General features: G+C 67.3%; 56 protein-coding genes and 1 tRNA gene (1 of these 57 cut by a window edge). 33 read left to right on the forward strand and 24 right to left on the reverse strand.

Features of this window, described 5'->3' with window-relative positions:
• The 7 genes from MKI84_RS13525 to glpK all read left to right on the forward strand — a co-directional run.
• Positions 1-560, forward strand: the end of a protein-coding gene (locus MKI84_RS13525; protein ID WP_241620271.1) for an ABC transporter ATP-binding protein. The gene continues 574 nt to the left of window position 1, outside the view; 560 of the gene's 1,134 nt are visible here — the last part of the coding sequence; the start codon falls outside the window, past its left edge; its stop codon occupies positions 558-560.
• Positions 561-571: 11 nt separating this feature from the next.
• The gene (locus MKI84_RS13530; protein ID WP_241620272.1) at positions 572-1,675 is read left to right on the forward strand and encodes an ABC transporter ATP-binding protein; all 1,104 of its coding nucleotides are present in this window, start codon (positions 572-574) and stop codon (positions 1,673-1,675) included.
• Complete coding sequence (locus tag MKI84_RS13535; RefSeq protein ID WP_241620274.1) at positions 1,675-2,577, forward strand: carbohydrate ABC transporter permease; 903 nt, start codon at positions 1,675-1,677, stop codon at positions 2,575-2,577. The genes MKI84_RS13530 and MKI84_RS13535 overlap by 1 nt, the downstream gene beginning before the upstream one ends.
• On the forward strand, positions 2,574-3,383 hold the full coding sequence (locus MKI84_RS13540) for a carbohydrate ABC transporter permease (protein WP_241620276.1): 810 nt from the start codon (positions 2,574-2,576) through the stop codon (positions 3,381-3,383). The genes MKI84_RS13535 and MKI84_RS13540 overlap by 4 nt, the downstream gene beginning before the upstream one ends.
• 14 nt (positions 3,384-3,397) lie before the next feature.
• Complete coding sequence (locus MKI84_RS13545) at positions 3,398-3,691, forward strand: DUF2160 domain-containing protein (RefSeq protein WP_241620278.1); 294 nt, start codon at positions 3,398-3,400, stop codon at positions 3,689-3,691.
• A 61-nt stretch (positions 3,692-3,752) separates the two neighbouring features.
• Positions 3,753-5,510 carry an ABC transporter substrate-binding protein gene (locus MKI84_RS13550; RefSeq protein ID WP_241620280.1) on the forward strand — a complete coding sequence of 586 codons (1,758 nt, stop codon included), beginning with the start codon at positions 3,753-3,755 and terminating at the stop codon, positions 5,508-5,510.
• Between the two features lie 194 nt (positions 5,511-5,704).
• Positions 5,705-7,264, forward strand: a complete 1,560-nt coding sequence (glpK, locus tag MKI84_RS13555) for a glycerol kinase GlpK (protein ID WP_241620282.1) — start codon at positions 5,705-5,707, stop codon at positions 7,262-7,264.
• A 53-nt stretch (positions 7,265-7,317) separates the two neighbouring features.
• Here the strand turns inward: glpK and hydA are convergent, their stop codons facing one another.
• The 3 genes from hydA to MKI84_RS13570 are packed head-to-tail and all read right to left on the reverse strand — an operon-like array spanning position 7,318 to position 10,232.
• Complete coding sequence (gene hydA / locus MKI84_RS13560; RefSeq protein WP_241620284.1) at positions 7,318-8,721, reverse strand: dihydropyrimidinase; 1,404 nt, start codon at positions 8,719-8,721, stop codon at positions 7,318-7,320.
• 11 nt (positions 8,722-8,732) lie between these two features.
• On the reverse strand, positions 8,733-9,500 hold the full coding sequence (locus MKI84_RS13565; protein ID WP_241620286.1) for a GntR family transcriptional regulator: 768 nt from the start codon (positions 9,498-9,500) through the stop codon (positions 8,733-8,735).
• 30 nt (positions 9,501-9,530) lie between these two features.
• Positions 9,531-10,232: a maleate cis-trans isomerase family protein gene (locus MKI84_RS13570; RefSeq protein WP_241620288.1), complete on the reverse strand. Its 702-nt coding sequence runs from the start codon at positions 10,230-10,232 to the stop codon at positions 9,531-9,533.
• A gap of 342 nt (positions 10,233-10,574) precedes the next feature.
• On the opposite strand from MKI84_RS13570, the gene MKI84_RS13575 reads away from it, so the two are divergent.
• The 13 genes from MKI84_RS13575 (at position 10,575) to MKI84_RS13635 (ending at position 23,329) form a co-directional block, all read left to right on the forward strand.
• Positions 10,575-11,618: a TRAP transporter substrate-binding protein gene (locus MKI84_RS13575; protein WP_241620290.1), complete on the forward strand. Its 1,044-nt coding sequence runs from the start codon at positions 10,575-10,577 to the stop codon at positions 11,616-11,618.
• Positions 11,619-11,681: 63 nt separating this feature from the next.
• A complete protein-coding gene (locus MKI84_RS13580) occupies positions 11,682-12,281 on the forward strand; it encodes a TRAP transporter small permease subunit (protein ID WP_241620292.1) in 600 nt (199 codons plus the stop codon).
• Positions 12,278-13,579, forward strand: a complete 1,302-nt coding sequence (locus MKI84_RS13585; RefSeq protein WP_241620294.1) for a TRAP transporter large permease — start codon at positions 12,278-12,280, stop codon at positions 13,577-13,579. The genes MKI84_RS13580 and MKI84_RS13585 overlap by 4 nt, the downstream gene beginning before the upstream one ends.
• Before the next feature lie 2 nt (positions 13,580-13,581).
• Positions 13,582-15,036, forward strand: a complete 1,455-nt coding sequence (locus MKI84_RS13590) for an amidohydrolase family protein (protein WP_241620296.1) — start codon at positions 13,582-13,584, stop codon at positions 15,034-15,036.
• The gene (locus tag MKI84_RS13595) at positions 15,033-16,016 is read left to right on the forward strand and encodes an NAD-dependent epimerase/dehydratase family protein (RefSeq protein WP_241620298.1); all 984 of its coding nucleotides are present in this window, start codon (positions 15,033-15,035) and stop codon (positions 16,014-16,016) included. The genes MKI84_RS13590 and MKI84_RS13595 overlap by 4 nt, the downstream gene beginning before the upstream one ends.
• A 2-nt stretch (positions 16,017-16,018) precedes the next feature.
• Positions 16,019-16,795 carry an SDR family NAD(P)-dependent oxidoreductase gene (locus tag MKI84_RS13600; RefSeq protein WP_241620300.1) on the forward strand — a complete coding sequence of 259 codons (777 nt, stop codon included), beginning with the start codon at positions 16,019-16,021 and terminating at the stop codon, positions 16,793-16,795.
• A gap of 168 nt (positions 16,796-16,963) precedes the next feature.
• Positions 16,964-17,269 (forward strand): 50S ribosomal protein L21, encoded by a 306-nt coding sequence (gene rplU / locus MKI84_RS13605; protein ID WP_241620302.1) that lies wholly within the window; start codon positions 16,964-16,966, stop codon positions 17,267-17,269.
• A 28-nt stretch (positions 17,270-17,297) separates the two neighbouring features.
• The gene (rpmA, locus tag MKI84_RS13610) at positions 17,298-17,567 is read left to right on the forward strand and encodes a 50S ribosomal protein L27 (RefSeq protein ID WP_241620303.1); all 270 of its coding nucleotides are present in this window, start codon (positions 17,298-17,300) and stop codon (positions 17,565-17,567) included.
• Between the two features lie 161 nt (positions 17,568-17,728).
• Positions 17,729-18,391: a GNAT family N-acetyltransferase gene (locus MKI84_RS13615; RefSeq protein ID WP_241620304.1), complete on the forward strand. Its 663-nt coding sequence runs from the start codon at positions 17,729-17,731 to the stop codon at positions 18,389-18,391.
• 109 nt (positions 18,392-18,500) lie between these two features.
• Positions 18,501-19,535, forward strand: a complete 1,035-nt coding sequence (obgE, locus tag MKI84_RS13620) for a GTPase ObgE (RefSeq protein WP_241620305.1) — start codon at positions 18,501-18,503, stop codon at positions 19,533-19,535.
• 226 nt (positions 19,536-19,761) lie between these two features.
• Positions 19,762-20,934: a glutamate 5-kinase gene (proB, locus tag MKI84_RS13625; protein WP_241620306.1), complete on the forward strand. Its 1,173-nt coding sequence runs from the start codon at positions 19,762-19,764 to the stop codon at positions 20,932-20,934.
• Between the two features lie 76 nt (positions 20,935-21,010).
• Positions 21,011-22,237, forward strand: coding sequence for a TIR domain-containing protein (locus MKI84_RS13630; protein ID WP_241620307.1), 1,227 nt, complete (start codon positions 21,011-21,013; stop codon positions 22,235-22,237).
• A gap of 69 nt (positions 22,238-22,306) precedes the next feature.
• The gene (locus tag MKI84_RS13635) at positions 22,307-23,329 is read left to right on the forward strand and encodes a serine hydrolase domain-containing protein (RefSeq protein WP_241620308.1); all 1,023 of its coding nucleotides are present in this window, start codon (positions 22,307-22,309) and stop codon (positions 23,327-23,329) included.
• Positions 23,330-23,347: 18 nt separating this feature from the next.
• Here MKI84_RS13635 and MKI84_RS13640 read toward each other — a convergent pair whose 3' ends face one another.
• Both MKI84_RS13640 and MKI84_RS13645 read right to left on the reverse strand, forming a co-directional pair.
• Complete coding sequence (locus tag MKI84_RS13640) at positions 23,348-23,806, reverse strand: hypothetical protein (RefSeq protein ID WP_241620310.1); 459 nt, start codon at positions 23,804-23,806, stop codon at positions 23,348-23,350.
• Between the two features lie 59 nt (positions 23,807-23,865).
• Complete coding sequence (locus tag MKI84_RS13645; RefSeq protein WP_241620312.1) at positions 23,866-24,159, reverse strand: hypothetical protein; 294 nt, start codon at positions 24,157-24,159, stop codon at positions 23,866-23,868.
• A 321-nt stretch (positions 24,160-24,480) separates the two neighbouring features.
• Here MKI84_RS13645 and MKI84_RS13650 point away from each other — a divergent pair, with 321 nt between their 5' ends.
• A complete protein-coding gene (locus MKI84_RS13650; RefSeq protein ID WP_241620314.1) occupies positions 24,481-24,819 on the forward strand; it encodes a hypothetical protein in 339 nt (112 codons plus the stop codon).
• A 346-nt stretch (positions 24,820-25,165) separates the two neighbouring features.
• Here the strand turns inward: MKI84_RS13650 and MKI84_RS13655 are convergent, their stop codons facing one another.
• The 3 genes from MKI84_RS13655 to htpX form a co-directional block, all read right to left on the reverse strand.
• On the reverse strand, positions 25,166-25,564 hold the full coding sequence (locus tag MKI84_RS13655) for a DUF6481 family protein (protein WP_241620316.1): 399 nt from the start codon (positions 25,562-25,564) through the stop codon (positions 25,166-25,168).
• A gap of 145 nt (positions 25,565-25,709) precedes the next feature.
• A tRNA-Thr gene (locus MKI84_RS13660) sits at positions 25,710-25,785 on the reverse strand.
• 65 nt (positions 25,786-25,850) lie between these two features.
• Entirely contained in the window at positions 25,851-26,834 is a 984-nt protein-coding gene (gene htpX / locus MKI84_RS13665) for a zinc metalloprotease HtpX (RefSeq protein ID WP_281063233.1), read from the reverse strand.
• A gap of 182 nt (positions 26,835-27,016) precedes the next feature.
• On the opposite strand from htpX, the gene MKI84_RS13670 reads away from it, so the two are divergent.
• Complete coding sequence (locus MKI84_RS13670; protein WP_241620566.1) at positions 27,017-27,250, forward strand: DUF1674 domain-containing protein; 234 nt, start codon at positions 27,017-27,019, stop codon at positions 27,248-27,250.
• 15 nt (positions 27,251-27,265) lie between these two features.
• Here the strand turns inward: MKI84_RS13670 and MKI84_RS13675 are convergent, their stop codons facing one another.
• The 5 genes from MKI84_RS13675 to MKI84_RS13695 all read right to left on the reverse strand — a co-directional run bounded on the left by MKI84_RS13675 (position 27,266) and on the right by MKI84_RS13695 (position 32,221).
• Positions 27,266-29,032, reverse strand: coding sequence for a sensor domain-containing diguanylate cyclase (locus MKI84_RS13675; RefSeq protein ID WP_241620318.1), 1,767 nt, complete (start codon positions 29,030-29,032; stop codon positions 27,266-27,268).
• 155 nt (positions 29,033-29,187) lie between these two features.
• On the reverse strand, positions 29,188-30,630 hold the full coding sequence (locus MKI84_RS13680) for an NAD-dependent succinate-semialdehyde dehydrogenase (RefSeq protein WP_241620319.1): 1,443 nt from the start codon (positions 30,628-30,630) through the stop codon (positions 29,188-29,190).
• Positions 30,631-30,731: 101 nt separating this feature from the next.
• Positions 30,732-31,205: a VOC family protein gene (locus MKI84_RS13685; protein ID WP_241620321.1), complete on the reverse strand. Its 474-nt coding sequence runs from the start codon at positions 31,203-31,205 to the stop codon at positions 30,732-30,734.
• A gap of 61 nt (positions 31,206-31,266) precedes the next feature.
• On the reverse strand, positions 31,267-31,623 hold the full coding sequence (locus tag MKI84_RS13690; RefSeq protein WP_241620322.1) for a DUF1428 domain-containing protein: 357 nt from the start codon (positions 31,621-31,623) through the stop codon (positions 31,267-31,269).
• Between the two features lie 175 nt (positions 31,624-31,798).
• Positions 31,799-32,221 (reverse strand): VOC family protein, encoded by a 423-nt coding sequence (locus tag MKI84_RS13695; protein WP_241620324.1) that lies wholly within the window; start codon positions 32,219-32,221, stop codon positions 31,799-31,801.
• Positions 32,222-32,282: 61 nt separating this feature from the next.
• On the opposite strand from MKI84_RS13695, the gene MKI84_RS13700 reads away from it, so the two are divergent.
• Positions 32,283-32,984 (forward strand): winged helix-turn-helix transcriptional regulator, encoded by a 702-nt coding sequence (locus MKI84_RS13700; RefSeq protein WP_241620325.1) that lies wholly within the window; start codon positions 32,283-32,285, stop codon positions 32,982-32,984.
• 30 nt (positions 32,985-33,014) lie between these two features.
• Here the strand turns inward: MKI84_RS13700 and MKI84_RS13705 are convergent, their stop codons facing one another.
• On the reverse strand, positions 33,015-34,838 hold the full coding sequence (locus tag MKI84_RS13705) for a diguanylate cyclase domain-containing protein (protein ID WP_241620327.1): 1,824 nt from the start codon (positions 34,836-34,838) through the stop codon (positions 33,015-33,017).
• Between the two features lie 411 nt (positions 34,839-35,249).
• On the opposite strand from MKI84_RS13705, the gene MKI84_RS13710 reads away from it, so the two are divergent.
• Entirely contained in the window at positions 35,250-35,516 is a 267-nt protein-coding gene (locus MKI84_RS13710) for a hypothetical protein (protein ID WP_241620329.1), read from the forward strand.
• 90 nt (positions 35,517-35,606) lie between these two features.
• On the opposite strand, the gene MKI84_RS13715 is transcribed toward MKI84_RS13710, so the two are convergent.
• The 3 genes from MKI84_RS13715 to MKI84_RS13725 form a co-directional block, all read right to left on the reverse strand.
• Entirely contained in the window at positions 35,607-36,389 is a 783-nt protein-coding gene (locus tag MKI84_RS13715) for a Bax inhibitor-1/YccA family protein (protein WP_241620331.1), read from the reverse strand.
• Between the two features lie 156 nt (positions 36,390-36,545).
• Entirely contained in the window at positions 36,546-39,140 is a 2,595-nt protein-coding gene (locus MKI84_RS13720; RefSeq protein ID WP_241620333.1) for an ABC transporter permease, read from the reverse strand.
• A complete protein-coding gene (locus MKI84_RS13725) occupies positions 39,137-39,859 on the reverse strand; it encodes an ABC transporter ATP-binding protein (RefSeq protein ID WP_241620334.1) in 723 nt (240 codons plus the stop codon). The genes MKI84_RS13720 and MKI84_RS13725 overlap by 4 nt, the downstream gene beginning before the upstream one ends.
• 157 nt (positions 39,860-40,016) lie before the next feature.
• On the opposite strand from MKI84_RS13725, the gene MKI84_RS13730 reads away from it, so the two are divergent.
• The gene (locus MKI84_RS13730) at positions 40,017-40,613 is read left to right on the forward strand and encodes an arylesterase (RefSeq protein ID WP_241620568.1); all 597 of its coding nucleotides are present in this window, start codon (positions 40,017-40,019) and stop codon (positions 40,611-40,613) included.
• A 97-nt stretch (positions 40,614-40,710) separates the two neighbouring features.
• Positions 40,711-41,754, forward strand: a complete 1,044-nt coding sequence (locus MKI84_RS13735) for an aldo/keto reductase (RefSeq protein ID WP_241620336.1) — start codon at positions 40,711-40,713, stop codon at positions 41,752-41,754.
• A gap of 54 nt (positions 41,755-41,808) precedes the next feature.
• Here the strand turns inward: MKI84_RS13735 and MKI84_RS13740 are convergent, their stop codons facing one another.
• From MKI84_RS13740 to dapF, 4 genes are all read right to left on the reverse strand, one after another.
• Positions 41,809-42,396, reverse strand: a complete 588-nt coding sequence (locus MKI84_RS13740) for a septation protein A (protein ID WP_241620338.1) — start codon at positions 42,394-42,396, stop codon at positions 41,809-41,811.
• Between the two features lie 64 nt (positions 42,397-42,460).
• A complete protein-coding gene (gene ftsY / locus MKI84_RS13745) occupies positions 42,461-43,399 on the reverse strand; it encodes a signal recognition particle-docking protein FtsY (RefSeq protein WP_241620340.1) in 939 nt (312 codons plus the stop codon).
• A gap of 5 nt (positions 43,400-43,404) precedes the next feature.
• A complete protein-coding gene (gene mtaB, locus MKI84_RS13750) occupies positions 43,405-44,682 on the reverse strand; it encodes a tRNA (N(6)-L-threonylcarbamoyladenosine(37)-C(2))-methylthiotransferase MtaB (protein ID WP_241620342.1) in 1,278 nt (425 codons plus the stop codon).
• Between the two features lie 5 nt (positions 44,683-44,687).
• Positions 44,688-45,575, reverse strand: coding sequence for a diaminopimelate epimerase (gene dapF, locus MKI84_RS13755; RefSeq protein WP_241620344.1), 888 nt, complete (start codon positions 45,573-45,575; stop codon positions 44,688-44,690).
• 208 nt (positions 45,576-45,783) lie between these two features.
• On the opposite strand from dapF, the gene MKI84_RS13760 reads away from it, so the two are divergent.
• The 5 genes from MKI84_RS13760 (at position 45,784) to MKI84_RS13780 (ending at position 50,196) form a co-directional block, all read left to right on the forward strand.
• Positions 45,784-46,500, forward strand: coding sequence for a GyrI-like domain-containing protein (locus MKI84_RS13760; protein ID WP_241620346.1), 717 nt, complete (start codon positions 45,784-45,786; stop codon positions 46,498-46,500).
• 192 nt (positions 46,501-46,692) lie between these two features.
• Positions 46,693-47,931: a dual-specificity RNA methyltransferase RlmN gene (gene rlmN, locus MKI84_RS13765; protein WP_241620348.1), complete on the forward strand. Its 1,239-nt coding sequence runs from the start codon at positions 46,693-46,695 to the stop codon at positions 47,929-47,931.
• Between the two features lie 18 nt (positions 47,932-47,949).
• Positions 47,950-48,327, forward strand: coding sequence for a VOC family protein (locus MKI84_RS13770; RefSeq protein ID WP_241620350.1), 378 nt, complete (start codon positions 47,950-47,952; stop codon positions 48,325-48,327).
• 9 nt (positions 48,328-48,336) lie between these two features.
• Complete coding sequence (locus MKI84_RS13775) at positions 48,337-48,837, forward strand: hypothetical protein (RefSeq protein WP_241620352.1); 501 nt, start codon at positions 48,337-48,339, stop codon at positions 48,835-48,837.
• Between the two features lie 129 nt (positions 48,838-48,966).
• A complete protein-coding gene (locus tag MKI84_RS13780) occupies positions 48,967-50,196 on the forward strand; it encodes an argininosuccinate synthase (RefSeq protein WP_241620353.1) in 1,230 nt (409 codons plus the stop codon).
• Between the two features lie 91 nt (positions 50,197-50,287).
• Here MKI84_RS13780 and MKI84_RS13785 read toward each other — a convergent pair whose 3' ends face one another.
• The gene (locus tag MKI84_RS13785) at positions 50,288-51,043 is read right to left on the reverse strand and encodes an SDR family oxidoreductase (RefSeq protein ID WP_241620356.1); all 756 of its coding nucleotides are present in this window, start codon (positions 51,041-51,043) and stop codon (positions 50,288-50,290) included.
• A gap of 134 nt (positions 51,044-51,177) precedes the next feature.
• On the opposite strand from MKI84_RS13785, the gene MKI84_RS13790 reads away from it, so the two are divergent.
• Positions 51,178-52,080 (forward strand): AraC family transcriptional regulator, encoded by a 903-nt coding sequence (locus tag MKI84_RS13790; RefSeq protein WP_241620359.1) that lies wholly within the window; start codon positions 51,178-51,180, stop codon positions 52,078-52,080.
• Between the two features lie 12 nt (positions 52,081-52,092).
• Here the strand turns inward: MKI84_RS13790 and MKI84_RS13795 are convergent, their stop codons facing one another.
• Positions 52,093-52,596 carry a pyridoxamine 5'-phosphate oxidase family protein gene (locus MKI84_RS13795; protein ID WP_241620361.1) on the reverse strand — a complete coding sequence of 168 codons (504 nt, stop codon included), beginning with the start codon at positions 52,594-52,596 and terminating at the stop codon, positions 52,093-52,095.
• Positions 52,597-52,751: 155 nt separating this feature from the next.
• Between MKI84_RS13795 and MKI84_RS13800 the strand changes: the two genes are divergently transcribed.
• Positions 52,752-53,912, forward strand: a complete 1,161-nt coding sequence (locus tag MKI84_RS13800) for a site-2 protease family protein (RefSeq protein WP_241620363.1) — start codon at positions 52,752-52,754, stop codon at positions 53,910-53,912.
• A gap of 6 nt (positions 53,913-53,918) precedes the next feature.
• Here MKI84_RS13800 and MKI84_RS13805 read toward each other — a convergent pair whose 3' ends face one another.
• Positions 53,919-54,164, reverse strand: a complete 246-nt coding sequence (locus MKI84_RS13805; RefSeq protein ID WP_241620365.1) for a hypothetical protein — start codon at positions 54,162-54,164, stop codon at positions 53,919-53,921.
• Positions 54,165-54,408 lie beyond the last annotated feature (244 nt).

A 54,408-nucleotide genomic window follows, 5' to 3' on the forward strand; every position in this document is an offset into this window, starting at 1 on the left:
AGCCGACCGAGGCGCTGCTGCTGGGCGGCAACACGGCATCGCTGATGGAGGGCCGGCTCACCCAGTTCGGCCCGACCGCGCAGGTCTATCGCCACCCGGCGGACCTCGCGACCGCGCAGGTGTTCTCCGATCCCCCGCTCAACGCGCTGCGCGTGGTGAAGTCGGGCGGCACCGTGCTGCTGGAGAGCGGCGCGGTGGTGCCGGCGACCGGCGCGCTGGCTACCGTGCCGGACGGCACCTACACCGTCGGCGTGCGCGCGCATCATCTTGAGGTGGAGACGGTCGCCCGGGCCGAGCGCGACCACCGCCCGGGCATCATCCGGCTCGGCGCGCGCGTCGCGGTCACCGAGGTGACGGGCTCGGAGAGCTTCCTGCACATGGACATGGGCACCGCCGACACCGGAAGCGCCGATGCCGGCCACCGGCTCACCGCCCTGTTGCCGGGTGTGCACCGGCTGGAGCCGGGGGCGCCGGTCGAGGTGCTGATCGACCCGCGGCACATCCTTCTGTTCGACGCCGCCGGCAACAATACCGGCACCGCGCTCGGCGCGGCGGCCTGAGGGAGGGCGCGATGGCATCCATCACACTCGACGGTCTCGCCCATGCCTACCGGCCCGATCCGCGCGGCCCGCAGGATTATGCGCTGAAGGAGATCAACCATGTCTGGCGGCAGGGCGGCGCCTATGCGCTGCTCGGGCCTTCCGGCTGCGGCAAGACCACGCTGCTGAACATCATTTCGGGCCTCGTGGTGCCGACGCGCGGAAAAATCCTGTTCGACGACCGCGACGTCACCCACCTGCCGACCGAGGCGCGCAACATCGCGCAGGTGTTCCAGTTCCCCGTGGTCTACGACACCATGACGGTGCGCGAGAACCTCGCCTTCCCGCTGAAGAACCGGCGCATGCCGCGCGAGGAGATCGCCCGCCGCGTCGAGGAGATCGCCAGCCGGCTCGACATGAGCGCGGTGCTCGACCGCAAGGCCGCCAACCTCACCGCCGACGCCAAGCAGAAGATTTCGCTCGGGCGCGGGCTGGTGCGCGAGGATGTGGCGGCGATCCTGTTCGACGAGCCGCTCACCGTCATCGACCCGCATCTGAAATGGCAGCTGCGCTCGACGCTGAAGGAACTGCACCGCACGCTCGACCTGACCATGATCTACGTCACCCACGACCAGACCGAGGCGCTGACCTTCGCCGATACGGTGGTGGTGATGCATGACGGCGGCGTGGTGCAGACCGGCACGCCCGAAGAGCTGTTCGAGCGGCCGGCCCACACTTTCGTCGGCCATTTCATCGGCTCGCCGGGCATGAATGTGCTGCCGGCGCGGGTGGAGGGGCGGCGCGCCCTGATCGGCGACGTGGCGATCGAACTGGCACGGGCCTATCCCGCGCTGCCGGCGGGCGAGACCATCGAACTCGGCGTGCGGCCGGAATTCGCCACGCTCGCCCCGGCGGGCACGGGCGTGCCGGTCGCGGTCAAGCGCATCGACGATATCGGCCGCGCCCGCATCGCCCGCGTGGAGATCGCCGGGCAGCCGGCGGCGGCGATGGTGCCGGAAGGGCTGGCGCTCAACGGCGACGAGGCCGGGCTGCGGCTGGATCCGCGCCAGATCCACATTTACGCCGGCGGCGTGCTGGTGCCCGGTGAAGCCACGAACCGCGAGGGGGCCTCGTGATGGACAAGCCGCTCAATAACCGCGCCTGGTGGCTGGTCGCGCCCGTGTTCCTCATCGTCGCCTTCTCGGCCATCGTGCCGATCATGACGGTGGTGAACTATTCGGTTCAGGACACCTTCGGCAACAACCAGTTCTTCTGGAACGGGCTCGGCTGGTTCCAGGAACTGCTCGACCCCTCGACCGAACTCGGCGGGCGCTTCTTCGATGCGCTGTGGCGCAACCTGATGTTCTCCGCGATCATCCTCGCCATTGAGGTTCCGCTCGGCATCCTCGTCGCGCTCTCAATGCCGCGCGAGGGCTGGAAGGTCGCCGCGACGCTGGTGGTCATGGCGCTGCCGCTGCTGATTCCATGGAACGTGGTCGGCACCATCTGGCAGGTCTTCGCCCGCGCCGATATCGGCCTCGCCGGCTGGGGCCTGAACGCGCTCGGCATTCCCTACAACTTCACCGGCGATCCGCTCGCGGCGTGGATCACCATCGTGGTGATGGATGTGTGGCACTGGACCAGCCTTGTCGCGCTGCTGTGCTATGCTGGCCTGAAGTCGATCCCGGATGCCTATTACCAGGCCGCGCGCATCGACGGCGCCTCCCGCTGGGCGATCTTCACCACGATCCAACTGCCCAAGATGAACCGCGTGCTGCTGATCGCGGTGCTGCTGCGCTTCATGGACAGCTTCATGATCTACACCGAGCCGTTCGTGCTCACCGGCGGCGGGCCCGGCAACGCCACCACCTTCCTGTCCATCGACCTCGTGAAGCTCGCGCTCGGCCAGTTCGACCTCGGCAAGGCGGCCGCCATGAGCCTCGTCTACAACCTCATCGTGCTCGCGGTGTGCTGGGTCTTCTACACGGTGATGACCCACGCCGGCAGCGAGCGCCCGCAGCGGGAGATCGCGGGATGAACCAGAGCTCGCGCACCGGCACCTTGGTGATGGTCGTTTATCTGATCTTCCTCATGCTGCCGATCTACTGGCTCGTGAACATGAGCCTGAAGACCAATTTCGAGATCAATTCGGGCGTCACCTTGTGGCCGAATGACATCACCTTCGAGCACTACATCAAGATTTTCACGGATTCGAGCTGGTATTCGGGCTACATCAACTCGCTGACCTATGTGGTGCTCAACACCATCATTTCGATCAGCCTCGCCTTGCCGGCCGCCTATGCCTTCTCGCGCTACAGCTTCATCGGCGAGAAGCACCTGTTCTTCTGGTTGCTGTCGAACCGCATGGCGCCGCCAGCGGTGTTCGCGCTCCCCTTCTTCAATCTCTATTCCGCCATCGGCCTGTTCGACACGCCCTGGGCGGTGGCGCTGGCGCACTGCCTGTTCAACGTGCCGCTCGCGGTGTGGATTCTCGAAGGCTTCATGTCCGGCGTGCCGCGCGAGATCGACGAGACCGCGGCGATCGACGGCTATTCCTTCCCGCGCTTCTTCGTGAAGATCTTCATGCCGCTGATCGCTTCCGGCATCGGCGTCGCGGCGTTCTTCTGCTTCATGTTCTCGTGGGTCGAACTGCTGCTCGCCCGCACGCTGACCGCCACCAATGCCAAGCCGATCGCCGTCACCATGACCCGCACCGTCTCGGCGGCGGGCATGGACTGGGGCCTGCTCGCCGCCGCCGGCGTGCTGACCATCATCCCCGGCGCCTTGGTCATCTGGTTCGTGCGCAACTACATCGCCAAGGGCTTCGCCCTCGGGCGGGTGTGAGCGGGGAGGGGACGATGGACTCCATTTCCGAGAACCTCGCCTGGATGGCGTGGACCTGGCAGACCGGCCTGTTCTTCGCGGTCATCGCCACGTTGCTCATCCTGTTCACGCTGCTGGGCGTGTGGCGGCCGGAGCGGGCGCGCGTCGGGGTGCTCGGCATCCCCACCACGCGCGGCGACCGGCTGTTCATCACCTTGTTGGGCAGCGCGTTCATCAATCTCGCCTGGCTTGGCCTGGTGGGTCCCGATCTCGGCTGGGCGCTCGCGCTCTGCCTTGTCTACGCACTGGCGGTGTTCCGCCTCGTGTGAATTCGCCTAAGCGGCGTGAAGCCGCGGGTTCCTGGGAAGAAGCAACCGAGAGGAAACGGATATGAGACCGTTAAATCGCCGCACACGCCTCCTGCTCGCCGCCAGCGCGGCGGTGCTGTTCGCCCATGCCGCGCCGGTGCGCGCGGACGAGGCGGCCGCCAAGAAATGGATCGACAGCGAGTTCCAGCCCTCCACGCTCTCCAAGGACGAGCAGATGAAGGAGATGGAATGGTTCATCAAGGCGGCCGAGCCGTTCAAGGGCATGGAGATCAACGTCGTCTCCGAGACCATCACCACCCATGAATACGAGGCCAAGGTCCTCGCCAAGGCGTTCTCCGAGATCACCGGGATCAAGCTGACCCACGACCTCATCCAGGAGGGCGATGTCGTCGAGAAGATCCAGACCCAGATGCAGTCGGGCAAGAACATCTACGATGCGTGGGTGAACGATTCCGACCTGATCGGCACCCATTTCCGCTACAAGCAGGCCGTGCCGCTGACCGACTGGATGGTGGGCGAGGGCAAGGACGTCACCTCGCCGACCCTCGATCTGCCGGACTTCATCGGCATCTCCTTCACCACCGCGCCGGACGGCAAGGTCTACCAGCTCCCGGACCAGCAGTTCGCCAACCTCTACTGGTTCCGCTACGACTGGTTCACCAACCCGGACATCAAGGCCAAGTTCAAGGCCAAGTATGGCTACGATCTCGGCGTGCCGTTGAACTGGTCGGCCTATGAGGACATCGCGGAGTTCTTCACCAACGACGTGAAGGAAGTCGACGGCGTCAAGGTCTATGGCAACATGGACTACGGCAAGAAGGACCCCTCGCTCGGCTGGCGCTTCACCGATGCGTGGCTCTCCATGGCCGGCAACGGCGATCGCGGCCTGCCCAACGGCAAGCCGGTCGATGAATGGGGCATCCGCATGGAAGGCTGCCGCCCCACCGGCTCGACCGTCGAGCGCGGCGGCGACACCAACGGCCCCGCCGCCGTCTACTCGATCACCAAGTATATCGAGTGGCTGAAGAAGTACACGCCGCCGCAGGCGCTCGGCATGACCTTCTCCGAGGCCGGCCCGGTGCCCGCCCAGGGCAACATCGCCCAGCAGATGTTCTGGTACACCGCCTTCACCGCCGACATGGTGAAGGAAGGCCTGCCGGTCATGAACGCCGACGGCACGCCGAAGTGGCGCATGGCTCCCTCGCCCAAGGGCGCGTACTGGAAGGACGGCATGAAGCTCGGCTACCAGGACGTCGGCTCGTGGACGCTGCTGAAGTCGACCCCGGTGGATCGCCGCAAGGCGGCCTGGCTCTATGCCCAGTTCGTCACCTCCAAGACCGTCTCGCTGAAGAAGAGCCATGTCGGCCTCACCTTCATCCGCGAGAGCGACATCTGGGACAAGAGCTTCACCGAGCGCGCGCCCAAGCTCGGCGGCCTGATCGAGTTCTACCGCTCGCCGGCCCGCGTGCAGTGGTCGCCGACCGGCGCCAACGTGCCGGACTACCCCAAGCTCGCCCAGCTGTGGTGGCAGAACATCGGTGACGCCTCCTCCGGCGCGAAGACCCCGCAGGCGGCCATGGATTCCCTCGCCGAGGCGCAGGAATCGGTGATGGCGCGCCTCGAAAAGGCGGGCGTCCAGGGCGAATGCGGCCCGAAGCTGAACGAGAAGCACCCGATGGAATACTGGGTGAATCTCGCCAAGGAGACCGGCACGCTCGCGCCGCAGCCCAAGCTCGCCAATGAGAAGCCCCAGGGCGCGACCATCGACTATGACACGCTGATCAACTCGTGGCCGGCGACCCCCCCGAGCCGCAACTGACCGGTACGGTCCGAGCCTGACGCCGGGGCGGCGGGAGCCTGTGCTCCACTGCCCCGGCACCCCGCCCCGGACGCTGGCCGCCCGGGGCGCGCTTTTCCCGTCATGCCGTCCCCGGCGGTCTTCCCGCTCGACGTGGACGATCGTCCCGGCAAGGTGCACAGCTTCCGGGATGACGCCTTTTCGCGGAGCGCAACGTGACGACCTATCTCCTCGCCATCGACCAGGGCACCACCTCCTCCCGCGCCATCCTGTTCCGCCCCGACACCACCATCGCGGCGCAGGCGCAGCAGGAATTCCCGCAGCATTTCCCGACCTCCGGCTGGGTGGAGCACGAGGCCGAGGACCTCTGGCGCACCACGCTGGACACCTGCCGCACCGCCATGGCCCAGGTCGGGGCGCAGGCGCGCGATATCGCCAGCATCGGCATCACCAACCAGCGCGAGACCACCGTGGTGTGGGACCGCTCCACCGGACAGGCGATCTACCGCGCCATCGTCTGGCAGGACCGCCGCACCGCTGAACTCTGCGCGCGGCTCAAGGCCGAGGGTCATGAGCCGATGGTGACCGCCCGCACCGGGCTGATTCTCGACCCCTATTTTTCCGGCACCAAGATCGGCTGGATCCTCGATCACGTCCCCGGCGCGCGGGCGCGGGCGGAGCGCGGCGAACTGGCGTTCGGCACGGTGGATTCCTGGCTGCTCTGGAAGCTGACCGACGGGCGGGTGCACGCCACCGACGCCACCAATGCCTCGCGCACGCTGCTGTTCAACATCCACACCGGCGAATGGGACGACGATCTGCTGGCGCTGCTGCGCGTGCCGCGCTCGCTGCTGCCGGAGGTGAAGGATTCCTCCGCCGATTTCGGCGCCACCCAGCCGCGCTTCTTCGGCGGGCCGATTTCCATTGGCGGCATCGCCGGCGACCAGCAGGCGGCGACCGTTGGGCAGGCCTGCTTCTCGCCGGGCATGATCAAGTCGACCTACGGCACCGGCTGCTTCGCCTTGCTCAACACCGGCGCTACGGCGGTCACCTCCGGCAACCGCCTGCTCACCACCATCGCCTATCAGATCGACGGCCGGCGCACCTACGCCATCGAGGGCTCGATCTTCGTCGCCGGCGCGGCCGTGCAGTGGCTGCGCGACGGGCTGAAGATCATCGAGAACTCCGCCGACAGCGAGGCGCTGGCGCGCGCCGCCGACCCGGCGCAGGCGGTCTATCTGGTGCCGGCCTTCGTGGGTCTGGGCGCGCCCTATTGGAACCCGGATGTGCGCGGCGCGCTGTTCGGCCTGACGCGGGCGACCTCGCAGGCGGAAATCGCGCTCGCGACGCTGGAAAGCGTCTGCTACCAGACCGTCGACCTGATCAACGCGATGCATGCCGACTGGCAGGGCGCCGCAACCGCCCGAGCCGCACCCGCTGGCGCCGCACCCGCTGGCGCGGCCTCCACCGGAACGACCTCGAATGGCGCGCGCACGGTCCTGCGCGTCGATGGCGGCATGGTCGCCTCCGATTTCACTATGCAGCGCGTCGCCGACCTGCTCGCCGCGCCGGTTGACCGGCCGGTGGTGCGCGAGACCACGGCGCTGGGCGCGGCCTATCTCGCCGGGCTGAACGCCGGCGTGCTGCCGGACCCCGCCCATTTCGCCGATCGCTGGCGGCTCGATCACCGCTTCACGCCGGCCATGTCGGCGGCAACCCGCGCCCGCAAGCTCGACGGCTGGCACGACGCGGTGCGCCGCCTCACCGCGCCCTGAGGCGCGGGGGTCGATCCGCGGCCCTGAGGCGCGGGCGGCCGATCCGCGCGCTTTCAGACCAGCGCGCTGATCTCGCGCGAGAGATAGCTGCCCGAGCCCTTGGCGCCTTCCAGCGCGCCCTCGCGCACCATCACCTTGCCGCGCACCAGCGTGGTCACCGGCCAGCCGGTGATCTCCAGCCCTTCATAGGGCGTGTAGTCGCTGCCGTCCTTCAAGAGGTCATGGGTCAGGGTCTGCCGGCGCTCCGGGTCCCAGATCGCGATATCGGCATCGGCGCCGACGGCAATGGTGCCCTTGCGCGGGTAGAGGCCATAGGCCTTGGCGTGGTTGGTGGCGGTCACCGCGACGAACTGGTTGATGTCGATCCGCCCCTTCATCACCCCTTCCGAGAACAGGATCGGCAGCCGCGCGCCCACGCCCGGAATGCCGTTCGGCACCCAGCGGAACGAGGTGCGGCCCTTGGGGGTGAGCTTGCCCTGCGGGTCGTCATAGCGGAATGGGCAGTGGTCGGAGGAGAACACCGAGAACACCCCCTGCTGCAACCCTTCCCAGCACGCCTGCTGGCTGTCGACATCGCGCGGAGGCGGCGAGCAGACATATTTCGCACCCTCCATGTTCAGCCCGTCGAGGTCGTTCTCGGTCAGCACCAGATATTGCGGGCAGGTCTCGCCGAAAATCTTCAGGCCGCGCTGCCGGGCGCGCCGGATTTCCTCCATCGCCTCGCGATTGGAGACATGGACCACCATCAACGGCACGTCGGAAAGCTCGGCGAGCGAGATGGCGCGCGAGGTCGCTTCGCGCTCGGCGATCACCGGGCGCGAGGTGGCGTGGAAGCGCGGCGCGATCTTGCCCTCGGCTTCGAACTTGTCGGTGAGGAAGCGGATGATGTCGTAATTCTCGGCGTGGATCATGACGAGGGCGCGGGTGTCGCGCGCTACCTCCATCACCTCCAGAATCTGCCGGTCGTTCAGCGCCAGACCCTCATAGGTCATGAACACCTTGAACGAGGTGTAGCCGTCCTTCACCAGCGCCGGCAGCTCCTGCCCCAGAACCTGCGGCGTGGGGTCGGAGAGGATGAGGTGGAACGAGACGTCGGTGTAGCACTGGCCTTCCGCCTTGGCGTGATAGGCCTCGACGGCGGCGCGCAGCGATTTGCCCTTCTCCTGCAGGCAGAAGGGCAGCACGGTGGTGTTGCCGCCGATCACCGCCGAGCGCGTGGCGCTCTCGAAATCGTCGGCCATCACGATGCCGTCGCCGGAAGGCTGCGAGATGTGGACATGGCTGTCGATGCCGCCGGGCAGCACCCATTTGCCGGAGGCGTCGATGATCTCGCGCGCCTCGCCCAGATCGGTGCCGAGCGCGGCGATGCGGCCATCGCGAATCCCGATGTCGCAAAGGAAGGTGTCGGCGGCCGTGGAGACGCGCCCGCCCCGGATGATGGTGTCGAACATGGCCATTATCTGGCTCCTCAGCTTGTGGTCGCCGAACGTGTGGTCGCCCGGCTCTTGCCGTGCGTCTTGGAGGTCTCCGCATCCGCCGCCCGCCGCATCAGCTCGACCATGGCGAGGCCGGTCAGCCGGTTATGGGTCTCCAGCCGCTCGGCAAGGTCAAGCGGGGTGCGTGCGCGCAGCGCGACGATGACGCGCTCATGCTCGGCGAAGGATTCCTGCAGCCGCTGCTCGTGTTCGTTCACGATGAAACGGTAGCGCCAGATCTTCTGCTGTAGCGCCTCGTAGCTCTGGATCAGCACCGGGTTGCGGGTCGCCTGTGCGAGGCCGCGGTGGAAGGCGTAGTTGAGCCGGGTGTAGTCGTCATGCTCGCCCTGCGCGAGCGCGGCCTTCAGCTCGACATGGATCGCGTCCAGCGCCGCGATCTCCTCGGCGCCGGCGCGCTCGGCGGCGGTGAGGCCGATCAGCCGTTCCAGCGCGCCCTTGAACTCGAACAGCGGCGCGATCTCGTCGGGGTCGACCGGCGCGACGATGGCGCCGCGATTCGGGCGCAGGATGACGAAGCCCTCGGCCGCCATCACCTTCAGCGCCTCGCGCAGCGGGGTGCGCGAGACGCGGAAGCGCCGGCACAGTTCCGCCTCGGGAATGCGCGAGCCCGCTGGCAGCTCGCCCTCCATCAATATGGCGCGAAGCTGCGCGACGAGGTTGCCGTGCAGCGTCGCCTCGCCGCCGGACGCCTCGGCCTCCTCCGGCGAGGGGAATTTGTCGAGCGGATCGGCGTCGATCATCGTGGTGGCTGCCTCGGATTCTGTGCGCGGCTAATGGGCGAACATGATGCCGTTCCGCATCAGCCGTGTCATCGAAACTCCGGCTTCCTTCAGGCATCCCCACAGGGTGAAGGCGACCGAATCCAGCACAGGGATGCCGAGTTCGCGCTCCAGCTCGGCCGCGATCAGCGGCCCGCGCATATTGGTGCAGAGAATCGCGATCGCGTCCGGCCCGGACTGTGCCACCTCGCGGCACATCCGCGCGATCTCGTTCTCCGAAACCTCCGAGAACGAGAAATTGTCGGAGCCCCCGCTATGGCGCTCAGCCACGGTCTCGATCCCGATGGTGCGGTAATTGGCGATGATCTTCTCCTGCACGTCGGGCGTGTAGGGCGTGACCAGCCCGAGCCGGCGGGAGCCGAGCCGGTGCAGCAGCTGGTTGAGGCTCAGCACCGCGCTGGTGGCCCGCACGCCGAAGCGCTCGCGCAGTTGCGCGCACAGCTTCTCGTCGGTGTCGAAGCCCAGCCAGCTCGCCGAGGTGCCGTTCCAGGCGATGACGTCCGGCTTGGCGTCCATCAGCAGGTCGGCGGCCTGAAAGATCGGGTCGAGCGTGAACTGCTGGTTGGAATCGGCGTCGAGCGCGATGCGCCGCACGCGGAAGCGGCCGAAATGCACGCTCACCTGCGGAAACAGCGGCCAGGCCAGCACGCTCGTATAGGGCTCGACCACCGTATTGGATGATGGCGTGAGCATGCCGATCATCGTGCGCCGGGACTCTGACGGACCATTTTGCATTCAAAAACTCGCTTTTCCGAAGCGCGCCGATCGGGAGGCCGCGCGCGGCGCCGGTCGGGGTGTCTGCGTCTTTATGAGCGGAATTCGGGGTGATTGGCAAGCGCCCTTCGCCGGGGGAGGCGACCGCAAACTCTTGTTTCGTCGAGATTTTGCTTATCATTTCGGCAGATGTGCATGAATGTTGGGCAAATTGCCATCCTGAGCAGTTTTTCTGCATTGCGGCACGATTAGTGTTTGGCGCGCGCCGATTTATCTGCAACATTCACCTCGGAAATGAATTCAAAATCGACGAGGGTCCCAATGAGGAACATCCTTTCGGCCTCGCTGGTCGCTGCCGGTCTGATCGCGGCGTCCAGTGTGGCGATGGCGCAGACGCCGCTGCGCGTTGCCGGCAACTTCTCCCAGAACAACAAGCAGGTGGACATCGAGCGGGCCTTCTTCGAGGCGCTGCCGCAGACCTCCGGCGTGCCGTTCGCGGTGAACTACAACCCGATGGACGTGGTCGGCGTGAAGGCGCCGGACGCGCTGCGCATGCTGCGCGGCGGTTCGTTCGATGTGATGTCGGTGCAGATCGGCATGGCCTCGCGCGACGATCCGTTCTTCGAGGGCGTCGACCTGATCGGTGTCGCCACCGACATGCCGTCGCTGCGCAAGGTGGTCGATGCCTATCGCCCCGCCTTCGACGAGCGGCTGCAGACCAAGTTCAACGCCAAGGTGCTGACGCTGTGGCCGTTCGGCCCGCAGGTGTTCTACTGCAACAAGGAGATAAAGGGCCTCGACGATCTCAAGGGCCTGAAGGTGCGCTCCTTCACCCCGTCCATGTCGGCCATGCTGGAGAAGCTCGGCGCCACCCCGGTGACGCTGCAGTTCTCCGAAGTCTACCCGGCGCTTCAGCGCGGCGTCGCCTCCTGCGGCGTGACCTCGCCGACCTCCGGCAACACCGGCAACTGGCCGGAAGTCACCTCCTACCTGCTGCCGCTCTCGGTGTCCGGCTCGGTCCAGGGTCACTTCATGAACCTCGACAGCTGGAACAAGCTGACCAAGGAGCAGCAGGACGCGATCATGGTCCAGTTCAAGCAACTCGAAGACAAGCTGTGGGACCTTGCCATCTCGGCCAATGAGGATGCGGTTGCCTGCAACACCGGGCAGGACAGCTGCAAGGGCCACAAGAAGTTCGCCATGAAGCTGGTCGAGATCAGCGATGCCGATCGCGCCACGATCAAGGAAGTGGCCGAAGACACCGTGCTGCCGATCTGGAAGAAGACCTGCGACGCGGTGGACCCGAACTGCTCGGCCACCTGGAACAAGACCGCCGGCGCCGCCGCCGGCCTGACCATCAAGTGACCGGCCGACCCTGATCCCCAAGGCCGCCCCGCAGGGGGCGGCCGTCCGCCGTTCGGAGGCGTCATGAAGGACGACAACCCGGTATCCCGGCTGCTGCTGCCGCCGGCGCGCCTGATGGCGCTGCTCGCCGGCTATCTGCTGCTCAGCCTCTCCTTTCTGGTCGCCGCCGAGGTGGTGCTGCGCAGCGCGTTCAATCTCTCACTTCAGGGCTCGGACGAGTTCGGCGGTTACACGCTGGCGGTGCTCGCCGCCTTCGGCTTTTCCTATGCGCTGCTGGAGCGCGCCCATACCCGTGTCGAGATCCTCATCGAGCGTGTCGGCACCGGCCCGCAGGCGCTGCTCAATCTGGTCTCGTGCTGGTGCATCGCGCTGATGGCGCTGTTCATGGCGTGGCGGTCCTATGCCGCGCTGATGGAGAGCGTCGAATATGGCTCGCTGTCGGGCACGCCGCTCATGACCCCGCTGTGGCAGCCGCAACTGGCCTGGTTCATCGGGCTGCTGTTCTTCGCCGCCGTCGCCTCGATCATCGCGATCCACGCGCTGATCCTGATGGTGAGCGACCGGCGCAGGCTGAACCGCTTCTACGGCATGAAGACGCTGGAGGAGATCATCGACGAGGAGCGTGTCGAGTTGCACGACGATCCGGGGGCGTTTCGCGGATGATCGGGATCGTTGGAGCCGGGCTCGGCTTTCTCATGATGCTGGGGCTGATGCTGATCGGGCTGCCGGTCGCCATCGCCCTGTTCCTCACCGCCTTCATCGGCGCCTGGTCGTTTCTCGGGTCGGCAACCCTGCTCGGCTTCGGCAACCAGATGTGGAGCGGACAGAACGACTTCATTCTCACCGCGATCCCGCTTTTCGTGTTCCTCGGTGAGATCCTGGTGCGCTCGGGCGTCGCCGACGGCCTGTATCGCTGCCTGTCGGACTGGATGCGCCGGCTGCCGGGTGGCCTGCTGCATTCCAATATCGGCGCGAGCGCGATCTTCGCGGCGGTCTCCGGCTCCTCGGTCGCCACCGCCGCCACCATCGGCACCGTGGCGCTGCCGATCCTCAAGGAGCGCCAGTATGACGAGCGCCTGACCACCGGCAGCATTGCGGCCGGGGCGACGCTCGGCATCCTCATCCCGCCCTCGATCAACATGATCATCTACGGCTCGATGACCAACACCTCGATCGGCCAGCTGTTCGCGGCGGGCATCGTGCCGGGGCTGCTGCTCACCGGGGCGTTCATGGCGCTGATCGCGGTCTATTGCATCCTCAAGCCGGAACTCGCCGGCCCGCGCCTGCCCGAGCGCCCCATGGCCGAGAAGCTCGCGAGCCTGCTCGACATCGTGCCGCCCTTCATCATCTTCGCCATCGTGATGGGCTCGATCTATCTCGGCTGGGCGACGCCGACGGAATCGGCGGCGATCGGCGTGGTGGGCTCGCTGCTGGTCGCCATCGCCAAGCGGCGCTTCTCCATGCGCCTGCTGCACGAATCCATGGTCTCGACCGTGCGCATCTCGGCGATGATCCTTCTGATCATGGTCGGCGCGCAGTTCCTGAATTTCGTGATCGGCGTGCTCGGCATCCCGCAGGCCCTCACCGGCTTCGTCTCGCAGCTCGGCGCCGGGCCGCTGGAAATCATCCTGCTGCTGATCGTGTTCTACCTGATCCTCGGCTGCTTCATGGAAACGCTCTCCATGATGATCGCCACCCTCCCGGTGGTGTTCCCGCTCGTCGTGCACCTGGGCATCGATCCGGTGTGGTTCGGCATCTTCCTGGTGCTGATGATGGAAATCGGCCTCATCACCCCGCCCATCGGCATGAACCTCTATGTGGTGCAGGGCGTGCGCGGGCAGGGCTCGATCATGGACGTGATCCGCGGCGCCACGCCCTTCGTGCTGTTGATGCTGGCCTTCACCGGCCTGCTGATCGCCTGGCCCGACATGGCGCTGTGGCTGCCCCGGCAGCTGTTCTGACCATGCGCATTCTGGAGGCGGAGGCGCTGCTGGCCGACGCCGGCGCGTCGGTGATCCCCGAGGGGGCCGTCGCGGTCGGGGAGGGGCGGGTGCTTGCCATCGGCCCCGCCGCCGACCTCGCGCGGCAGTTTCCGCAGGCCCCGCGCGAGCGCTTCGAGCGCGCGCTGCTGCTGCCCGGCTTCGTCAATGCGCACCAGCATGGGCGGGGACTGAGCCAGATCCAGCTCGGCTATCCCGACGATGCGCTGGAGCCGTGGATCGCGCGGCGGCGGGGGCGCGGCGCGCCCGATCCTTACGCGCTCACAAAACTCGCGGCGCTGGAAATGCTGGCGAACGGCGTCACCGCGACGCTCCACGCCAATTACAGCTACGCCTCCGGCGACTATGAGGCCGAGCTGCGCGCCTCGCTGCGCGCCTATGAGGAGACCGGGCTGCACGCCACCGTCTGCGTCGGCTATGCCGATCGCGGCGGGCTGGTCTATCCCGATGCCGACGAGGACGCCTTCCGCGCCGGGCTGAGCGCGCAGGCGCGGGCGCTGCTTGACGCCGCGCGGCCGGCCTACCTTCCGCTCGACGCCACGCTCGATCTGATGGACCGGCTCTGTGCCGACTATGCCGGCCATCCTACCATCACGCTGGCCTATGGCCCGGCCGGCCCGCAATGGGTCAGCGACGCGGCATGGGCCGCGCTGGCGAAGGATGCCGCCGCGCGCGGGCTCGGGCTGCATTTCCATCTGCTCGAATCGCCGGCACAGGCCCGCTGTGCCGGCGCGCTCTATCCCGAAGGCGTGCTCGCCCGGCTGGAAGCGCTCGGCGTGTTCGCGGCAAGGGTCAGCGCCGCGCATTTCACGCGCGGCACCGCCCGCGACATCGCGCAGGCCCTGCGCCTCGGCCTCGTCATCGTCGCCAATCCCGGCTCCAATCTGCGGCTCGGCAATGGCGCTCCAGCCATGGCCCACTGGCGCGAGGCCGGGCTTACCGTGGCGCTCGGTACCGATAATTGCGCGCTGCAGGATGATGAGGACTATCTGAGCGAGTTGCGGCTCGGCGATCTGCTCGCGCGCGCTGCCGGGGCCGATCCCGCCGCGACGCTGGCCATGGGCACCCAAGCGGGAGCGCGCGCGTGTTTCCGCGACGATATCGGCAGCCTGCGCCCGGGCCTGCGGGCCGATCTTGTCGCGCTCGATCTGTCGCGGCTTCGCGGCGCCTACCTCGATACCGATACCGGCCTCGTCGAGGCGGTGATGGCGCGGGCCTGCGGGGCTGATGTCGTGATGACGATGGTGGAGGGCGAGGAGCGCTACCGGCGCGGCCCCGCCGCCGCCGATATCCGCCGCGGCGCCGCCGATCTGGCCGCTTCGGCGGCCTTCGCCGCGCGCGACATCGGCGCGCCCGCCCGCCGCGCCGCCGAAGAGATCGCGCAGGCGCTGCGCCGTCATTACGGGCACGGATCATGAGCGCGGTTCTGGTCACCGGATGCTCCGGCTTCATCGGCGCGGCGGTGTGCGAGGCGCTGGTCGCGCGCGGCCGCACCGTGATCGGTTTTGACCGCCGCCCGCCGGCCTTTTCCGGCGCGGAATGGTTGCAGCGCCTGGTTTTCGTGCCGGGCGACATAACGGACGGCGCCGCCCTGCGCCGGCTGTTCGAAGATCATCCGATCGCCCATGTCGTGCATGCCGCCGCGATCACGCCGGATGTGGCGCTGGAGCGCGCGGCGCCGGAGATCATCATGGAGGTCAATATCGCTGGCGCCTGCCGGCTGATGGCCGCCGCACGGGATTGCGGTGCCGGCCGCCTGCTGTTTCTCTCCTCGATTTCGGCTTATGGCGCGGCGCAGACCAACGCTTTCGGCCGTTATGACGAGGCCGAAAGCGTACCCCGCCCCGAAACGCTCTACGGGGTGAGCAAATACGCGGCGGAACAGGCACTTACCCGCCTCGCCGCACTGGACGGCATGGACCTGCGGGTGATCCGCCTCGGCCCGGTATTCGGGCCATGGGAGCATGAGAGCGGCGTGCGCGCCGTGCTCAGCCCCCATCACCAGATCACGAAGGCGGCGCGGCAGGGTGCTTCCTGCGTGCTGCCGCGCGCCGTCCCGGCGGACTGGCTTTATTCCCGCGAGGCCGGACGGCGCATAGCCGATGTGCTGGAAGCGCCCCCGCCCGGCGCGGGGCCGGTCAATCTCGGCGGCGGCAGCGTCACCACGCTTGCCGAGTGGTGCGCGGCGCTGGAAGCGCACCATCCCGGCTTCCGGTGGCGCCTCGACGCCGCCGCACCCACCATCCGCTATGGCTACGCCACCGACCGCCCGGCGCTGGACAATACCCGCATCGACGCGCTGTCGCCGGCCCGCGCGCTCCCGCTCGACGAAGCGGCGCGGGATTATCTTGCCTGGCTTGACCGTTTCGTTCCCCGCAATCCCCCTCTGGAGCCTTGATCATGACCCAGCGTCTCGCCGGCCGGGTGGCCATCGTTACCGGCGGCTCGTCCGGCATTGGCCGCGCCATCGTACGTACCTTCGCGCGCGAGGGTGCGCGGGTGGTGGTCGCCGACATCACCACCGAGGTCATCGAGGGCGGGCCGCCGGTCTGCGAAGTCGTGGCGGAGGAGGGCGGCATCGCGGTGTTCCACCAGACGGACATATCCAAGGCCGCCGACGTCGTTGCGCTGGTCGCCGCAACGGTCGCACGCTTTGGTCGGCTCGATGTTCTCGTGAACAATGCGGCGGTGCACGCCGGCAAGCCGCTGGTGGAGACCGAAGAAAACGACTGGGATTATGTGATGGATGTCAGCCTGAAGGGCGCCTATCTGTGCGCCCGGGCCGCCGTGCGTCAGATGCTGACGCAGGAAATTGTCGGCGAGGTGCGCGGGCGGCTGGTGCACATCTCCTCGCAGCACGGCCATATCAGCGCGCCGGAGGACTTCGCCTATGGCGTCAGCAAGGCCGGCATCGCCTATATGACGCGCCAGATCGCGGCCGACTACGCCAAGGATTTCATCGTCTCCAACGCCGTGGCGCCGGGCAAGATACTCACCGGCAAGCCCGGCCGCGCGGTCGACCCGAAATGGATCGACTATTCCCACGCCCGCACGCCGTGGCCGCGTCTTGGCACGCCGCAGGACGTGGCCAATGCCGCGCTGTTCCTCGCCAGCGACGAGGCGACCTATCTCACCGGGCACAATCTGTTCGTGGATGGCGGCTGGATGGCGGCGTGAGCGTGCCGGGACGCGGCGTTTTCCTTGACAGGTCGCGCATCGGCGGCTAAGAGCCCGACCTTGCGTAGAAGTGGGCGAACGTCCACGCTACGCGTCCCGCAACCGACCGAAAGAAGCCGACCCCGCGTTGCAAGGCGAGGAGGTCGGGCTCGAACGAAAGGACATAACATGTTCGCGGTCATCAAGACGGGTGGCAAGCAGTATCGCGTTGCCGCCGATCAGGTCATCACCGTCGGCAAGATCGATGCCGAGGATGGTGCCACCGTTTCCTTCCCGGTTCTGATGCTGGGTGGCGACAGCCCGAAGGCCGGCGCCGACGTTGAAGGCGCTTCCGTGTCCGCCGAGGTGGTCAAGCAGACTCGCGGCGACAAGGTCATTGCCTTCAAGAAGCGCCGCCGTCAGAATTCGCGCCGCAAGCGCGGCCACCGGCAGGACTTCACCGTCGTCCGCATCACCTCGATTACCGGCGCCTGAGACCGCCAAGCAGGATTAGGAGTACATCATGGCTCATAAGAAAGCAGGCGGTTCCTCCCGCAACGGCCGCGACTCGGCTGGCCGCCGTCTCGGCGTGAAGAAGTTCGGCAGCCAGGCTGTGATCGCCGGCAACATCATCGTTCGTCAGCGCGGTACCACCTGGCATCCCGGCACCAATGTCGGCATGGGCAAGGATCACACCCTTTTTGCCCTGACCGAGGGTCGCGTCGAGTTCCGAACCAAAGCCAATTCCCGCACCTACGTATCCGTGATTCCGGCCGCCGAGGCCGCCGAATAAAGCCGGTGAGATTCCTTGAAATCCCACTGGTCTCGCCCGACCGGTAGGATTTCTGGAAAAAGCGCCGATTTGGACGCTCCAGTGCCCGAAGGGGAGGCGAGAAAACCGCCTCCCCTTTTCGCGTTCCAGCCCCCTCGGGTTCCAAGGCACAGGAGACCGTCATGACCATCGTCGAAGCGACCACCGCGTCGCTGCTTGCGGAGAGCAGTACCCTCGTCCTCGAAACCGGGCGCCTCATCCTGCGCGCGCCGCGCCTCGAGGACATGGCTTGGATCGCCGAGCTCGCCGACAACCGCAAGGTGGCGGAGATGACGGCGAACATCCCTCATCCCTACGGCATGGCCGATGCCGCGGCCTTCATCGCCAATCTGCCCGGTGGCCCCGACGCCGCGACCCTCGCCATCTTCCTCAAGAACGATGCCTCGTTGCTGGGCGAAGCGCCGAACCGGCTCGGCCCGCCGATCCCGGTCGGCATGTGCGGCTTCAACCGCCGCGACGAGACGGTGCCGGAGATCGGCTACTGGCTGGGCGAGCCCTATTGGGACCGGGGCATCGCTACCGAGGCGGCGCGGGCGCTGATCGACCATGCCTTCGGCGATCGCAAGCTCGACGCGCTGGTCGCCTCCGCGCGCGTCGTCAATCCGGCCTCGCGCCGGGTGCTCGAAAAGTGCGGCTTTCAGTGGACCGGCGTCGGGCTGACCCGCGTCCGCGCCATGGGTGCCTCGGTTCCCGTGGACCGTTTCCGCCTGGAGCGGCGGCTGTGGACTTCGCTTCGTGCCTGGGGCGAGACCGCGCGGCCGACGCGCCACGAACTCGCTCATTGAGGGCGGGCTGATCATTCCGGCGGCGGGGACGACGCGATTCCCGCCGCCGGATTTGTTATTCTGACAGGCCATCGCTTCGGCGGGCCTTCTTTGAACGAGCGCAACGTCCATGAAATTTCTCGATCAGGCCAAGATCTATGTCCGCTCCGGCGACGGCGGTGCGGGCTGTCTGTCGTTTCGCCGCGAGAAATTCATCGAGTTCGGCGGCCCGGATGGCGGCGATGGCGGGCGCGGCGGCGATGTGTGGATCGAGTGCGTCGACGGGCTCAACACGCTGATCGACTATCGTTTCCAGCAGCACTTCAAGGCCAAGAAGGGCGGCTACGGCATGGGCTCCAACCGCGCCGGCGCCAAGGGCGACGACGTGACCCTGCGCGTGCCCGCCGGCACCGAGGTGCTGGACGAGGATGGCGAGACCGTGCTCGCCGACCTCACCGAGGTCGGCCAGAAGATTCGCCTGCTCAAGGGCGGCAATGGCGGCTTCGGCAATGCTCAGTTCAAGACCTCGACCAATCAGGCTCCGCGTCGCGCCAATCCGGGCCTTGAAGGCGAGGAGCGCTGGATCCTGCTGCGGCTGAAGCTGATCGCCGATGCCGGTCTGGTCGGTCTGCCCAATGCCGGCAAGTCCACCTTTCTCGCCGCCACCACGGCGGCCAAACCCAAGGTGGCGGACTATCCATTCACCACGCTGCATCCCGGCCTTGGCGTCGTGCGCTCGGATGGCCGCGAATTCGTGCTCGCCGACATTCCCGGCCTGATCGAGGGCGCGCATGAGGGCATCGGTCTGGGTGACCGCTTCCTCGCCCATGTCGAGCGCTGCCGCGTGCTGCTGCATCTGGTCGATGGCACCAGCGAACATGCCGGCAAGACCTACAAGACCGTTCGCAAGGAGCTGGAGGCCTATGGCGGCGGGCTGGCCGACAAGCCGGAGATCGTCGCGCTCTCCAAGACCGACGCGCTCGACCCGCAGACGCTGAAGGACCAGCTTGCCCGGCTGCAGCGTGCGGCGAAGAAGAAGCCGCTGGCGCTCTCCGCCCAGTCCGGCGAGGGCGTGACGCAGGCGCTGCGCGCGCTGGCCCATGTCATCGACGAGGGCCGGCAGGAAGAAGCGGCGAAGGACGTTCAGGAAACCTGGCATCCCTGAGGTAGCGCCCCTGATGTGAACCCGCTGAGGCGGAGCTGTCGGGGCGGGGGTGCTCGCCCGGTCCTTGCCGTCCCCCGGGTAGTCAGGCGCCATTCCCGGCCGGTGGGCGCGCACCGGCAAGATGCGGCGGATGCCGTTGGAAAACGCGCGCCTTCCCGTGCAAAACGGCGTATGAAGCCGGCATTCTCACCCCGATGCCGCCCCGAATTCCAAGAAGCGCTCGTCCATGAACCGTCCTGCCAAGCCCGCCGCCGCCTCCGCCGCTTCCGAGGGGGGCGCCGTGCCCTCGCTTTCCGCCTTTCGCCGCATCGTGGTGAAGGTCGGCTCGGCGCTTCTGGTCGATAGCGCGCGCGGGGCGTTGCGCCATGCGTGGCTCGCCGCGCTGGCCGAGGATGTCGCCCAGCTCACCCGCGAGGGCAAGGAGGTGCTGGTGGTATCCTCCGGCGCCATCGCGCTGGGGCGCAATGTGCTCAAGCTGCCGCGTCGCCCGCTGAAACTGGAGGAAAGCCAGGCCGCCGCCGCCGTCGGGCAGATCGCGCTGGCCCGTGCCTGGTCCGAGGCGCTGGCGCATGAGGGCGTGGCGGCCGGGCAGATCCTGATCACGCTCGGCGACACCGAGGAGCGCCGGCGCTACCTCAACGCCCGCTCGACGCTCGCCAAGCTGCTGGAGCTGAAGGTGGTTCCGGTCATCAACGAGAACGACACGGTGGCGACCTCGGAAATCCGCTATGGCGACAATGACCGGCTCGCCGCCCGCGTCGCCGGCATGGCGAGCGCGGACCTGCTGGTGCTGCTCTCCGACATTGACGGGCTCTACACCGCCCCGCCCAACGACAACCCGGACGCGCAGTTCCTGCCCGTGGTGCCTCGCATCTCAGCCGAGATCGAGGCCATGGCCGGCGGGGCGGGCACCGAGCTCTCGCGCGGGGGCATGAAGACCAAGATCGAGGCCGGCAAGATCGCCACCACGGCGGGCGCGCATATGGTGATCGCCTCCGGCAAGGTGAAGAACCCGCTGCGCGCCATTCAGGACGGCGCGCGCTGCACCTGGTTCCTCGCCCCGGCCAACCCCGTCGCCTCGCGCAAGCGCTGGATCGCCGGCTCGCTGGAGCCGCGCGGCGTGCTCCACCTCGACGCCGGCGCGGTCGCCGCCCTGCGCCGCGGCTCGTCCCTGCTGCCGGCGGGGGTGAAAAAGGTGGAAGGCGAATTCACCCGCGGCGACGCCGTGCTGCTGCGCGGGCCGGACGGCGCGGAAATCGGCCGAGGGCTGGTGGCCTATGACCACGACTACGCGGAGCGCATCCGCGGCCGCTCATCCGACGAGATCGCGACGATTACCGGCTTCGAGGGGCGTGCGGCGATGGTGCACCGGGATGATCTGGTGCTCGCGGGTGGGTGAAAGAACAAAAACCTTGGGTTGAGTTGGAGCGGTTCGATCCGCTAGCATCCGGGAGGTACGATTCTCGGGTGAAAAGATGGCTAGGGTAAAATCGAAGTCCGCTAACGCCGAAGAGGCATCCCCAGCTCAAACTGCAAGTAAAGCTCAGCCAGTGGTAGAGCCAGCGCCCGCCGGTTCTAAGCGCGGGTATCTTCGACAATCGGACGTGCCTAGCGCCTCACTCGACGAAGCGCTAAGGATTCCCGAGGCGATATTTGAGCACTATGCAGGGAAGCCAACGTCACCGTTCGACGTAGCAAAAGCTCTGCGAGTTGATCCGAAAGGATCTCAGCTCCGTGTTCTTTCAGGAGCAGCAATCGCCTTCGGTCTCATTGAAGGTGGTGCTCAAGCTACAGCTATTAGCGTCTCAGAAACAGCTCGCCGGATCATACGTCCCCGTGCGGAGGGCGAGGATGTCGAAGCGAAAAGAGAGTGCGTGCTCCGTCCTAGGATATTTGGCGAATTCTTGAAAACCTATGATGGTAATCAGTTTCCTCGGCATGATATTGCGTTGAATGTACTTGAAGGAATGGGCGTTCCTCGTGATAAAGCCGAAGAAGTTTTTGGGCGCATTAATGATAGCGCTAGATCGGTCGGCTATATTGAGGAAATAAAAGGAAAATTTTACGTAAGATTGAACGGTAGAATTGGCGGTATTTCTACAGAAGCGATCGTGAATTCCACGGATGATTTGCTAGATGATCCCGGGGCGGAGGCGATTGTTTCTCCCGTTGAGCGTACCATTTTGCCGCCCTTGTCTGTTCAAACTCGTGGAACGGCGATGGCTGCTGCCTTCGCCGATGATCAACGGCGTCGGCGTGTTTTTATCACGCACGGAAAGGACCGAGGCTTAGTTGAGCCGATTAAGAAACTGCTGGAATACGGCGAGCTTGAACCCGTTGTATCTGTCGAAAGGCAATCAGTCTCTAAGCCTGTTCCGGACAAATTCATGGATGACATGCGTCGTTGCGGCGCGGCGATCATCCATGTTGATGCTGAGAAGGTAGTCACCGATGTTGATGGGGTTGAAAATGTAATTTTGAATCCAAATGTCCTTATAGAGATCGGTGCTGCGATGGCATTTTATGGGAAGAGATTCATTTTGCTTGTCAAAGATGGAGTTAAACTTCCGTCGAATCTTCAAGGTCTTTATGAGGTGCGGTATCAGGGGAGCACGCTCGATGCGACCGCAACTATAAAGCTGCTGGAGGCCATGAGGGATATCAAGAATTATGAACTTCCAGGAGGCAATGAACTAGACTAACCAGATTGTGATTCCCGGCCTGTATAGCGGTAATTTCGCTGAGTCGATTGGGAGACATACATTCGCGGCATGAAACGCCGTTCTCTGCTGGCCGCGCCGCTCCTGCTGCTCACGCCACGCCTTGCCGTCGGGCAGGGCTCGCCGCCTGAGCCCGCGTCGCCTGACGCCGCTCCGCTCACCCCCATCCTCGACCGCGCCGCCTCCCTCTCTCCCCTGCGCACGATCCTCGTCTCGAAGGACGGCACCCGCATCGCCGCGCGGGCCTATCGCGGGCTGAGCCTTGAGGGCGCGTCGAATATCAAGTCGGCCTCAAAAAGCATCATCGCTATGCTGGCGGGGATCGCGATCGGGAAGGGCGTGCTGGAAGGGCCGGACCAGAAAATCGTCCCGCTGCTGAGGGCCGACCTGCCGGCCGACCCGGACCCGCGCCTCAATGAGATCACGCTCGGCAATCTGCTCTCGATGCAGGCCGGGCTGGAGCGCACCTCCGGGGCCTATTACGGGCGCTGGATCGCCTCGCGCAACTGGGTGCGGGCGGCGCTGGCGCGGCCCTTCGTCGATGAGCCGGGCGGCGAGATGCTCTATTCCACCGGCTCGACGCATCTCATATCGGCCATCCTCACCCGCACGACCGGGCGCTCGACGCTCGCTCTGGCGCGCGACTGGCTGGGCGGAATCGAAGGGTTTTCCATCACGAGCTGGGAGCGCGACCCGCAGGGCATCTATTTCGGCGGCAACCAGATGGCGATGCGCCCGTCATCGCTGCTCGCCTTCGCCGAGTGCTGCCGCAATGGCGGGCGCAACAGAGCGGGGCAGCAGGTGATCCCGGAAAGCTGGATCGCGGAATGCTGGCGCGTGCGCACCGCCTCGCGCTTTACCGGCGATGGTTATGGCTATGGCTGGTTCACCCGCGAATTGGCGGGGCAGGCGGTGCATTATGGCTGGGGCTATGGCGGGCAGATGCTCTATGTCGTGCCCGCGCGCGGCCTGTCGATCGTCATGACCTCGGACGCCGACACGCCGTCGGGCCGCACCGGCCATCGCGACGACCTGCACGCGCTGGCCGCCGAGATCGTGTCGGCGGCCGGGTAATTGGGCGGGGTCGCCCGTTCAGTGGCTCGGCTTGCAGGTGCCGAAGGCGGTGACGATGGTGTCGTCGACCACGGTGGTGAGAGTGGCGTCATTGTCCGCGCGCGACATCTGCATGATCCAGCCCACAAGACCGTCCGTGCCCTGGAGGGTCAGCTGCGGGCCCGCGCCGGAGACGGAGTAGATGGTCGACAGATGCGGCACGCCATTATCGTCGACGCTGACCAGCACGCGCTCGCCGAAATGCACGAGGAAATGCGCCGGCAGGTCGATTTCGCCCAGCTCCTTGGCCGGGTTGCAGCCCTTGTCCTTGTCGCAGACGAACACCTTGGTGAAGGTGCAGTCCGTGGAGATCGGCAGCGGCGAGACCTCGGCCTCCTTCATGGCTTCCTTGGGCGGGGCTTCCGGCGCGGGTGCCTGCGCAAAGGCGCTGGCGCCCCCCGCGAGCAGGAACAGGGCGGCAGTGGCGATCTTCAGCATCGGAAGCACCTTCGCGGAACCGACAGGAGGGGTGGCGGCGGCACGGCGGCCGCCACCGTTCAGTAAACCGGGGTACGGCAGGGCGGATAGGGCGGGGCGCCGCAATAGCCGGGGCCGTAGGCCGGGGCCGGCGGCGCGTAATAGGCCGGGGGCGGCGGCGGCGGATAGTAATAGCGCGGCGGTGGCGGCCGGGTGGCGGCGGTGACCGCCGAGCCAATGATGGCGCCGCCGATCAGACCGCCGATCAGCGCGCCGGTGCTGTTGTGCGCCTGCGCAGGCATGGGCGCGATCATCGCCGAGCCCAGCGCCGCCAGCACGATGCCGGCCTTCAATGCCGGAAGTGCCTTGCTCATGTGAACCTCGTTCATGGCCCGGCCGTGAACCGCCGGACCCTTGCGGAAGTCAACTATTGCGCAGGCCGTGAGCCCGGACAAGACGCTGGATGGAGGCGCGCGCGCGACCCTGTGCAAAAAGCACGGGACGGAACGTCAAGCCATTGAAATATCGCAAAATATCTCTCGCCACGGCGCGCAGCTCCGCCCTATCTTCGACCCGATTTCATCGGACGATGCGTGTGGTCGGCGAACCAGCGAGCCGCTGCCCGCGTTATCGCCCGGTCGTCCGAGGAGGCCGGAAGCGAATCGGCGGCGGTTCAACCCCTGTGGGAGGTAGACGTGGATAGACGCAGTTTCCTGCTAGGCATCGCCGGCCTGTTGGGCGCCGGAGCAACCGCGGGCATGGCACTGTCGCCGGCCCAGGCGACGATGCTCGACCAGCTCAAGAACGCCGTGCCGCCGGAAGGCCTGCCGGACGAGGGTGATCTCGTCGGCATGACGCCGGACGGAACCGGGATCGAGGCGACCCAGTGGGGCCCGCCGCCGCCCCGCCGCGGCCCGCCGCCGCGCTATTGGGGGCCGCCCCCGCGTCGCCGCCGTCGCCGGGTGCGCGTGTGCCGCAATGTGCGCGATCGCTGGGGACGCCGCATCCGCCGCTGCTGGTATGAGTGGCGCTGACTGTAATTATTGCAGATACGCAATGATTAGGGCGCGATAAGGCTTCGTGCTATGCATCGTGGCATGTTCTAGCTTGTCTCCATCAAACGGCGCCCTTGCGGCGCGACCTCAACGAGGATGGAGACAGGCTATGAACAGGCTTTTTCTTGCAGTGGCGGCCCTCGTCACCTTTGGGGCCGGCCCGGTGCGTGAGGATCAGCGTCGCGCGCGAGCGGATGCTGAGCGTCAGAGCCGCGCCGACCGCCGCTAAGCGGACGAACTGTCGCGCGGTGCGCGGCTGAGCGCACGGCTTAGCCGCGCGGCCGGCGTCAAAACGCCATCCGCGCGGAAACGGCCTGTCCGGAGATCAGCGTCGCACGCGCGCCTTGCGCTCGGCATAACGCTTGTCGCGCAGCGCCTTGCGGGCGACCTCGTCTTCGATCACGCGGCGAGCCTGGGCGAGTTCGGCCTCGCGGCGCGCGCCGGCCTCGGCTTCGAAGGCGGCCTGCGCGGCATCGCGAGCGGCCTGTTCGGCGGCCTCGCGGGCACGAGCTTCGGCCTCGATCTCCTCGCGACGGGCCCGTTCGGCTTCCTCGCGTGCGGCGCGGCGTGCCTCGCGGGCCTCTTCCACGGCGCGACGCTCGGCGGCCTTAGCGACCATTGCCGGATCGTCGGCGGCTGGACGCGCCTTGAATCGTTCGAGGAGGCGGGTCTTGGAAGTCTGAACGGCCTTTTGGCGCTCGGCGAAACTATCGGGATTCTTCATTCGTGGTGTTTATCGTTTGAAGCGGGTGAACTCAACCTTCGGCTCGACTCCAGCCGCCATTCTTTCGAGGGCGGGGTTTCACATCCGGACGATCGTCTCGGCTTCGACAGGCGGATGTGATGTCCATGGTACCGAAGAACAGGAATGGTGCCGCGGAAGGGAATCGAACCCCCGACCCACGCATTACGAATGCGTTGCTCTACCATCTGAGCTACCGCGGCACGCGGGGCTTCTGATAGCCGCGAAGCCCCACGATTTCAAGCGCCGCGCGCGAAGCCTGTTGCGATCACCCCCATGGACCGCGTTTACCGGCCGACGGACCCGGCTCGGAAGGCGTCGACGGACCGCGTCCCCACGGGTCGCCCGCACGGCGGCGGCCGGTTGCCGAGGTCGGGTGGACCGATGCCATCGGGCCGCCGGTCCCTCCCATCTGCTGGGCCAGGGACTGCAGTGCCGCGATGCGGTTCTCGGTGTTGGGGTGGGTCGAGAACAAATTGTCCATGCGCTCGCCGGAGAGCGGGTTGATGATGAACATGTGCGCGGTCGCCGGATTGTGCTCCGCGGCCATGTTCGGCACGCGGTGCGCGGCATTGGAAATCTTGGCGAGCGCCGAGGCAAGCCAGAGCGGCTGGCCGCAGATTTCCGCGCCGAGCTTGTCGGCCTCATATTCGCGCGAGCGCGAGACTGCCATCTGCACCACCATGGCGGCGAGCGGGGCGAGGATCATCATCGCGATCGTGCCGATGGCGCCGAACGGGCTGTTATTGTTGCGGTTGCCGCCGAAGAACATGGCGAAGTTCGCCAGCATCGAGATCGCGCCGGCCAGCGTCGCGGTGATGGTCATGGTCAGCGTGTCGTAATTCTTCACATGGGCGAGCTCATGCGCCATCACGCCGGCCACTTCCTCGCGCGAGAGCGAGTTGAGCAGGCCCGTCGTGGCGGCGACCGCCGCGTTCTGCGGGTTGCGCCCGGTGGCGAAGGCGTTGGGCTGCGGGTTGTCCATGATGAAGACGCGCGGCATGGGCAGGCTCGCGCGGGCGGACAGCTCCTCGATCATGCCGTAGAATTCCGGGGCGCTGGCGCGGTCGACCTGCCGCGCGCCATACATGGAGAGAACCATGCGGTCGGAATTCCAGTAGCTGAAGATGTTCATGCCGGCGGCGAACAGAAGGGCGATCATCATGCCGCCCTGTCCGCCGATCATGAAGCCGACGCCCATGAACAGGGCGGTCATGCCGGCCAGCAGGATGGCGGTGCGAAAATAGTTCATCGGTCTCCTCTCGAACCGTCGCGCGCCGGAATGGCTCACAAGGCCTTCCGCAGCGCGAGGCTACACCCGATAAGTGGTAAATCGGCCTCGCGGCCGCAAGATGTCGGCCATATGCGGCACGCAGGAGCGGTGCGAATGGCGTGCTTGACGTGCACAAGGGCGCGGTGCTTCCAATAGCGACCATGAGCAAGGACATCTTTCCCGCCGCGCCGTTGCCGGCAGCCTCTTCCCCCGCCGCGCCCGAAGCCGGCCGCCCGTTGTCCCCTGCCGCGCAGCGTGCGCTGGTCGAGGCGGCGGAGCGGCGCGCCCGCGCCGGCGAGCCCGCGCCTGCGCCCAAGGAGATCGACGGCCGGGGTGGGCCGGAGCCGGTGCGCTACGGCGACTGGGAAGTGAAGGGCATCGCGTCCGACTTCTGAGCGCCGGCTGAAATTTCAGGCGACTTGCGCGGATGCGAGGTCGCTCGCGAGCGCGACGCGGTTGCGCCCGGAGGTCTTGGCCGAATAGAGCGCCCGGTCGGCACGTTCCACCACGTCCTCGATATCGCGGTCACCGTCGATGATGGCCGCGATGCCGGCGCTGACGGTGATGTTAAGTTCGCGCCCATCGTGCATGATCGAGGTCGCCGCGACCGTCTCGCGGATGCGCTCGGCCAGGATCAGGGCCTGTGCCTCGCCGGTCTCGCGCAGCAGCACCACGAATTCCTCGCCGCCGAATCGGGACACCTTGTCGGTTTCGCGCACCAGCCGGGCGAGGATGGTGCCGAGGCTGCGCAGCACGGCGTCCCCCGCCCCGTGGCCATGCGTGTCGTTGATTTTCTTGAAATGGTCGATGTCCAGCATGACCACGGCGGCGGCGGTCCCTTTGCGCCGGAAATAGCCCATCGCGTCCGCGCCAAATGGGCCAAAGCCGCGCCGGTTCAAGAGGCCGGTGAGCGGGTCGGTCACGGCGAGCTGCTGCAATTCGTGCAGGTCCTTGCCGAGCCGGAGCGTGCGTTCTTCGGCGAGGGCCATCTGCTCGGCGGCGCGGCTCTCCAGCGTGGCGGCGGCCTCGCGTGCCTCGCGCTCGCTCTCGATCACCGAGCCGAGGCGGCGCAGCAGCGAGCGGATCGAGGCGGACATCACCAGCACATCCTGCGAGCCGTGCTGCCAGCCGACCATGGTCGCCCCGCTGTCGCGGCCGATGAGGTCGACATTGCGGCTGAGCCGTTCCAGCGGGCGCATGGTGTGGCCGGCGAGAAGCAGGGCGAGGAACGCCCCGCACAGTGCGACGAAGGCCCCTACGGCGATGATGGTGGCGAACAGCCGGTTGGCGGGCGCGAGAGCGGTCGCGACAGGGCTGCGCGCCACCACCAGCCAGCCGAGCCCGGGATAATCGCCCTGTCCCTTGGTGGCGACGACGGCGGTGAGCGTCGGCGTGCTGCCGGTATCATCGATCAGCGCAACCCCGTCGGCGCTGCCGGCGCGCACCAGCAGTTGCCCGGCGAAGGACCGGGCGTTGGCCGGGCCGATCAACACCTCGCCGTCGCGCGACAGGACCCAGAGTTCGGCATCCAGCACCGAGCGGTCATTGGCGAGCACATTGGCGCGAACCTCGTCTGCCCAGCCCCAGCTCATATGGGCACCGAGAACGCCCACGACACGGCCGGCATCGTCCTTCACCGGCACGGCGACATCGACGAAACGGAACGGTGCCTGATCGGGCGAGGTGCGCAGCAGTCCGTCCAGCAGCTTGGCGTCGTGGACGTCCTCGACGGTCGGCCCCTTCAAGCCATTGGTGAACCATGGACGTTGCGCGACCGAGACACCTTCCAGCATGCCCTTCGTCGCCGCGCGCACCGTGCCATCCGGCGTGGCGAAGCCGATCCAGGCATATTCCGGCAGCGTGGTCTGCAACTGGGCGAGCACACTACGGATTCCCGCCGAGTCGCCGGTCCAGACCGGCGACAACGGGGCGAAGCTCGCCACGTTGCGGATCTCGCGATAGCGCTCGAACATGCGCGCGTCGAGCCGTTCCGTCATGGTGCGGGCCAGCGTCACCAGCGCGGCGTCGGTGTCGGCCACCGCCTGCCGCCGCGCGAGAACGGCTCCGGCGCCGGCGACCGCGGTTACTGTCAGCACGCACAGCAGGCCGGCCATGAGCGCGGTCTGCTGGCGGATGGAGGTGCGATCGCGCAGCTTCTGGAATACGGCACCCAGCATCAACCCCAAACTCCCTTCCGGTGGCGCGAACAGGGAGCAAACACTATGCCGGCGCGCGCTGGCCCGCTTGGCCATTTACGTAAGGGAATCGCTTTCCTCCCGACCTGTGGCATTCGCGCCGCCCGCGTGCGGGGAGCCGCAGTGCCCGTCTCGGCCTAAAGGCCGATGCAGACGTATTTGATGTCCACATAGTCATCGATGCCGTATTTCGACCCCTCACGGCCGATGCCCGATTCCTTGACGCCGCCGAACGGGGCGACTTCCGTGGTGATCACGCCGGCATTCACGCCGACCTGCCCGTAGCGCAGCGCTTCCGCCACCCGGAAGGTGCGGCCGAGGTCGCGGGTATAGAAATAGCAGGCGAGGCCGAATTCGGTGTCGTTGGCGTAAGCGACGGCCTGCTCCTCGGTCTCGAACCGGAACACCGGCGCGACGGGGCCGAAGATTTCCTCCTTGGCGAACGCCATCTCCTGCGTGGCACCGGCGATCACGGTCGGTTCGAAGAACTGGCCGCCAAGGCTGTGGCGCTTGCCGCCGGTCACCACCGTGCCGCCCTTGGCGCGGGCATCGGCGACGAAGCCCTCGGTCTTGGCGACCGCCTTGTCGTCGATCAGCGGACCCTGCACAACGCCGTCCTCAAGCCCGGAGCCGACCTTGAGGCCGGACGAGGCGGCGGCGAACTTCTCCACGAAGGCGTCGTAGATGCCGGCCTGCACATAGAAGCGGTTGGCGCAGACGCAGGTCTGGCCGGAATTGCGGTACTTGGAGGCGATGGCGCCGGCGACCGCGGCGTCCAGATCGGCGTCGTCGAAGACGAGGAACGGCGCGTTGCCGCCGAGCTCCATCGACACCTTCTTCACCGTGTCGGCCGACTGCTTCATCAGGATCTTGCCGACCGGGGTGGAGCCGGTGAAGGTGATCTTGCGCACCAGCGGATTGGCGGTCATCTCGCCGCCGATCTTGGTCGCAGAGCCGGTGAGGATGTTCACTGCGCCAGCCGGAAAGCCGGCCTGTTCCGTCAGTACGCCCCAGGCGAGACCGGAATAGGGTGTCTGGGTTGCGGGCTTCACCACGCTGGTGCAGCCCGCCGCCAGTGCCGGGCCGATCTTGCGGGCCAGCATGGAAGAGGGGAAGTTCCACGGCGTCACCGCCGCGATCACGCCCACCGGCTGCTTGGTGACGAGGATGCGCCGCTCCGGCCAGGGCGAGGGGATGACATCGCCATAGACCCGGCGCGCCTCCTCGGAAAACCACAGCACATAGGCCGCGCTGGCGCCGACCTCGCCCATGGACTCCGCCAGTGGCTTGCCCTGCTCGATGGTCAGCAACTCGGCCAGCGCGCGCTGATTATCCATGATGACGGTGTGGAGCCGGCGCAGCAGCTTGGCGCGCTCGTCGGCCGTGGTGCGGGAATAGCTTTCAAACGTCTTCTGCGCCGCGTCGATGGCGCGCCGCGTTTCGGCCTCGCCGCAATCGGGGACGGTGCCGATGACCTCGCCAGACGCGGGATTGGTGACCTCGATGGTGCCGCCGCCATCCGCGCCGATCCACTCGCCGCCGATGAGATTCGCGTCGCGCTTGAAGTCAGTCCATGTCATGGCCGGATACCTTTTCCGAAATGCGGGCGGGGTGGATCGCTCGCTCCGAAAAGAACTATAGGGCGTAGGGGCGCGCTCGGCACCCCGTCGCCGGTCAGGGATCAGCCATTATAAGCGGCTTGCAGGGCGGCGATGTCGAGCTTGACCATGCCCATCATCGCCGTCATCACGCGTTGCGCCTTGGCCGTGTCCGGGTCCTTGTTCCACTCCAGCAGCGCGCGCGGCGTGACCTGCCAGCTCAGGCCGTAGCGATCGGTGATCCAGCCGCACTGTATCTCGCGGCCGCCCTCGCCGAGCGCGGCCCATAGCCGGTCGATCTCGTCCTGGCTGTCGCAGACGATGATCAGCGACAGCGCCGGGGTGAAGCTGAAATGCGGTCCGCCATTCAGCGCGAGATAGGGCGCGCCGTTCAGCGTGAATTCGACCATCATGGTCTCGCCGGGCTTGCCGCCGGGCGTCTCCACGACATAGGGGGTCACGGTGTCGATGCGGGAATTCGGCAGCAGCGAGACGTAGAAGCGCGCGGCTTCCTCCGCCTTGCCGTCGAACCAGAGGCAGGGTGTGATCGGTTGCATGGCGCGGGCTCCATCACGTGGTGACCGCGCCGCCGCCAGCGGCGCGGTCCTCGACAAGGGCTTACTTGCGCAGATCGACCAGCGGGGCGAAGCCGCCGAAGATCATGCGCTTGCCGTCGAACGGCATCTCGGTCATCTCCTTGAGGCGGGGGTCCTCCATGAACTTCTTCATGCCGGTGTCGCGCACCTCTTTGGACGGCCAGAGAACCCAGGAGAACACCACCGTCTCCTCCGGCGTCGCCTTCACCGCCCTGCGGAAATCGGTCACCTTGCCCTCCGGCACGTCGTCGCCCCAGTTCTCGGCGACATGAAGGGCGCCGTAATCGAAGAAGATCGGCGCGGCCTTCTCGGCCATCTCGCGATAGGCGTCCTTGTTGGCGGTCGGCACCGCGATCACGAAACCATCGACATAGCTCATCTGGCGTCTCCTCCTGTTGTCGGCCTGAGGCCGGTTTAGTCCTCGGCGAGTTCGGCGAGCGAACCCATCGCGGCGGTCCCGCCGGTGGTGAAGCCCATGGCCTCATTCGGCTGGCGCGCCTCCTCGTCCCAATGATGGACCGTGGCGGTGTCGCGGGCTCCCGCACTCGGTGCGCTCAGCTGCCCGGTGGTTCGCCGCCGGCGGCCGCCGGGTCCATCCAGAAGATTTCCCAGATGTGCCCGTCCAGGTCGCCGAAACTGCGCCCATACATGAAGCCGTGTTCCTGCACCGGGGCGATATCGACCGTGCCGCCGGCCTCGCCGGCCTTGGCCATCATCTCATCGACCGCGTCCCGGCTTTCCTGCGAGAGGGCAAGCAGCACCTGCGAGCCGGCATGGGCGTCGGCGATCGGCTTCGGCGTGAACTGGGCGAACTTCGGATGCGTGAGCAGCATCACGTAGATAGTCTCCGAGAGCACCATGCATGCGGCGGTATCGTCGGTGAACTGGGGATTGTTCACGGTCCCGATCGCCTCGTAGAACGCGATGGAGCGAGGCAGGTCGGCCACGGGCAGATTGACGAAGATCATCTTGGGCATGAGGGCGGCTCCTGTCGTTCGTCATTGACACCGATAACGGCTATAGTTAGAAAAAACAACCATGCAGTTAAAAAAAATAACTAAAAAGGCAGAAGGCTCGGCCAGGCGCTATTACGAAGATGCCTGCGCTGCCGCCCACGCGCTCGACCTGTTCGGCGAGCGCTGGGCGCTGCTGGTGATGAGAGAACTCATGCTCGGCCCCAAACGTTTCACCGATTTGAAGGCCGATCTGCCGGGCATCAGCGCCAATGTGCTGACCCAGAGGCTGGAGAGCCTTGAGGCGGCGGGCGTTCTGGTTCGTCGCAAGCTGCCGCCGCCGGCTTCCGCGCAGGTCTATGAACTCACGCCCTGGGGCTATGAGAGCGAGCCGATCTTCCAGGCCATGGGGCGCTGGGCGGCGCGCTCGCCCTCGCATGATCCGACCCTGCCATTCGGCTCGGTGTCGCTGATGATGTCGATGCGCACCATGATCAGCCCCGCGCTGGCCGGCGCCCTTGCGGTGGATGCCGAGTTCCGTACTGGCAAGGAGACCTTCCGGGTCCGCCTCGCCGGGGGCGAACTGACGACTGAGCGCGGCACGGTCGAGCATCCCGATTTCGTCCTGACCGGCGAGGCGCGGATGATCGCCGCCGCGATCTATGGCGGGCAGCCGATCGCCGCTCTGGAGGCGGCCGGCGTGCTGAAGCTGGAGGGCGACCGGGCATTGGCAGAGCGTTTCATCCGCCTGTTCCCGCTGCCGCCCAAGGCCGTGCTGCCGGGCTGAGCAGGGCGTCAGCGGCTGAAGCGGGCGGCCTCAGGCGCGGATGCGGGAGGGCGCATCCGGCACGAAGAAACGCCAGGTGTCGCGCCCGGCATGCTTGGCGTCATAGAGCGCCGTATCGGCAGCGGCGGTCAGTTCGTCCTGAGAGGTCCGGTCGTCATTGGTCATGGCGATGCCGATGGACACGCTGTAAGGCAGCGCCGAGCCCCGTTCATCCACCACGCCGGCGAGCCCGCGGCAGAGCCGCTCCGCCAGCGCCTGGAACTCGGCCTCGGACTGGCCGGAGCACAGCACGGCGAACTCGTCGCCGCCGATGCGGGCGGCGACATCGCCGTCGCGCAGTTCGCCTTGCATGAGCCGCGCGAGATGACGCAGCAGCGCGTCGCCGGCGGCATGGCCGAGCGTGTCGTTGATGGTCTTGAAATTGTCGAGGTCGACCAGCAGCACCGCCAGATGGGCGCGCTGCCGGGTCAGCCGCTTCAGCCCCGCCTCGAATTTCTGCGCGAAGAGTGCACGGTTGGGCAGGCCGGTCAGGGCGTCATGCGTGGCGAGGTGGTGCAGGTCGTCCTCAAGCCGCTTGCGCTCGGAAATGTCGCTAAGCGTGCCGACCATGCGCACCGGTTCGCCGAGCAGGTCGCGCTCGACGATCCGTCCGCGATTGGCGAGCCAGACCCAGCTGCCATCGCGGCGCCGGCAGCGGAACTCACCGTTGAAGTAATCCTCGCGCCCTTCCACATGGTCACGGAAACCGCGCATCAGCGGGGCGATGTCCTGCGGGTGCACCCAATGGCGGACCATGCCGACCGTCGGGGTGAACCCACCCGACCAGTGGCCGAGAATGCGGAAGCTGCGGGGGCTGAAGAACAGGTTGCCCGACGGCATGTGCCAGTCCCAAAGCCCGTCATTGGCGCCGTCCAGCGCATAGGCGAGCCGACGTTCATTGGCGAGCAGGTCGCGGCGCTCGCGCTCGCTGCGCGCGCGGATGGCGGCTATCAGCAGCGCGGGCAGGGTGGTGACGGCCAGCGACCCCTGCAGTTCCAGCAGCGACGCGACCTCGTTGCCCCTCGGCTCGAAGGGAAAGTGACCCGCCACTCCGAGGGCCAGCATGCCGATGGCGAAACCGGAGACCGCGGCGGCGGTGGCGAACATGCCAAAGCGGAAGGCGAACCAGAGCAGCGCCACCGCGCTGAGTTCCAGGATCACATAATGCCGCATGGCGACGGCAAGCGAACCGATGGTGGCGAGCGCCAGCGCCGCCGCGATCATCTCTTCCAGCCGGGGCCGGAACGGCCGCGTGCGGTCTGCATCGGACCGCGCGGGCCAGAGCGGCGCGTCGGTGCGCCAGAACAGGAAGGGCGGCAGGAACAGCGCGATCGCCACCACTTCCGGCATCCACCAGCGGAGACCTGTGGCGACGAGGCCGTGATCCGGCGCGAGGGTGAGCCAGCCTCCGAGCAGCGCACCGGGCACCGGCCCAAGCAGGGCGACCAGTGTCAGGCGCCCGATGACATCGGGGCCTATCGGGGCGTCGCGGGTTATGCCGCACCAGGACAGGCCGCCGCCGACCAGCGCGAAGGTGATGCTCTTGGAGATACCGCAGGCCAGCGCATAGGCAGTGGCGTCGCCGAGCAGCAGGTGGACAAGTATGCCCGCCAGTGCAACGCCGATCACCTCAGGCAGAAAGTCCTGGCGACGGAGCAGGACCAGTGCGCCGAGACTGACGACATTGGCCGGCCAGATCGCGGAAGAAATGCCGAAGGCGCGACCGAAGCGGAGCCAGACGAACAGGACGACCGCGAAGGCGATCGCGAAGATGAAGGCCTGCAGAAGACGTGTCGATGGCTGAGCCGTCAGCATTGGTTTCAAGCCTGCGATGAAACGGACCGAAGAGTCCGTGTCGATGATCGGCCGGGCGCAGAAGACAATGACGAGGCAGTACCTCGTCATTGTTCGCGGCCTCTCGGCCTGATCATGCAACTACAAGCAATTCCTGTTCCATTGCTCCCCTATGGTGGCGCGACGCCGGCAACACCCCCGCCGCGCGCCCCGCACTAACGTCATGCGCCGGAACGGCAGGGGGCACCGCGGCTCGCCGCCGCGGGTCGGTCGGCCGGGGTGCACGCAATGAGCGCATCGTCTGCCCGCGTCGTGATCATCTCCTGCGGCACCGGCTACGCTGTGCGCCGCGTCGCCATGGTGGAATGATGCGTGCATCTGTCGGAGCGTTGGCTCATTGCGAATGAAAGTTTTTCTTGCGGGGGACGTTTCATGCCTGTGTTTCTCGTCACGTTCGATCTGCGTGACTCCGGGAATGCCGAGAATCTGATCGAGGCGATCAAGCAGACATCGTGGACCCAGTTCACGCCGACCAGCTTCGCGGTTTCCACGGCGGAGACCGACGAGGCGCTGTTCTTCCGGCTCCGCCCGTTCACCAGCGACGGCGACAGCCTGTATGTCTCGATGCTGAAGAAGCCTTATCGCGGGATGGGGTTTCGCGAGGTGAACTACTGGCTGGAGGAGAACCTGCGCTACTAGCGGGGGAGGGGCGTCCATACGCCGGAAATGAAAAAGCCCCGGCTCGCGCCGGGGCTTTCGATAGGTGCGAGGCTCTCGCGAGCCGGCGGCTCAGTTGTTCCGGTTGCCGAACAGCTGGAGCATCATGATGAACAGGTTGATGAAGTCGAGATAGAGCGTCAGCGCGCCCATGATCGCCTTGCGGCCGGCCACCACGTCGTCGTCGCCCGCGAAGTACATCTCCTTGATGCGCTGCGTGTCGTAGGCGGTGAGGCCGGCGAACACCAGCACGCCCACCACCGAGATCACGAACTGCAGCATGGACGAGCCGAGGAAGATGTTCACCAGGCTCGCGATGATGATGCCGATCAGACCCATGAACAGGAACGAGCCCATGCCCGACAGGCTGCGCGGCGTGGTGTAGCCGTAGAGGCTCAGCGCGCCGAAGGTCGCGGCGGTGATGAAGAACACGCGCACGATGCTGTCATGGGTATAGATCAGGAAGATCGTCGCCAGCGACACGCCGACCAGCGCGGCATAGAGCCAGAACACGCCCTGCGCGGCGGCGACGCTCATGCGGTCGACGCGGAAGCTCAGGAAGAACACCGCGGCGAGCGGGGCGAACATCACCACCCACTTCAGCGGGCTGACGAACAGCGTGTAGCCGAAGTCGGTGAGGTAGACATTGGCGGCGATCTGGTAGGCGGTCGGGGTGTCGGACACCGCAAGCATGAACACGCCCAGCGCGGCGGCGCCGGTGATGGCGAGGCCGAGCGTCATGTAGTTGTAGACGCGCAGCATGTAGGAGCGCAGGCCCTGGTCGATCGCGGCCTGCGTCCGCGCCGCCGTGCTGCCAAGGTGCGGCACGGAAACGTTGCGATCAAATTCGGACATCGTGTCGGATCCTCTTCCCAAAAGTCCTGGCGTCCGGCCGGCCCGCATGGGCCCGGCTGCCGCGCCGAAACATACCACGGAATATGAGGAACCCCCTGTTCCACCGCAAGTGAAGTTTGCGACAGAATTGCCGTTGCGGGAGGGGGGCGTGCGTCCCTACAAGTTCCGCAGGATCCGCGCCGGCTTCTGGCCGAGCGCCCGCCATGTGCCGAGCAGCCCGAAACCGACGGTCAGCGCCAGAGCCACCGCCGCCGCGCCGAAGGCGGTGCCGGTCGACCAGGCGAAATGCGCCTTCATCACCTGTGTCACCACCACATAGGAGGCGAGCGTGCCGGCCGCCACCGCCACCAGCGCGGTGACGAGGCCGAGCGCGGCATATTCCAGCGCATAGGCGCCGACGAGGCGGGCGCGGGTGGCGCCGAGCGTCTTGAGGATCACCGCGTCATAGACCCGGTGGTGCTGCCCCGCCGCCAGCGCCCCTGCCAGCACCAGCACGCTGGACAGCAGGGTGACGAGGCTCGCGCCCCGTATCGCGGTCACCAGATTGGCGACGATGGCGCCGATCTCGGTCAACGCCTCCTTCACCCGCACCGTGGTGACAGCGGGAAAGTCGGCCGCCACCGCGCGGCCGATCGCCCGCTCCGCCGCCGCCTCGCCGCCGCCGGGCATGGTCAGGGTCGCGATAGAGGTGTGCGGCGCGCCGGCGAAGGTGTTCGGCGAGAACACCATCACGAAATTGATGGCGAGGCGCTCCCATTCCACTTCGCGCAGATTGGCGATCTTCGCCGTGATCGAGCGGCCGAGCACATTCACCGTGACCGGATCGCCGATCGTCAGCCCGAATGCGTCGGCGATTTCGCGCTCGAAGGAGACCAGCGGCGGGCCGCTATAGTCCGCCGGCCACCACTCGCCGGCGGTCAGCCGCGAGCCTTCGGGCACGGCCGCGTCATAGGTGATGCCGCGGTCGGAGGAGAGCACCCAGGCAAATTCCGGCGGCGGAGTGATCTGGTCGGCGGGCCGGTCGCCCAGCGTGATCAGTCGCCCGCGCAGCATCGGCACGGTCTCCACCATGCCCTCGGGGGCCTTTGCCTTCAGATAGCTCGCGAACTGTGGGGCCTCGCTGCTCTGGATGTCGAGGAAGAAGAAGCTCGGCGCCTGTGCCGGCAGGTTGGCGGTGAGTTCGCGCGTCAGGCTGCGGTCGATCAGCGCGAGCGTGACCAGCAGGGTCAGCCCGAGCCCGAGCGAGAGCACGATGGTATGGGTGAGCGCCGAGGGGCGATGGATATTGCCGATCGCAAGCCGCAAGGCTGTCGAGCGCGGGCGGGGCAGGCGGCGGGCGATCGCCATGATGCCGAGCCCGACCAGACGCAGCGTGATCAGCACGCTGGCGGAGGCGACGAGGTAATAGACCGCGATCCGTCGCTCTTCCGACGCGGCGATGGCGAGCCCCGCCAGAGCGGCGATGGTGAGTGCGGTGAGCACGATATAGCTCCGGCGCGGCCGGCGCGCGGGGCCTTCTACATGCTCGCGGAACAGCGCGGAAACCGGCACGTCATGGGCAAGACCCAGCGGCCACAGCGCAAAGGCGAGCGCGATCAGCGCGCCATATCCGATGGCGAGCGCCAGCGCCGCCGGCTGCACGCTCGGGTCGATCGGCACGGGCAGCAGATAACCGAAGGCGGCATTGGCGGCATAGGGCAGGGCGGCGCCGACCGCGAGCCCGATGGCGATGCCGATGGCGGCGATCAGGCCGACCTCCACCAGATAGATCGCGAACACCGTGCCGCCCGGCGCGCCGAGGGATTTATAGGTCGCAATCACCGCGCGCTTGGCGTCGAGATGGCTCTTCACCGCATTGGCGACGCCAACGCCGCCGACCAGCAGGGCGGTGAGCCCGACGAGGGTGAGATACTCGGTGAAGCGCCGCACATTCTGTTCCAGCCGGGGCGCGGCCGCGTCGCGGGTGCGTACCTCGAAGCCGGCCTGCGGGGCGCCGTTCTGCACGGTGTCGACGAAGGTCGTGAGGGTGGACGGGTCGTCGAGCTTCACGCGGTAGGTCCAGCGTACCAGACTGCCGGGCTGCAGCAGGGCGGAAGCGCGCAGCGCGTCGAGCGAAACCATGAGGCGCGGGCCGAAGCCGATGCCGGTGGCGAGCGAATCGGATTCGCGCACCAGCGTTCCGGCGAGCCGGAGCCGGATCTCTCCGAACTGGAATTCGTCGCCCGGCTTGATGCCGAGCCGTTCCGCCAGAACCGGGTCGGCGACCGCGCCGAACACCCCGTCCTTCGCCGCCAGCGCCTGCGGCAGCGGCTGCGCCGGTTCGATCTCGACACCGCCGGCGAGCGGATAGGCGCCGTCGACCGCCTTGGCCTCGGTGAGCGTCGATTGCAGCGTGTCGCCCGAACCCGCGCGGGCCATGGCGCGCAGCGTGGCGATGGTCGAGACCCGGCCGCCGGCCTTGATGAGGGTGAGTTCGTCCGGGCTCGCCTCCCGCTGCACCAGCGTGAAGGCGGCATCGCCGCCGAGCAGCGATGTGCCCTCGCGGGCGAAACCATCGGTGAGCGCGCGGGAGAACGAGCCTACGCCGGCAATCGCCGCGACGCCGAGCGCGAGGCAGGCGAGGAACACGCCGAAGCCGCGCACGCCGCCACGCAGTTCGCGCAGCGCGAAGCGGAAGGCGAGCGACAGGCGCGGGCGAAGGCGTTCGCGCGCGGAACCGGCCGCGGCAGAATCGGACACAGCGAGCGTCATGCCGGCACCTCGGCCGGCGTGGTATCTCCCGTCTCGATATGGCCGGAGCGCAGCCGCACCGTGCGGTCGCAGCGCCGCGCGAGGCCGGGATCGTGGGTAACGATCACCAGCGTCGCCCCGCGCCGGGCCTGTGCGGCGAACAGCAACTCCATGATCTGCTGCCCGGTGCTCTCGTCGAGATTTCCGGTCGGCTCGTCGGCGACCAGAATGGACGGCTCCGGCGCCAGCGCCCGCGCCACCGCGACGCGCTGCTGCTCACCGCCGGAAAGCTGGGTCGGGTAATGGTCGAGCCTGTGGCCGAGCCCGACGGCGGTGAGTTCCGCCGCCGCGCGCGCGAAGGCGTCCGCCCGGCCGGCAAGCTCCAGCGGCACCGCGACGTTTTCCAGCGCGGTCATGGTCGGGATGAGATGGAAGGCCTGGAAGACAATGCCGACATTGCGCCCCCGGAACCGCGCGAGCGCGTCCTCGCCGAGGCGGGTGAGCTCCTCGCCCGCGACGTTCACCGTGCCGGCATCGGCGCGCTCCAGCCCGGCGAGCACCATCAGCAGGCTCGATTTGCCGGAACCGGACGGGCCGACGAGGCCAACCGCCTCGCCCTTGGCTATAGTGAGCGACACGCCCTTGAGAATGTGAACACGCGCGGCGCCCGATCCGAGCGAGAGTTCGACCTTGTCGAGTCGTATGGCGGGGCCGGTGGCGGAAACGGAGCTGGAGTGCATGTCGTCCAATTGGTTGTTCAGCGTCTGGGCGTGGGGCTTCGCCCGCGCTGGTGCGGAAATTCGTGAAGCGAGTGTGACACGATATGGTGCGGCGCACTCTTCACGAAAGGGCAAGCCGGCCCGGCCGGGGGCGCTCGCCCTGCTGGCGGGCGTGCTGATGATGGCGCATGGCACACTCGCCGCCGCCGAGCCGCTGCGCCTCGTGGCCTTCGGCGACAGCCTGACGGCGGGCTACGGGCTCGCCGCGACGGATGCCTTCCCGGTGCAGCTTCAGGCCGCGCTGAAGGCCAGGGGACACGATGTCGTGATCGAGAATGCCGGCGTCTCCGGCGACACCACCAGCGCGGGCCTGTCCCGGCTCGACTGGTCGATCCCCGACGGCACGCAGGGCGTGATCGTTGAGCTCGGCGCCAATGACGCGCTGCGCGGCCTCGACCCGGCCATCGCCGAGGCCTCGCTCGACAAAATTCTGGCGCGGCTGAAGGAGCGCGGCATCCCGGTGATGATCGCCGGCATGCGCGCCCCGCCCAATCTCGGCAAGGCGTATCAGGAGCGCTTCGATCCGATCTATGCCCGGCTGGCCGAGAAATACGGCGTGCCGCTCTATCCGTTCTTCCTCGACGGCGTGGCCGGTCAGGTGGCGCTCAACCAGCGCGACGGCATCCACCCGACGCCGGAGGGGGTGAAGATCATCGTCGCCAACATCCTGCCGGCGGTGGAGGCCTTCATCGCGACGCTGAGGCCGCCGGGCTGAGGTGCGGGCGGTGTCGCAGCGGCAACTTGCCGAGGCGGCGTGGCGGGGGCTAGTCTTGCGCCACCTTCCCACCGCATGAATCCCGAGAACATCACCCATGGAATATCGTCCGCTGGGCCGCACCGGCCTTGAGGTCAGTGCGCTATGCCTTGGCACCATGACCTTCGGCCAGCAGAACACTGAGGCCGAGGGTCACGAGCAGCTCGATTACGCGCTCGATCAGGGCATCAACTTCCTCGACACCGCCGAGCTCTACTCGATCCCGCCCAGGCCCGAGACCGCCGGCTCCACCGAGCGCATCATCGGCACCTGGATGAAGGCGCGCGGCAATCGCGACAAGGTCATCCTCGCCACCAAGGTGTGCGGCCTGTCGGAAATGACGTGGTTCCGCAGTCACGGCGCCCCGGCCCGTCCTACCCGCGCGCAGATTTTCGAGGCGGTCGACAACAGCCTGAAGCGGCTGCAGACCGACTATATCGACCTCTACCAGCTCCATTGGCCCGGGCGCCCCATCGTGTGGGGATCCAACCCGACGCGCTGGCAGTCGATGCCCGGCGAGGAAACCCCCATCGGCGAGACGCTGGAGGCGTTCGGCGAGATCGTGAAGGCGGGCAAGGTGCGCCATATCGGTCTCTCCAACGAGAGCAGCTGGGGCACGATGCGCTTCCTGTTCGAATCGGAGACCCGCGGCCTGCCGCGCGTCGCCTCGGTGCAGAACGCCTACAGCCTGTTGAACCGCACCTACGAGACCAACATGGCAGAGGTCAGCCTGCGCGAGGATGTTGGGCTGCTGGCCTATTCCGCGCTGGCGCAGGGCTATCTCACCGGCAAGTACCAGCGCGGCGCCCGCCCGGCCGGGGCGCGTTCCACGCTGTTCAATCGCGGCCAGCGCTATGAACTGCCGGGCGCGGAAGCGGCGATCGACGACTATATGGCGATCGCCCGCGAGGCCGGGCTCGACATTTCGCAGATGTCGCTGGCCTTCGCGCTGTCGCGCCCGTTCATGGCCTCGGTCATTCTCGGCGCGACGACGATGGAGCAGCTCAAGACCGACATCGCCGCGCAGGACGTGAAGATCACGGCGGAACTGGAGGCGAAGATCGACGCCGTGCACCAGCTTCGCGGCAATCCGGCGCCCTGAGGCGGCGAGGCCGATGCAAAACTCATCCCCGGGCCTGGCCCGGGGATCGCGCGGCTATTCCCCGGCCTTGGGCGCGGCTTCCGCCGCATGGCGGGTCATCAGCGGCACCTGCGCCATGGCGAAAACCAGGGTGAGCGGCAGATAGCCGAAGGTCTTGAACGTGACCCAGGTGTCGGTGGAGACCGAGCGCCAGACGATCTCGTTCAGCACCGCCATGGCGAGGAAGAACACGCCCCAGCGTATGGTCAGGCGGCGCCAGCCTTCCTCGGTCAGCGTGAACACGTCGCCGAGCACATAGGGCAGCAGCGGCTTCTTGAAATACAGGCCGCCCAGCAGCGCCAGAGCGAACAGGCCGTTCACCATGGTCGGTTTCATCTTGATGAAATGGTCGTCCTGCAGCCACAGCGTCAGCGTGCCGAACACCAGCACCACGCCGGCCGAGACCAGCGGCATCACCGCGATCTTGCGCGCGATGATCCACATCGCCGCCAGCGCCACCAGCGTCGCCACCATGAAGGCGGCCGTGGCGACATAGATGCCGGCGCGGCCATTGGCGATGAAGAACACCACCAGCGGCCCGAGCTCCAGCGCGAACTTCATCAGCGGGTGCATGGTGCGCAGGGTGGCGTGGGGTTCGGTCATCATGGGTCCGGCGTGTGAGGAGGCGTCTCGTAGGGAAGGGCGGAAACGTGCCGAGAGCAAGGCGCTATTCGTCGAGCCCGACAATGGCGCGCGCAAATTGCCGTGCTTCGAAGGGTTCGAGGTCGTCAATGCCCTCGCCGACGCCGATCAGATGCACCGGCAGGCCGTATTTCGCCGCGATCGATACCAGAATGCCCCCGCGCGCCGTGCCGTCCAGCTTGGTCATGACAAGGCCGGTGACGCCGGCCACGCGCCGGAACGCCTCGACCTGGGACAGAGCGTTCTGGCCGACCGTGGCGTCGAGCACCAGCACCACGGCATGCGGGGCGGCGGCGTCCTGCTTCTTGAGGACGCGGACCACCTTCTCCAGCTCCGCCATCAGTTCGGCGCGGTTCTGCAAGCGGCCGGCGGTGTCGACGATGAGAACGTCGGCCCCGTCCGCGCGGGCCTTGGCGAGGCCGTCAAAGGCGACGCCGGCGGCATCCGCGCCCGGCTCGCGCGAGACGATGGCCGCTCCCGTGCGGTCGGCCCAGACTTTCAGCTGCTCGATCGCGGCTGCGCGAAAAGTGTCACCGGCGGCCAGCACCACCTTCTTGCCCTGCGCGCGCAGCGTGGAGGCGAGCTTGCCGATGGTGGTGGTCTTGCCCGAGCCGTTGACGCCGACCATCAGCAGCACGAAGGGCTTCACCTCCGGGTCGAACACCAGCGGGTGGGCGATTGGTTCAAGCACCGCCTCGATCTCGCTTGCGACGAGGCTGCGCACTTCGCCGGGCTCGATGGTCTTGTCATAGCGCCCCTTGCCGACCGCCTGCGCGATGCGAGCGCTGGTCTCGACGCCGAGATCGGCGCGGATCAGGATGTCTTCGAGGTCCTCCAGCGTCGCCGCATCAAGCTTGCGCTTGGTGAACAGGTCGGTGATGCCGGTGGACAGGCCCGACGCGGTGCGCGTGAGGCCCTTGGTGAGGCGCTTCCAGAAACCGGGCTTGGGCGAAGTGTCGTTCATCAGGTTCACGCAGCGATCAGGCGCGTGCCGTCATGGCCGGCAATGCGCACGGGAAACAGGGTGCCGGGCTCGGCCGGGCGGGCGAGGCGCACGCCGGTGAAGCCTGGGGTGCGGCCGGTGCCGCCGATTTCCGCCAGCACCTCGCGCCGGGTCCCGACCTCGGCGGATAGGTGCCGCAGCAACGCGACGTCCCCGGCTTCGCGCAGCCGCCGCGCGCGCTCCTTCACCACGGGGCCGTCGACCGGCGGCATGCGGGCGGCCGGCGTGCCCGCGCGCGGCGAAAACGCGAAGACGTGGAGATGCGAGAGCCCGCATTCCTCGACGAGGCCCAGCGAATTGCGGAAATGCGCCTCGGTCTCAGTGGGGAAGCCGGCGATGATGTCGGCGCCGAACACCATGTCCGGGCGCAGGCGCCGCACCTTCTCGCAGAAGGCAATCGCATCGGCACGCGAATGGCGGCGCTTCATGCGCTTGAGGATCAGGTCGTCGCCAGCCTGTAGCGAGAGGTGCAGATGCGGCATCAGCCGCTCTTCCTCGGCGATCGCGGCGATCAGTTCATCATCGGCCTCGATGGAATCGATCGAGGACAGCCGTAGCCGCTTCAGCTCCGGCACATGACGCAGTACCGCGCGCACCAGCGTGCCGAGGCGCGGCGTACCGGGCAGGCCGGTGCCGTAGGAGGTGAGGTCGACGCCCGTCAGCACGATCTCGGCATACCCGCTCTCGACCAGCCGCCGTACCTCCGCGACCACGGCGCCCATCGGCACCGAGCGGGAATTGCCGCGGCCATAAGGGATGACGCAGAAGGTGCAGCGGTGGTCGCAGCCATTCTGCACCTGCACGAAGGCGCGGGTGCGGCCCTCAATGCCATCCACCATGTGCAGCGCGGTCTCGCGCACGCCCATGATGTCGCTGACTGCCACCTTCTCTTCCGCGCCGACGCCGAAATCCAGCGCCGCGCGGGCAAGCGCCCAGGTGTCGATCTCGGTCTTGGCGGCATTGCCGACGACGCGGGAAACCTCTTCCATGCCGGCGAAGGTTTCCGGCTCGGTCTGGGCGGCGCAGCCGGTAACGAGAATGCGGCGCTCCGGGTCTTCGCGCTTCAGCCGGCGGATGGCCTGCCGCGCCTGCCGCACGGCCTCGCCGGTGACGGCGCAGGTATTGACGATCACCGCGCGCTCCAGCCCGGCAAGGCTGGCGGCCTGCTTCACGGCGGCGGAATCCAGCGCGTTCAGCCGGCAGCCGAACGTCACCACGTCGACAGATGGGGTCGCAACCGGCATGCCGCTCATGCCGCGCCGGTTGCCGCGCCGGCGGGCAGCGAGAGCATGTCGCGGGTCAGCCGGCCCTCGAACTCGAACTCGGCGGGGCCGGTCATCAGAATGTGGTCGTCGCCCTCGCGCCAGTCGATCAGGAGATCACCGCCGGGCAGGGTGATGGTCACGCGCCGTCCGGTGAGGCCGAGCCGCGCGGCCGCGACCGCCGTGGCGCAGGCCGCCGACCCGCAGGCGCGCGTCAGCCCCGCGCCGCGCTCCCAGACCCGCAGCAGGATGTGATCGGCAGAGACCACCTGCGCGGCGGAGATGTTGGCGCGCTCGGGGAAGATCGGGTGATGTTCGAGTTCCGGCCCGTAGTGGCCGAGATCGACGGCCGCGACATCCTCGACCCAGAAGATCGCGTGCGGGTTGCCGACATTCACCACCGCCGGCGCGCGCAGCACGGGGGCCTCGTGCGGCCCGGCCTGAAGCTCGATGGCGCGGGTATCGGTCACCGGGCCGGCGAGCGGGATGTCGTGCCAGCCGAAATGCGGGACGCCCATATCCACCGTGATGCCGTCCGGCCCGATGGCGCAATCGAGCCGCCCGGCGACGCTCTCGAACACGAAGTGCTCGCCCCCGACGCGGCCGGCTTCATAGAGCGTGATGCAGCGCGTGCCGTTGCCGCAGGCCTGCGATTCCGAGCCGTCGCAGTTGATGATGCGCACGAAGGCGTCGGTACCTTCGGTCCTTGGCGGGTAGAGCGCCATGATCTGGTCAAAGGGCAGCACGTCGCGCCGTGCCAACGCACGCGCCTCTTCAGGCGGCACGGCCAGCGGTTCGGCGCGCAGGTCGAGCACGACGATCTCGTTGCCGAGGCCGTTCATCTTCACGAAGGGGCGGTTTTCCAGCGCGGGCATGGTGCGGACCTGACGGGTTGCCGTCCTTATATGGCGAAGCCGGCCGCGATGGCCAGCGCGTTTGCGCCGCCGGCGCGGTGCACGTTCGCGCGATCCCGCCGATGCGTGTCCATTGTGTCATCGCAGGCGCGCAAGGACGGTGCTAGACAGGAGCCGACCGCGCCGCGCGCCGCAACCGGCGTCGGCGCCGCTTTCCGGTGCTCCGATCATGCTGAAGTTCCTGTCCGCGCTCGTTTTCTGTGCCCTGCTCGCGGCACCGCCCCTCCACGCCCAGGCGCCCGCAGCCCCGCCCGCCGATGCGCCGGCACCGGCGCAGCCCGGCGCGCCGACCGCTCCCGATGGCCCCGATCAGCCACTCGACGATGATGACGGCGGGAGCGACATGGTGGCCCCTCCCGTGGTCGACCCCAAAACGGTCGAGACGCAGCCGGTACCGGCCGAGAGCGATCCGATGAAACGCCCGGACGGCTTCGGCGATGCCGCCGAGATGCGACCGGTTCCGGTACTGCAGAAGAAGGGCAAGGCGTTGTGGGACGAGGGTTTCGCCAGCATCGTCGCCACGCTCAAGGAGGTGGATGCGGAGCTCGCGCGGCTCAAGCTCAAGCCCACCGGCGCGCCCTTCATCGTCTACACCATGACCGACGATGTCGGCTTCGAGTTCGAGGCGGCGCAGCCCTTCGAGGGCGTGACCACGGAGAAACCGCAGGGCGGCATGGAGTTCTCCGCCTCGCCCGGCGGCAAGGCGCTGCGCTTCACCCATCGCGGGCCCTATGACGCCATGGACCCGACCTATGAGCAGATCGCCAATCTGCTCGACGCCAAGGACCTCGAAGCGCAGGACCTCTATGTCGAGGAGTACCGCTCCGACCCGCGCACCACCCCGCAGGACGATCTTGTGATCGACATCTGGGTGCCGCTGAAGTGAGGGGCGCTGCGGCGCTTTAGGCGACGACGCATCAAGCCCCCGCGCCGGGGCCGCGTCGCCTGCTCTCCCGCCGCTTGCTCCCGGCGCCGCGCGAAGTCGACCATCGCCCGCAGGGCACCCCTGAGCCGCGCGCATTCGCCATGGCGCCCGCTTCGTGCTATGAGGCGCGCAAACAGGCATTCAGCGAACATCATGGCCACTTTGATCGATACCGTCCCGGCCTCCGCCGACGGCGCACTCGGCGCCGTAGCGCATCCGGCTGTGGAGGACGCCCGCCGCTCGCTCGCCGGGCTCGACCGCGCCGGCCTCTCGCAGGCGCTGGCCGATATCGGCCTGCCCGAGCGCGAGCGGCGCATGCGCGTCTCCCAGCTCTGGCACTGGATCTATCTGCGCGGCGCCACCTCGTTCGACGAGATGACCAATGTCGGCAAGGGCCTGCGCGAGAAGTTGAGCGCGGCCTTCACGCTCGACCGTCCCGAGGTCGTGGTCGAGCAGGTGTCGAATGACGGCACCCGCAAATGGCTGCTGCGCTTGCCGCCCGACATCGCCGGCGACAAGCCGCACGATGTCGAGATGGTCTACATTCCCGAGAGCGACCGCGGCACGCTGTGTGTCTCCTCGCAGGTCGGCTGCACGCTGAACTGCTCGTTCTGCCACACCGGTACGCAGCGGCTGGTGCGCAACCTGACCGCCGCCGAGATCGTGGCGCAGGTGATGGTCGCCCGCGACCGGCTCGGCGACTATCCCGGCCGCGACCGGGCCGTCGGCCCCGGCCTGCCGACCGAAGGCGACCGCCTCGTCACCAACATCGTGTTCATGGGCATGGGCGAGCCGCTCTACGCCTATGACTCGGTCGCGCTGGCGATCGACATCCTGGCCGATGGCGAGGGCCTCGGCATTGGCAAGCGCCGCATCACCGTTTCCACCTCCGGCGTGGTGCCGGAGATCGAAAAACTCGGCCGCGACGTCGGCCCGATGCTCGCTATCTCGCTGCACGCCGTACGCGACGAATTGCGCGACGTGCTGGTGCCGATCAACAAGAAGTACCCGCTGAAGGACCTGCTGGAGGCCTGCCGCACCTATCCGGCCGCCTCCAACGCCAAGCGCATCACCTTCGAATACGTCATGCTCAAGGGCGTGAACGACAGCCCGGCCGACGCCAAGGCGCTGGTGAAGCTGCTCGCCGGCATCCCGGCCAAGATCAACCTGATCCCGTTCAATCCGTGGCCCGGCACGAAATACGAGTGCTCGGACTGGGAGACCATCGAGACCTTCTCGGACATCGTGTTTCGTGCCGGCTATTCCAGCCCGGTGCGCACGCCGCGCGGGCGCGATATCCTCGCCGCTTGCGGCCAGCTCAAGAGCGAGACCGAGAAGCTCACGGCCCGCGAGCGTCTTGCCCTGCGCGCCATGGCGGCGGCGGCCGAGTAGCGGCGGCGCTTGGCGGACATGCTCGATCATATCGGCTTCCCGGTCGCGGATTTCGCCTGCTCGCGGGATTTCTACGCGCGGGCGCTGGCGCCGCTCGGCATCACCATCGTGATGGAGCTGAGCGAGGGCCGTAGCCGCGCCGGCTTCGGCACCGGGCGCAAGCCGTTTTTCTGGATCAATTCCGGCGGCCCGCTGCGCGGCGAGGGGTTGCATGTGTGCTTCGCGGCGCCGGACCGGGCGAGCGTCGATGCGTTTTACGCGGCGGCGATCGAGGCGGGCGGGCGGGACAACGGCCCGCCGGGACTGCGCCTGCATTACCATCCCAGCTATTACGCCGCCTTCGTACTCGATCCCGACGGGCATAATATCGAAGCCGTCTGCCACGCTCCCCAATAGGCCAGATCGATGGAAAACCTGCTCCGCCTGCTGCTGCGCCTCGTCGTGGTGCCGCTCGGCATCATGGCCGGCATCTGCGCCACCATGGCGGTGATCATCTTCGGCTATTGGCGGATCGGCGACGTGCTCGCCGGCGCGGTGGATGTGCAGGCGACGGACCTGTTCGAGATGCTGGCGACCGGGACCTTCGTGCTGGCCGCCGTGGCGGTCACCATGTGGGCGGTCGCGCTGATCGGCATATTGTTCGCGGAAGTCTTCGCCATACGCTCCTGGATGTACTACGTCGCGAACGGCGCAATCTCGGCCTGGCTCGGGGCGGAAATCTTCGCGCCTTACGGCGACACGCCGGTGCCGTTCGACGGCAATCTCTATGTCATCGGCTCCGGCCTTGCCGGCGGCATGGCTTATTGGCTGGTCGCCGGCTGGAGCGCGGGGTTCTGGAAGCCGGTGGGGCGGGTGGCGGTCGCGCCGGCCATGCCCGCCGGCGCAGTGCCGCCTCCCGCTCCATGAGCGCGCAGACCGCCAGACTGCTGATCCGCAGGTAAGCTCCGCGCAGACACGGCTTGCACGCGCGCGCTCCATGCCTATAGTCCGCGCGCCTTCCGGGCATTTGGCCCCTTCTCGTGCGGAATTCTTAAGATGGGTAGCGACGTCAAGCGCGTGGTTCTCGCCTATTCGGGCGGTCTCGACACTTCGGTGATCCTCAAATGGCTGCAGACCACCTATGGCTGCGAGGTGGTGACCTTCACCGCCGATCTCGGCCAGGGCGAGGAACTGGAGCCGGCGCGCAAGAAGGCCGAGATGCTGGGTATCAAGCCCGAGCACATCTTCATCGAGGACGTGCGCGAGGAGTTCGTCCGCGACTACGTGTTCCCGATGTTCCGCGCCAATGCGCTCTATGAAGGGCTGTACCTGCTCGGCACCTCGATCGCCCGCCCGCTGATCGCCAAGAAGCAGATCGAGATCGCCCGCAAGGTCGGCGCCGATGCCGTCTCGCACGGCGCCACCGGCAAGGGCAACGACCAGGTGCGTTTCGAGCTGAGCTATTACGCGCTGGAGCCGGAGATCAAGATCATCGCGCCGTGGCGCGAATGGGATCTGCGCTCGCGCGAGCAGCTCATCGCCTTCGCCGAGAGCCACCAGATTCCGATCGCCAAGGACAAGCGCGGCGAGGCGCCGTTCTCGGTCGACGCCAACCTGCTGCACTCCTCCTCCGAGGGCAAGGTGCTGGAAGATCCGTCCGTTGAGGCGCCCGAGATGGTCTATATGCGCACCATCGCGCCCGAGGACGCCCCGGATAAGGCGACCTACATCACCATCGGTTTCGAGCAGGGCGACGCGGTGTCGATCGACGGCGAGGTGCTGTCCCCGGCCAGCCTGCTGACCCGCCTCAACGCGCTCGGCAAGGAGAACGGCATCGGCCGGCTCGACCTCGTCGAGAACCGCTTCGTCGGCATGAAGTCGCGCGGCGTCTACGAAACGCCCGGCGGCACCATCCTGATTCAGGCGCATCGCGGCATCGAGAGCATCACGCTCGACCGCGGCGCGGCGCATCTCAAGGACGACATCATGCCCCGCTATGCGGAGCTGATCTATAACGGCTTCTGGTTCTCGCCCGAGCGCGAGATGCTGCAGGCGCTGATCGACAAGAGCCAGGAAATGGTGACCGGCACGGTGCGGCTGAAGCTCTACAAGGGCAATGTCGCGGTCGTCGGCCGCGAGAGCCCCTACTCGCTCTACAATCAGGACCTCGTGACCTTCGAGGAAGGCGCGGTGGCCTACGACCACCGCGACGCCGCCGGCTTCATCAAGCTGAACGCGCTGCGCCTGCGCACGCTCGGCAGCCGGGCCCGCAAGATCGGCGGCTGAACGCGCCGGCCGAGATCGACCGACGAGGGCCGGGCGGGGAACCACTCCGGCCCTTCGTCGTTTGCGAGCCGGGTGCCAGATCGATCGGGCGTCAGATGGCCTGGCCGCCCGAGACTTCGATGCGCTGCGCGTTGACCCAGCGATGATCCGCCGACAGCAGGCTGGCGATCATCGGCCCGATGTCGTCGGGCTCGCCGACGCGGCCGAGCGCGGTCATCTGCGCGAAGACCTTGTTGAGGTCCGGCGTGTCGCGCACCGCCCCGCCGAGAAAATCCGTCGCGATCGCGCCCGGCGCCACCGTGTTGACGGCGATGCCGCGCGCGCCGAGTTCCTTCGCCAGATAGAGGCTGAGCACCTCCACCGCGCCCTTCGCGGCCGCATAGGCGGCAAAGCCGGGATAGGAAACGCGCGTGAGCCCGGAGGACAGGTTCACGATGCGCCCGCCGTCGGCGAGCAAGGGCAGCAGAGCCTGGATGAGGAAGAACACGCCCTTGAAATGCACGTCGACCAGTCGGTCGAACTGCGCCTCCGTGGTCTCGGCGATCAGCGCGTGGTCGCCATGGCCGGCATTGTTGACGAGGTGGTCAAAACTCTCCCGGTCCCATATCCGAGACAGCGCGGCGCTCAGCTCGCGGGTAAACGCTGGGAACTCGGCGAGCGTGCCGGTATCGAGCGGGAGCGCCACGGCCCTGCGGCCGAGCGCTTCGATTTCGGTCACCACGGCCTGCGCCTCCTCGGCGCGGCTGCGATAGGTGAGAACCACATCGCCACCCTTGCGGGCGACGCTGAGCGCGGTGTTGCGGCCAAGGCCGCGGCTGCCACCGGTGATGAGGGTGATCGTGGACATGTCCAGTCTCCTGTCAGTTGGGATGACCGAGATATGCCGCGCGGCGCGAGCGCCGACTTGCCGGAAGTCCGCGATTTCTTGCCTGATTCTCCGAAGCGGCTTTTCAGCGGCATCGGCGGAGCTATGATGGCTGAATGAGCAGCCTGCTTGAGATAATGGACCGGCACGGCCGGATGCATGCCGATGCGGACGGGATCGCGACCACGCCGATCCCGGGCATCATGTTCTTTCGTGTGCCCGCGCCGACGGGCAGCGTGCACGCCATCGCACGTCCGCTGGCTTGCCTTGTTGTCCAGGGTACCAAGCGGGTCACGATGGGAACCCGCGATTTCGACTTCGGGGCCGGGGATTCGCTACTCATCACCGCCGATGTGCCGATCGTCAGCCAGATCACCCAGGCCAGTCACGCCCGCCCCTATCTGTCGCTGGTGCTGGAACTGGATCTTGCAGTCATCGCCGAACTGGCCGCGGAGATGGGACCGGTCGCGGTCCGAGATGGCGCGCCGGTCCGGGTCGAACCGACCGACGAGGACGTGGCAGCCGCGGCGCTGCGCCTCCTGCGGTTGCTCGATCGTCCCGCCGCGCTGCCGGTGCTTCAAACCCAGTTGTTGCGCGAAATGCACTATTGGCTGCTCGCCGGCCGCCACGGCGCGGCGATCCGACGTCTAGGCTGGTCGGATAGCCATGCCGGGCGCATCGCCCGTGCGGTCGCACTCCTGCGGGCGGAGTTCGTCCACCCCCTGCGGGTAAGCCGACTGGCTGCTGAGGTCGGGATGAGCGTCTCGACCTTCCACCAGCATTTCCGGGCCGTCACCTCGCTGTCGCCACTCCAGTTCCAGAAGCAGCTCCGCCTGATCGAGGCCCGGCGCCAGATGGTCGAAGGGGCATCCGCCAGCGCGGCCGCCTTCGCCGTCGGCTATGAAAGCGTCCCGCAGTTCACGCGTGAATATGGCCGGCTGTTCGGTGTCCCGCCGGCCCGCGACGTCCGGGCGGCGCGAGAGCGGGCCGCCGAGGCGCGCCCGGCCCTCTCTGCCTGACACGGCGGCGCGTCAGTCCAGCGGCACTTGGCGGTTCTCGCCGAGGTCGGTCGGCGAGCCCGAAAGCCGCGCGGCCATCATCTTGAACAGGACGCCGATCGAGGTCGACGGACCGTCCCAATATTCCGCCCGCTCCGGAAGGAAGCGCACGACGCAGATATTCGGGTCGGTCTTGCCCTTCGGCCAGAACGCCTTGTTCATGTCGCTCCACAGTTCGTCGATCTTCGCGCGGTCGTTGGAGACCTCGGCCTGACCGGAGACCGAGAGGTAGGTGTTGTCGCCCGGCTTGGCGAAGGTTAGCGCCGCCTGGGGATCGTGGTTCAGTTCTTCGTCCTTATGGCCGCGCCGGTCCGACAGGAACCAGATGCAGCCTTCCTCGCGCGACGCGTGGGCGTCCATCGGGCGGCCGCGTAGGGTTTCGCCCGCGCGGGTGACCAGCATGCAGATGCGGATGTCCTCCATCATCTCCCAGGCGCGGTCGATGGCCTCTGCGGTAGTGCGCTCGTTCTCGTTCATGTCGCTCGCCTCCTGACGATGATGTTCCGCTCGGCAGGGCAACCCGCGGGAGGGCCGGGGAGTTCCGTGCCAACCGGCAAACCGGGGTGCCGCGGCCCGTGTCGTCGGGCCAAGGCTGCGCTAAGGTGGGACGCCTGGCCGCGAAGGAGATTCCCATGCCCTGGTCGCTCACCGTCGGTTACGTCTACGGCACCGCGGTCCGCATCCACGTCACCTTCCTGCTGTTCCTGATCTGGATCTGGTTCGCCTATTACCAGCAGGGCGGGGTCGGCGCGGCCTGGGAGGGGGTGGCGTTTGTGGCGCTGCTCTTCGCCTGCGTGCTGCTGCACGAGTTCGGCCACATCTTCGCCGCCCGCCGTTACGGCGTGAAAACACCGGAAGTCACCCTGTGGCCGTTCGGCGGCATCGCGCGGCTGGAGCGCATCCCCGAGAAGCCTTCGGAGGAACTCGTGGTGGCGTTGGCCGGTCCGGCGGTAAATGTGGTGATCGCCGCCGTGCTGCTGCTGGTGCTTTACGCCCAGGGCGCGCATCTGGGAATGGAGCATATCGAGGAGATCGAGAACCCGCAGGCGAGCCTCCTCGCCAAGCTGGCGGCGGCCAACCTCTTCCTCGTGGTGTTCAATCTGTTGCCGGCCTTCCCGATGGATGGCGGGCGGGTGCTGCGCGCGGTGCTGGCGATGAACATGCCGCACGCCCAGGCGACCCAGCGCGCGGCCTCGATTGGTCAGGCCTTCGCCATTGGCCTTGGCCTGCTCGGCATTCTCGGCAACCCGATGCTGATCATCATCGCGGTGTTCGTCTATCTCGCGGCCTCCGGCGAGGCAGGCAGCGTGCAGATGAAGCAGGCGGCGCAGGGCGTGCTGGTGCAGGATGCCATGATCACCCATTTCGAAAGCCTTGGCCCGCAATCCACTGTCGGGGACGCCGCCGAGGCGCTGATCCGCACCACCCAGAAGGAATTCCCCGTTGTCGACGGCGCCGGTCATCTGCGCGGGGTGCTGACCCGCGACGCCATGATTCGCGCGCTGCAGGCCAGCGGGCCGGGCGCGTCCGTGCTGGAAGCGATGCAGGGCGATGTGCCGACCCTGCCGCTGCGCGCGCCACTGGATGCGGCGCTGAAGAAGCTCAGCGAAACCCGCGCTCCCGTTCTCGGCGCGCTCGATGGCGAGGGCCGGCTGGTCGGGCTGCTCTCCCCGGAGAATGTCGGTGAGATGATGATGCTGCGCGCCGCCCAGCCCGAGGCGCGGTTCGGGCCATGGGCGAAGCGGTCGGAACCTGCCGTCGGCCCTCGCAGCGGGCCGACCGGTCCACGCTGAGCGCCGCTACTTCTCGTCGCCGGTGATGCCGCTGAAGGAGGGCGGGTCGCTGGCGGGGAAGGTTTCGTCCAGCGCCTCGTCCACTTCCTCTTCGGTGTAGTCCGGCTGGGTTTTCGGATCGCGGGGCGGAGGCTCCGCCCCGGTCACGCCGGTAAAAGCCGGCGGATCGCTCGCCGGAAAGCTTTCCTCAAGGGTCTCGTCGATCTCTTTTTCGCTCGGCGTGGGGGCCGGCGACGTCTCGCGCCCGTTCATCCCGAAATCCTTTCCCGAAGCAGTGTCTGCTCAACTCTCATACAACCATCAAAGCGCGGTACGGTTCACCCCGCCGGTGCGATTATGCCGGGCCTTCGCGAAAAATCGGCCGATGCCGGCCCGCCGCGTGGAACCTGAGGGTGTGCTGCGCATTTTTCCCATTCGCCATGCGTGGGCTACGCCCGTGAGGGCGGGTGCGCATGGGCCATGCCGGCGCGCGAGTGATCGGCGCGCCCTCGTGCAA

Source organism: Ancylobacter gelatini, from assembly GCF_022601675.1.
GTDB lineage: Bacteria > Pseudomonadota > Alphaproteobacteria > Rhizobiales > Xanthobacteraceae > Ancylobacter > Ancylobacter gelatini.

Coding starts and splice junctions, on each gene's coding strand:
- MKI84_RS13570 (WP_241620288.1), bottom strand. CDS start 10,232: ATGCTCACGCCATCATCCAATACGGTGGTCGAGCCCTATACGAGCGTG.
- MKI84_RS13590 (WP_241620296.1), top strand. CDS start 13,582: ATGCGCATTCTGGAGGCGGAGGCGCTGCTGGCCGACGCCGGCGCGTCG.
- MKI84_RS13780 (WP_241620353.1), top strand. CDS start 48,967: ATGGGTAGCGACGTCAAGCGCGTGGTTCTCGCCTATTCGGGCGGTCTC.
- MKI84_RS13530 (WP_241620272.1), top strand. CDS start 572: ATGGCATCCATCACACTCGACGGTCTCGCCCATGCCTACCGGCCCGAT.
- rpmA (WP_241620303.1), top strand. CDS start 17,298: ATGGCTCATAAGAAAGCAGGCGGTTCCTCCCGCAACGGCCGCGACTCG.
- MKI84_RS13800 (WP_241620363.1), top strand. CDS start 52,752: ATGCCCTGGTCGCTCACCGTCGGTTACGTCTACGGCACCGCGGTCCGC.
- MKI84_RS13715 (WP_241620331.1), bottom strand. CDS start 36,389: ATGTCCGAATTTGATCGCAACGTTTCCGTGCCGCACCTTGGCAGCACG.
- MKI84_RS13545 (WP_241620278.1), top strand. CDS start 3,398: ATGGACTCCATTTCCGAGAACCTCGCCTGGATGGCGTGGACCTGGCAG.
- MKI84_RS13535 (WP_241620274.1), top strand. CDS start 1,675: ATGGACAAGCCGCTCAATAACCGCGCCTGGTGGCTGGTCGCGCCCGTG.
- dapF (WP_241620344.1), bottom strand. CDS start 45,575: ATGCCCGCGCTGGAAAACCGCCCCTTCGTGAAGATGAACGGCCTCGGC.
- MKI84_RS13695 (WP_241620324.1), bottom strand. CDS start 32,221: ATGCCCAAGATGATCTTCGTCAATCTGCCCGTGGCCGACCTGCCTCGC.
- MKI84_RS13565 (WP_241620286.1), bottom strand. CDS start 9,500: ATGATCGACGCCGATCCGCTCGACAAATTCCCCTCGCCGGAGGAGGCC.
- MKI84_RS13640 (WP_241620310.1), bottom strand. CDS start 23,806: ATGCTGAAGATCGCCACTGCCGCCCTGTTCCTGCTCGCGGGGGGCGCC.
- MKI84_RS13700 (WP_241620325.1), top strand. CDS start 32,283: ATGCAGTTAAAAAAAATAACTAAAAAGGCAGAAGGCTCGGCCAGGCGC.
- MKI84_RS13740 (WP_241620338.1), bottom strand. CDS start 42,396: ATGACCGAACCCCACGCCACCCTGCGCACCATGCACCCGCTGATGAAG.
- MKI84_RS13685 (WP_241620321.1), bottom strand. CDS start 31,205: ATGCAACCGATCACACCCTGCCTCTGGTTCGACGGCAAGGCGGAGGAA.
- MKI84_RS13775 (WP_241620352.1), top strand. CDS start 48,337: ATGGAAAACCTGCTCCGCCTGCTGCTGCGCCTCGTCGTGGTGCCGCTC.
- MKI84_RS13770 (WP_241620350.1), top strand. CDS start 47,950: ATGCTCGATCATATCGGCTTCCCGGTCGCGGATTTCGCCTGCTCGCGG.
- MKI84_RS13680 (WP_241620319.1), bottom strand. CDS start 30,630: ATGACATGGACTGACTTCAAGCGCGACGCGAATCTCATCGGCGGCGAG.
- obgE (WP_241620305.1), top strand. CDS start 18,501: ATGAAATTTCTCGATCAGGCCAAGATCTATGTCCGCTCCGGCGACGGC.
- MKI84_RS13735 (WP_241620336.1), top strand. CDS start 40,711: ATGGAATATCGTCCGCTGGGCCGCACCGGCCTTGAGGTCAGTGCGCTA.
- MKI84_RS13785 (WP_241620356.1), bottom strand. CDS start 51,043: ATGTCCACGATCACCCTCATCACCGGTGGCAGCCGCGGCCTTGGCCGC.
- MKI84_RS13725 (WP_241620334.1), bottom strand. CDS start 39,859: ATGCACTCCAGCTCCGTTTCCGCCACCGGCCCCGCCATACGACTCGAC.
- MKI84_RS13615 (WP_241620304.1), top strand. CDS start 17,729: ATGACCATCGTCGAAGCGACCACCGCGTCGCTGCTTGCGGAGAGCAGT.
- MKI84_RS13790 (WP_241620359.1), top strand. CDS start 51,178: ATGAGCAGCCTGCTTGAGATAATGGACCGGCACGGCCGGATGCATGCC.
- MKI84_RS13670 (WP_241620566.1), top strand. CDS start 27,017: ATGAGCAAGGACATCTTTCCCGCCGCGCCGTTGCCGGCAGCCTCTTCC.
- MKI84_RS13690 (WP_241620322.1), bottom strand. CDS start 31,623: ATGAGCTATGTCGATGGTTTCGTGATCGCGGTGCCGACCGCCAACAAG.
- MKI84_RS13645 (WP_241620312.1), bottom strand. CDS start 24,159: ATGAGCAAGGCACTTCCGGCATTGAAGGCCGGCATCGTGCTGGCGGCG.
- MKI84_RS13675 (WP_241620318.1), bottom strand. CDS start 29,032: ATGCTGGGTGCCGTATTCCAGAAGCTGCGCGATCGCACCTCCATCCGC.
- MKI84_RS13540 (WP_241620276.1), top strand. CDS start 2,574: ATGAACCAGAGCTCGCGCACCGGCACCTTGGTGATGGTCGTTTATCTG.
- MKI84_RS13635 (WP_241620308.1), top strand. CDS start 22,307: ATGAAACGCCGTTCTCTGCTGGCCGCGCCGCTCCTGCTGCTCACGCCA.
- MKI84_RS13720 (WP_241620333.1), bottom strand. CDS start 39,140: ATGACGCTCGCTGTGTCCGATTCTGCCGCGGCCGGTTCCGCGCGCGAA.
- MKI84_RS13580 (WP_241620292.1), top strand. CDS start 11,682: ATGAAGGACGACAACCCGGTATCCCGGCTGCTGCTGCCGCCGGCGCGC.
- MKI84_RS13795 (WP_241620361.1), bottom strand. CDS start 52,596: ATGAACGAGAACGAGCGCACTACCGCAGAGGCCATCGACCGCGCCTGG.
- rlmN (WP_241620348.1), top strand. CDS start 46,693: ATGGCCACTTTGATCGATACCGTCCCGGCCTCCGCCGACGGCGCACTC.
- MKI84_RS13600 (WP_241620300.1), top strand. CDS start 16,019: ATGACCCAGCGTCTCGCCGGCCGGGTGGCCATCGTTACCGGCGGCTCG.
- htpX (WP_281063233.1), bottom strand. CDS start 26,834: ATGAACTATTTTCGCACCGCCATCCTGCTGGCCGGCATGACCGCCCTG.
- MKI84_RS13595 (WP_241620298.1), top strand. CDS start 15,033: ATGAGCGCGGTTCTGGTCACCGGATGCTCCGGCTTCATCGGCGCGGCG.
- MKI84_RS13585 (WP_241620294.1), top strand. CDS start 12,278: ATGATCGGGATCGTTGGAGCCGGGCTCGGCTTTCTCATGATGCTGGGG.
- rplU (WP_241620302.1), top strand. CDS start 16,964: ATGTTCGCGGTCATCAAGACGGGTGGCAAGCAGTATCGCGTTGCCGCC.
- MKI84_RS13655 (WP_241620316.1), bottom strand. CDS start 25,564: ATGAAGAATCCCGATAGTTTCGCCGAGCGCCAAAAGGCCGTTCAGACT.
- MKI84_RS13575 (WP_241620290.1), top strand. CDS start 10,575: ATGAGGAACATCCTTTCGGCCTCGCTGGTCGCTGCCGGTCTGATCGCG.
- mtaB (WP_241620342.1), bottom strand. CDS start 44,682: ATGCCGGTTGCGACCCCATCTGTCGACGTGGTGACGTTCGGCTGCCGG.
- MKI84_RS13710 (WP_241620329.1), top strand. CDS start 35,250: ATGCCTGTGTTTCTCGTCACGTTCGATCTGCGTGACTCCGGGAATGCC.
- MKI84_RS13705 (WP_241620327.1), bottom strand. CDS start 34,838: ATGCTGACGGCTCAGCCATCGACACGTCTTCTGCAGGCCTTCATCTTC.
- MKI84_RS13630 (WP_241620307.1), top strand. CDS start 21,011: ATGGCTAGGGTAAAATCGAAGTCCGCTAACGCCGAAGAGGCATCCCCA.
- MKI84_RS13760 (WP_241620346.1), top strand. CDS start 45,784: ATGCTGAAGTTCCTGTCCGCGCTCGTTTTCTGTGCCCTGCTCGCGGCA.
- hydA (WP_241620284.1), bottom strand. CDS start 8,721: ATGGCCATGTTCGACACCATCATCCGGGGCGGGCGCGTCTCCACGGCC.
- MKI84_RS13550 (WP_241620280.1), top strand. CDS start 3,753: ATGAGACCGTTAAATCGCCGCACACGCCTCCTGCTCGCCGCCAGCGCG.
- ftsY (WP_241620340.1), bottom strand. CDS start 43,399: ATGAACGACACTTCGCCCAAGCCCGGTTTCTGGAAGCGCCTCACCAAG.
- MKI84_RS13805 (WP_241620365.1), bottom strand. CDS start 54,164: ATGAACGGGCGCGAGACGTCGCCGGCCCCCACGCCGAGCGAAAAAGAG.
- MKI84_RS13730 (WP_241620568.1), top strand. CDS start 40,017: ATGATGGCGCATGGCACACTCGCCGCCGCCGAGCCGCTGCGCCTCGTG.
- proB (WP_241620306.1), top strand. CDS start 19,762: ATGAACCGTCCTGCCAAGCCCGCCGCCGCCTCCGCCGCTTCCGAGGGG.